The organism is Allorhizocola rhizosphaerae, assembly GCF_003426775.1.
Lineage (GTDB): Bacteria > Actinomycetota > Actinomycetes > Mycobacteriales > Micromonosporaceae > Allorhizocola > Allorhizocola rhizosphaerae.
On sequence record NZ_QJUG01000039.1, the window covers coordinates 1 to 48333 of the forward strand.

Here is a 48333-nt window from a genome sequence, read left to right on the forward strand (position 1 = left end):
CGCTACTGGGGTCGGCCGCAGGGCTGGGCGCTGCGGCCGTACTCATAGAAGCCTTGAATACCTTCCAACAACGGTATGTGCCGTCGCCTCCACCGATGCTGTTTGTCCTCCCATGGGACGTCGTTGCGGTCATCGTGGCGGTGCCGCTCCTGGCGATGGCCGGGGCCGGGCTGCTGACGAGGTCCAGATTGCCCATTGAGCGGAGGCTGTAGTCCACGGCATCATGTGCGACATGCCTCTGCAGCGTCTCGCGCGACACCTCGGTCACCGGGCCTGGTTTGTCAAGCTGGGCAAGGCCATCGTCCCCTTCGACAGGGCCATGGCCAAGCTCACCGGTGGCCGGGTGGTCGCGCTCGGGGTGGTGCCCTCGCTGATCCTGACCACCACCGGGCGCAAGTCCGGGCTGGCGCGCTCGCAGCCGCTGGCCTACGTGCCCGACGGCGACGACATCATCCTGATCGGCTCCAACTGGGGCGGCCCCAACCATCCCGCGTGGTCGGGCAACCTCATCGCCAACCCGGCGGCGAAGGTCAACGTCAAGGGTCGCGAAAAGTCCGTCACCGCAAGGCTTTTGACCGGTGCGGAGCGCGATGAGGCGTGGCGATTGGCCGTGCAGGTCTGGCCGCCCTATGCCACTTACGAGAAGCGATGCGCACCCCGGGTAATCCGCGTATTCAGGCTAACCACCGGCTGACCAGCTCCCGCTCAAACGCCATCACCCGCGACACCGCCTCGTCGGGGCTGGCCCCACCCGCGGCCAGCATGCCCCAGTTGCCCGGCACCGTGCTCACCACCTCTGCGCCGGGATGGGGCACCGCGCGCAGCGTGCGCAGGTCGGCCTCGATGGACGGCCGGAACACCTTGGTCGCGGCGTAGGGCACACCCGTGCGGTCGACATACCGGCGCAGATATTCGGCCCCGTGCGAGGAGAGGTTGGGGTCCTGAAGGGCCGCAATGCCTTTCGCCACGGCGAAGTCCACTCCGCCCGTGACCAGCTGGGCGCCGAGCGCCTCCTTGAGCCGGGCTACCGTGTCCCGCACCGAGTCGTAGATCCGCGCGTTGAGCCCGAGCCCGATCCACCCATCGCGGTCGAGATAAACGTTGCCCTGCCAGTTGGTACCCTGCGTCAGCTGCAGGGTCACGCCATCGGCCAGCCCGCCGTGCCTGATGTGGGCCGACGGGGCGACCGGCACCCGCTGCCCGCCCACGGCAACGGTGTCGTAGGAGACGTTCTCCTCCATGATGAACAGCTCGTCGAAGTCGCGGTGCTCCTCGGCGAACCGGCGCAGCGCCGCCTCGTCCGTGATGTCGAACCCGATCACGATGCGCGCGCCGCCCCCACCCCGGCTCGCCTTGATGCAGGCCCTGTCCAGGAGGTGCCGCTCGCGCATCAGCCGCGCCGAGAGCAGCAACTCCTCCGGTTGCGCGGCGTCGAACGCGTACCCGGGGAGCCGCTCGTAATCCAGCCCGAGCCGACGCCGCATCGGCGCGAGCCCCGGCTCGTCGGCCGCATCGACGATGGCCGCATCCCAAGCACGCGGATAGATGGGCGCCTTGGTGTTCCAGTAGGACGAGACCTCCGGGGAGTTGGCATCGGTGTAGATGACTTCGATCCCGGCCAGCCGCCGCAGATAGAGCAGCGCAATCTGCAGCTCGAGATCCAATGAATACAATTTGATTTCGGTACCGGGAACGGCCTCCAGCGCATCGGCCAGCCTCCGCACCGCGGGCGCCTCGGGTCCACTTCGGACCATGGTCTGCAGCAGCGCCTGCGACAGGTAGTAGTACTCCTCCCCGGGCACCACCACCGCCTCGACCCCAGCCTCGCGCGCCGCCGCCAGCCAAGGCTCGGTCCGCCCCACCACCAGATCGCCTGGCTCGGCCAGCGTGACCGCACGGGTCTCCATGTAGGTCGCCGTATCTTCGGCCACGCCGGTGTGCGCGTACTTGTCCAGGTCTCCCTGCAGGTTCCGGAGCACCGGGGTGGCGCTATGGATCACGATGCACGGCGGCGCCTTACCGTCGCTTGTGGACGTTCGCAGCCGGCGTTGCGCCTCCAGCGGCACCTCGGCCGTCGAGAGGCCGAGCAGCCGTTGCGCCGCCACCTCGATCTCGTCGGCGGCCAGCTCCACCATTCCCGTGTGAAAGCCCGTCAAGCTGTGTTGACCCCTATCAATGAGCCGATCAGATAGGTGGCGGCCGCCGCGGCCGCACCCAGTGCGAGCTGGCGCAGCCCGCTGAGCAGCCACGATCGCCGGGTGAACCGAGATGTGAGGGCGCCCGCGATAAACAGCCCCAGCCCGCCCACGCCCAGCGCGAGCCACAGCGAGTCGCTGCCGAACAGGTAGCTGACCAGCGGCACGAAGGCGCCGACCGAGAAGCACAGGAACGACGAGATGGCCGCCAGCCACGGGCTCGGCCGCGCATCCGGGTCGACGCCCAGCTCCTCCTGCACATGGACGCGCAGCGCCTCGTCGGGGTTTTGCTTGAGCTCATCGGCCACCTGCCGGGCCAGCTCGGGCGGCAGGCCGCGCTCGATCCAGCGGTCGGCGAGCTCGCGCGCCTCCGCGACCGGGTTGCGGCTCAGCTCCCGGCGCTCCTTGGCCACCTCGGCGGCCACCTGCTCGTTGGCCGCCCGCACGCTGGTGAACTCGCCCAGCCCCATCGATATCGCGCCGGCGACCAGGCCCGCCGCCCCGGTGAGCACGATCACGTGCCGGCTCACGCCACCGCCGCCGACGCCCGCGATCAATGCGATGTTGGTGACGAGTCCATCCATGGCGCCGAACACGGCCGGGCGCAGCCACCCGCCGGACACGTCCGTGTGCTCGTGCTCAACGCTGCCGGCGCCATGGCGTCCCTCCACCGCGCTCCGCGGCGCATGCCCCTCGATTCCCTCAGGCAAGCCCTCACTCATAGGCGTCCCTCCGCCGCGCCACGCGGCGCATGTCCTCCGACTCGCTCGGGCAGGTCCTCGCTCATGGCAACGTCAGGATCTCGTGTCCCGTCTCGGTCACCACCACAGTGTGCTCAAACTGGGCCGTCCATTTGCGGTCTTTGGTGACAACGGTCCACTTGTCGGGCCAGGTGTCGTAGGCGTGCGTGCCCAGCGTGATCATCGGCTCGATGGTGAAGGTCATGCCGGGCACCATGGTCGTGGCCGAGTCGGGGCTGTCGTAGTGCGGGATGAACAGTCCACTGTGGAATGCCTCGCCGATGCCGTGCCCGCCGAAGTCGCGCACCACGCCGTAGCCGAAGCGCTTGGCGTAGGACTCGATGACCCGCCCGATGACGCTGATCGGGCGGCCGGGCGCGACGGCCTTGACCCCGCGCATCATCGCCTCGTGGGTGCGCTCGACCAGCAGCCGGGCCTCCTCCGAAACGGAGCCCACGCAAAAAGTCGCGTCGGTGTCGCCGTGCACCCCGTCCTTGTACGCCGTGACATCGACGTTGATGATGTCGCCTTCCTCGATCACGGTCGAGTCCGGGATGCCGTGACAGATCACCTCGTTGAGGCTGGTGCAGCACGACTTCGGGAACGGCGGCGCGTTACGGCCCGGGTAGCCCAGCGTCGACGGGTAGGCACCGTGGTCGCACAGGAACTCGTGCACCACCCGGTCGATCTCGTCAGTCGTGACGCCGGGCTTGCAGTGCTCGCCGGCCAGCTGCACCGCCTGGGCGGCGATCCGCCCGGCCACGCGCATCTTCTCGATCGTCTCGGGCGTCTGGACCGACGACCCTTCCCAGCGGGCCGCCGACTTGCGCCCGACATATTCGGGCCTCGGAATGGTTGGCGGCACCTCCCGCCATGGCGAAATCTTCCCCGGGGTCAACGCAGTACGCACCGTCATACACCCGACTCTACTTGCTCTCCCCCTCCCGCGTTGATCATGAACTTAAGTCCATGTTCAGCGGTGTGTCGCCACACCAACTTCATGATCGACCCACCATGGTTGATCATGAATTTATGGTGGTGACACGCCGTCGAACATGGACTTAAGTTCATGATCAACGCGGGAGGTCAAACGGTGACGAGGGCGCTTCTGGCCGATTTCATTCGGGCGGCCGCTTCGACCAGTGCGGTGAACAAGGGGGTCGACATGTCCTCCGGGTGCCACTGCACGCCCACCGCGAACGGGTGGTCGGGGTGCTCCAGCGCCTCGATGAGATCGTCGTCGGGGCACCACCCGGTCGGCACCAACCGGCCCGGGTCGGACACGCCCTGGTGGTGGTAGGAATTGACGATCGCCTCCGGCCCGAGCAGCTCACGGCAGCGCGACCCGGTCGCGAAGCGCACGGTGTGCTCCGTGTAGACCTTCGCGGGGCCCGGCTGCCGGTGCCGGTCGTGCCCCAGCACATCGGGCAGGTGCTGGAACAGCTTGCCGCCGCTCGCGACGGCCATCACCTGCATGCCGCGGCACACGCCGAGCAGTGGCACGCCGTTGCGCAGCGCCTGGCGCGCCAGTGGCAGCTCGCCCGCGTCGCGCTCGGGGCACGTCCCGCCGAGATTGGGCGACGGCGCTTCGCCATAGCGGTACGGCTCGACATCCGCACCACCGGCGATGATCAGACCATCGAGCGCCTCCAGGATCTCCACCCCGCCGTCTGGTTCGGGTGGCACGAGGACCGCGCGACCACCCGCGGAGCGCACCTGCTCCACGTAGGTCCACGGCAGCACTGCGCTGACGGTGTCGTACACGGAAAATCGGGTCTCGTCCAAATAGGTCGTGATCCCGATCAACGGCCTGTTCACATCGCTCACAACGGCGTCACGTATGCCCCGGTAATGCCTCCGTCCACGACGAACTGCGAGGCGGTTACGAAAGAAGAATCATCACTGGCGAGGAACGCTACCGCCGCGGCGATCTCCTCGGCCTCGGCGAAACGGCCCATAGGCACATGGACAAGTCGTCTAGCCGCTCGCTCGGGGTCTTTGGCGAAAAGTTCCATCAGCAGTGGGGTTGCCACTGGTCCCGGGCACAATGCGTTGACCCGGACGCCCTGTCTGGCGAACTGCACACCGAGCTCCCGGGTCATCGAGAGCACGGCCCCTTTGCTTGCGGTGTAAGCAATCTGACTCGTCGCCGCACCCATTAGGGCGACAAAGCTGGCAGTGTTGATGATCGATCCCTTGCCGGCCGCGAGCATGTGCGGAAGCACGTATTTGCAACACAGGTAAACGCTCGTGGCGTTGACGCGCATCACACGTTCCCACGCGTCCATCCCAGTATCCAGGATGGAATCATCGTCGGGCGGCGAGATCCCCGCGTTGTTGAACGCGATGTCGACCCGGCCCAGCCGCGCGACGACACCGTCATAGAGCTCCCTGACCTGCTCTTCATCGGAGATGTCGCACCGGACGAAGTCGCCGCCGGTCTCGTTGAGATCCACGCTCACCACATGCGCGCCCTCGGCGGCGAACCGCTTGACCGTCGCCGCACCGATACCGGAGGCCGCCCCTGTGACGACGGCCACACGGCCCTCCAACCGACGCATCTCTCACACCTCCGTGCTCAGGAAGACGTTCTTCGTTTCGGTGAACGCCAGCGGGGCGTCCGGGCCGAGCTCGCGCCCTAGGCCCGACTGCTTCACCCCGCCGAACGGCGTCCAGTAGCGCACCGAGGAGTGTGAGTTGACGCTCAGCACACCCGCCTCGACGGCCCGTGACACGCGCAGCGCACGGCCGATGTCACGGGTCCAGATCGAGCCGGAAAGCCCGAAGGGCGTGTCATTGGCCAGGCGCACGGCTTCGTCCTCGGTTTCGAAGGGCATCACCGAGAGCACCGGCCCGAACACCTCTTCATTCCAATGCCTGTCGGAAGGTTGTGCCCGCAGAACCGTGGCGGGAAACCAGAAACCGGGTCCCTGCCTCCGCTCGCCCTGGATCAGCGGCTCGTCCACATAGGACGCTACATGTTCCCGGTGTTGCGCCGAGATGAGCGGGCCCATGTCCCGCCAATTGAGAACCTGCGGCCGGAGCAATTCCAAAAAACTCATCGTGTACCGAGCTTTCGACCAGTAACCGCGAGCGCGCGCAGCAGTCCTGCCCCGCGTTGTCGAACACGGCCCCGGGCAGCGCGGCCGCGGCCTTCTCCAGGTCGGCATCGGCGAACAGCAGCGTGGCCGACTTCCCGCCCAGTTCCAGCGTCACACGCGTGAGATCCCGCGCGCACGCCGCCATGATCTCCTTGCCGACCTCGACCGACCCGGTGAAGCAAATCTTGCGCACCAACGGGTGCGCGACCAACTCGCGCCCCTGCACACTGCCCTGCCCCGGCACGACCTGCAGCACACCCTCCGGAAGCCCCGCCTGTAGGGCAAGCGCCGCGATGCGCAGAGCGGTCAGCGGGGTGAGCTCGGCCGGCTTGACCACGACCGTGTTGCCCGCAGCGAGTGCCGGCGCGAAGCCCCAAGCGGCGATGGGCATGGGAAAGTTCCACGGCACGATGACCCCGACCACGCCCATCGGCTCATGAAACGTGACGTCCCACCCGCCCGCCACCGGGATTTGCCTGCCGCACAGACGTTCCGGCGCGCCCGCGTAGTAGTCGAGCAGATCGCGCACGTTGCCCGCCTCCCAGCGGGCATTGCCCGGGGTGTGCCCGGCGTTGCGCACCTCGATGTCGGCGAGCTCGTCGAGGTGACTGTCCACAACGGACGCGAACCGGCGCAGCAGCCGTGCCCGGTCTCCCGGCGACACGCGCCGCCAGCTGTCGAAGGCGCGATGCGCCGCGGCCACCGCCTCCGGAACCGATCCCGGTTCGACGACCGCGATCTCCTCCTCTGTGGCCGGATTGATGATCCTCACAGGCGCTCGAACCCCCGGATCAGCTCCCAATCGGTGACGGCCGCGTCGAACGCGCTGATCTCGACCTGCGCCGCATGGGCGTAGTGCGCCACCACGTCCTCGCCGAACGCGGCCGACGCCGGCTCGGACGCCCGCCACAGGCTGAGCGCGTGCCGCAGCGTCGACGGGATGCGCCTGGCCGAGGTGTCCACATATGCGTTGCCCTCGAACGCGGGCTCAAGCGTCAGCTCTTTTTCGATGCCGTGCAGCGCGCCCGCGACGAGAGCAGCGATCGCCAGGTACGGGTTCACGTCGCCGCCCGGAGCGCGATGCTCCACGCGCAGCGAGCTGTCATGCCCGACCAACCGCAGCGCGCACGTGCGGTTGTCGCGCCCCCACCGCAGCGCGGTCGGCGCGAACGATCCGGGCTGATAACGCTTGTAGGAGTTGATGTTCGGCGCATACAGCACGCCGAACTCGGCCGTCGTCGCGAGCAGCCCGGCCAGCACCTGTTCGCCGACCCGCGAGAGCGCGCTGCCCGATGCCATGACCGGCCGACCGTCGCCGTCGCGCAGCGAGAAGTGGATGTGGCACGAGTTGCCCTCGCGCTCGTTGGGCTTGGCCATGAACGTCAGCGAGCACCCGTGCTCGGCCGCGATTTCCTTGGCGCCGTGTTTGTAGATCGAGTGGTTGTCGGCCGTGGTGAGCGCGTCGGTGTAGCGGAACGCGATCTCGTGCTGGCCTAGGTTGCACTCGCCCTTGGCGCTCTCGGGCTCCAGACCGGCGCCGGCCATGCCGAGCCGGATCGCACGCAGCAGCGGCTCCACCCGCGTGGTGCCCAGCAGCGAGTAGTCCACGTTGTAGCCGTTGGCCGGAGTGAGCCCCTGATAGCGCATGCGTTGCGCTGCCTCATAGGTCTCTTCGAAAACCACAAACTCCAATTCGGTACCGACGAAGGCCTGCAGCCCGTGGCCGGCCAAGCGATCCAGCTGCCGCCGCAGCACCTGGCGCGGGGACTGGTTCACCGGCGTGCCGTCGAGCCACGTCACGTCGGCGAGCACGAGCGCCGTGCCGGGCAGCCACGGCACGGGACGAAGTGTGCGCATGTCGGGCTTGAGCGCGAAATCGCCGTAGCCCCTCTCCCACCCGCTGACGGCGTAGCCCGGTACCGGAGTCATCTCGACGTCGACGGCGAGCAGGTAGTTGCAGGCCTCGCTGCCATGGCGCAGCACCTCGTCCAGGAAGTACTTGGCGTGTAAGCGTTTGCCCTGCAGCCGCCCCTGCATGTCGACCATCGCCAGGATGACCGTGTCGATCTCACCGAGCTCGACTCGCGTGCGCAACTGCTCCGCCGACCACATAAGTGATCTGTCTACCGGGTGGGCGTCATGTGAGTCAATTGCTCTCCGGCGCGGTCTCGGTGGCCTTGGCCGATCCCTTGGCCGATCCCTTGGCCGGCGTGGGCGCGGCCACGGTGGTGCCGAGCCGGTCCCACACCATCCCGAGCTGATGTGACATCGCACCGGCGACGCCCGGCACGAGCGGCAGCACCCAGTCGGCCACCCACCCGGTGTGCACCACGTTGAGCACGACCACCGCGGCCAGCGCGGCGCCGAGCCCCTGCACCATCCCCCGCCAGGCGGCCCGTCCGGAGTAGACGATCGCGGCCCGCTTCGCCGCCCTCTCGTGCATCTTGGGAAAGCCGGACACCGCCTTGGCGTCGCGGCGGCCGAAGTTGAAGCCGGCCACGATCAGCGTCGCGGCACACCCGATGACCACGGCCGTCAGACTGTTACGCGTAAGGAGCATCACGAGGGCGGCAGCACCCCCGCCCACCGCCAATGCCACAAGAGCTCGGATCCACTCCTGCTTCTCTCCGGGATACCAGTAGTACTTACTTGTATTGTCGGAGAGCTGCTTAACAATCCGCCCCATCCGGCCGACGCTCCTTCGTTACGCTCCGTAACGATGTTAAAACAGGACGGTGGCGAAAGTGCCGACTCGACGAAAGCCGAGACGTGCATAAACCCTGCGTGCGGGGGCATTGAAGGCGTTGACGTAGAGGCTCACTGTGGGTGCATGCCGGCGCAGCGCCTCTCGCACAATCGTGGCCAACCCAGCGCGGGCGATGCCCCGGCCGCGCCACTCCGGATGCACCCAAACCCCTTGTAGCTGCACGGTGTGCCGCGTGATGACGGCCAGCTCGGCCTTGAACACCACGCGCCCGTCGATCACGCGGGCGTAGGCGCGGCCCCGCTCGACCAGCTCGCGCACGCGCACGCGATATCCCCGCCCGCCGTCGTCGCCCAGCGGCGAGACGCCCACCTCTTCGGTGTACATCGCGACCGACGCGGGAAACAGCAGGTCTACTTCGTCCGGCCGGATCGGACGCACCAGCGGGTCGCCCCGGTGGGCCGGCGGTGTATCGATAAGCATCAGCGGCTGCTCCTCGCGGACCGCGCGCTCCGGGCCCCAGCTCGGGCGCAACCGGTCCCACAGCCCGAGCACCCCGTCGGCCGGCCCGACCAGCGACGCGCACACCCTCGGCCAGCCGCTCACCAGATCGGCGAACGCGGCGATCGCCGCCGGCTCGACCCCGATCGGTGTCACCTGCCCGCCGCACCACAGCAGCGACTCGATGTGGCGCGGGGTGCCGCCATAGCCGAACAGCCGCCCGTCGGCACGCCAGCCGAGCCCGTGCGCCGCCACGCGCTCGGCGATCTGAGCGGAGGCAATCGGATGGGCGCCGAGCACCCGGTCGACCGCAGCCCGGTCTGCCTCCCGCAGCTGTCGCACCGGCACGGTGAGCATGCCGCCCAGCCTAGTTCGCCGCTGCGAGAGATCTCAGACGGTTCCCGGGTCGCTCTTGCCGTGCGATGCGTTGCCGATATATCGTTAACCCATCGCCGATAGGCAGACGATAGGAGAACGACATGTTGAGGAATCACCTGCGCGAGCATCGCCGCCGCGCCTTCGGCTTCGATCCCGGCTGGGAGCGGGGCCATCGCCATGGCCACGGTCGAGGCCGTGGGCGCCGGGGTGACACCCGCGCCGCGGTGCTCGGCCTGCTGGTCGAGCGCCCGATGCACGGCTACGAGATGATCTCCGAGCTGGAGCAGCGCACCGGCGGGGTCTGGCGGCCCAGTCCGGGCTCGATCTACCCGACGCTGCAGTTGCTTGAGGACGAGGGCCTGATCGTGAGCGAGCAGTCCGAGGGACGCAAGCGCTTCACGCTCACCGACGCTGGGCGCGCCGAGGCCGAAGGTGCCGAGCGGCCGTGGCGCGGCCTCGACGAGAGCCGCATCTCTGAGATGCAGGCGTTCCGTGAGGCCGGGTTCGGCATCATGCAGGCGCTGCGCCAGGTGGGCATGACCGGCAACGACGACCAGCGCCGCCAAGCCCTGGAAGTGCTCAACGAGACCAAGCGCAAGCTCTACGCCATCCTCGCCGCCGAGTGAGGGCGGGTGAGCAGTGCTAGCGCCGCTGCCACCACTGCACGGACAGGTCGGCCAGGCGCCGCACCTCACTGTCCGGATCGGACTGGGCGGCGGCGCGCAGCACGGGGATGACACGCTCGCCGGCTTCACGACCGAGGTCCGGCTCGCCGAGCACGATGACGGCGTGCTTGCGCACCACCACGTGCGGCGAGCCGACGCCCCGCACCGCCTCGCCGACCTCCGATGGCGCGATGGCGCAATAGCTCCGGCCCGGCGCCAACTCCTCCGCGACATCGGGGGCCGCTTCGGGGTACCGGATAAGAAAATCTTCTAAGGGTTGGTAGTTGAGCGGGATGGGGTGCACGTCGCTGTCCCGAAACGAGGTGAAGGGCGCCGCGACCGCCACCGCGAGGGCCTGTCGCGAGAGCCGGGACTCCAAGGCCAGCACCAGATCGAGGCGGCCCAGCCGGGCGAGGGCGCGGCACGGCCACAGCTGAGCCGGGCTGTCGCGTTCGGACTTCGCGACCGCCGTCGACAACGCTTCGAGCACCAGCGGATCCGCCACGCCGACCTCGGCCAGCAGCCTGGCCGCGTACCACGCCCGATCATGCCGCGACAGCAGGGGCAGCAGTGCCGGGATGGCCGCAGAACCGAAGCCGCGCAACGCATTCTCCGCTTCCTCGGAGTTGATCGGGCCGTCGAACCGGCCGAGCCGCGAAGCGTAGTAGGTGATCTGCTCGGCCGGCGCCAGCCCGGCAAGGCGCACCCGTTCCGCCTCCGCCGCCACGACCTCTGGGAACAGCTCCTCCACCTGGGCCGGGGTCAGGCAGCGGCGCAGCGTCTCCTCATATCGCTCATAATCGATGAGATAGACCGGAACGCCGAGGCGCTCGCCCGCCCGATGGCAAATTCGCACCAACGCGTCCTCATAACGCGTGAGGACGGCATCCCAGTGCTCGATCCTGCCCGAGCATGCCTCGGCGGTCAGCGCATCCATCAACGCCTCGGGCGCCCAGTCATCCACCATGGACTCGGACTCGGCACTCGGGCCCAGGTAGGGCGCAGTGATGACGCCTGCTTCATCGCTACATGGATCGATGAGTGCGACCGCTCGCCACTGGAGGTCAGCGACCTCAGTGACGAGCGCGTCGCACAGCTCGGCCTCGAACCGATCCCAGTCGAACACCGGACAACCATAGCGACGGCTAGGCCGGGACGAGTTCCCGTTCCTTGGGTTTTTCCGGCGCGACTTCGTCCTCGTCGAGCATCGTGGATTCGTCGAACGGGTTGTCCCCGCTGAGCACCGACTTGGCCCGCTCCCGGTCGAACTCGCCGGTCCATCGTCCGATCAGGACGGTCGCGACCGCGTTGCCCGCGAAGTTGGTCAGCGCCCGCGCCTCCGACATGAACCGGTCGATGCCCACGATCAGGCCCACGCCGTCGACCAGATCGGGGCGGTGGCTCTGCAGTCCCCCGGCCAGCGTGGCCAGGCCCGCGCCTGTGATCCCGGCCGCGCCCTTCGAGGCGATCATCATGAACAGCAGGAGCGAGATCTGCTCGCCCACCGACAGCGGCTTGCCCATCGCGTCGGCGACGAACAGGGCAGCCATCGTCAGATAGATCATCGTGCCGTCGAGGTTGAACGAGTACCCGGTCGGCACCGTGATGCCCACGACCGGCTTGCTCACACCCAGGTGCTCCATCTTGGCGATAAGGCGCGGCAGCGCGGATTCCGACGACGATGTGGACAGGATCAGCAAGAACTCGCGGGCCAGATAGCGCAGCAGTGCGAACAGCGAGACCCCGGTGACCAGGCGCAGCAGCGGCCCCAGCAACAGGAAGACGAACACGACGCACGTCAGGTAGAAGCCGAGCATGATCTGCGCCAGGCTGATCAGCGCGTCGACCCCGGTCGCGCCGACCACCGCGGCCATCGCGCCGAAGGCACCGATCGGGGCCAGCCACATGATCATGGTGAGCACCTTGAACACCAGCCGCTGCAGCACGGCGACCGCGCGCTGCACCGGTTCGCCCTTGGGGCCCATGGCCTGCACGGCGAAGCCGACGAGGAGCGACACGAGCAGCGTCTGCAGCACCTTGCCATCGGTGAGCGCCGACAGCAGCGAGGTCGGGATGATGCCGAGGATCATGTCGGTGGCGCTGCCCGCCTCCGACGCGCCCGATGCGGCGCTCTGGCCCGCCGCGGCGGCCTTCTCGGTGAGGTTCAGGCCGGAGCCGGGGTGGATAAGGTTGCCGACCACCAGGCCGACCGCCAGAGCGATGATTGACATGACGATGAAGTACCCGAGGGCGAGCCCGCCGACCTTGCCGACCTTCGCGGCCTGGCGCACGGATCCGATCCCGAGCACGATGGTGCAGAAGATGATCGGGCTGATCATCATCTTGATCAGCGCGACGAACCCGGTGCCGAGCGGCTTGAGTCCGGTCGCGAAGCCGGGCGCGAGCAGTCCGACGGCGATGCCGCCGAGGACGGCCACGATCACGGCCAGGTACAGGTAATGTGTCCGGTCCCGCCTGCGAGTGGGGACGGAGGCGATGGTGTCCATGGCACAGACTGTGGCGTGGGTCTCACCGGAAGGCAGCCTTGTGTTCATAGAGTTCATCGATGCGTAGGAGCATCGCGGGCCAGCTGTTCCTCCTGCAGGTGCTGGTGGTGACGTTGTTGGTCGCGGCGGGCACGGCGGCCGCGGTCGCGCTGACCCGTGCCCACGCGCGGGAGTCGGCCGGCGATGAGGTGCGAGCGGTGGCCGAGACCGTTGCGCGCTCGCCCGTGGTGCTCGAAGCGCTGCGGGCACCCGACCCGAGCACGCTTTTGCAGCCCTATGCCGAGTCGGTGCGAGCGGCGACGGGCACGGACTTCGTGGTCGTGATGTCGCCGGAGCGGGTGCGCTACAGCCATCCCGACCCCGCGCAGATCGGGCAGCGGTTCATCGGCACGGTCGCCCCCGCGCTTGCGGGTGAGTCGTTCACCGAGGTCTACACGGGCACACTGGGCGAGTCGGTGCGCGCGGTGGTGCCCGTGCGCGACGAGCGGGGCGCCATCATCGGGCTGGTGTCGGTCGGGATCACCACGGAGGCGATCAACCGCAAGCTGCTGGCGCAATTGCCGATGATCCTGGGAGCGACCGTTGCCGCGCTCGCGCTCGCGGGGCTGGGCTCGTGGGCGCTTTCGAGACGGTTGCGCAGGCAGACGCACGGCCTGGGGCCGGCCGAGATGACGCGCATGTACGAGTACTACGACGCCGTGCTGCATTCCGTGCGCGAGGGGCTGGTCGTCATCGGGCGCGATCAGCGGATCGAGCTGATCAACGACGAGGGGCGGCGACTGCTCGGGCTCGGCGACGCGCCGGTCGAGCGGCTGGAACTCCCGCCCGCGCTGCGGGAGCTGAGCACGGCCGAAGACGTGTTCGTGCTCGCGGGCGACCGCACGCTCGTGGCCAACCAGCAGCCGACCGTGTTCGAGGGGCGCCCGCTCGGTTCGGTCGTGACGCTGCGCGATCACACCGAACTGCGCGCGCTGACCGGCGAGCTGGACTCGGTGCGCGGGCTCACCGACGCGCTGCGCGCCCAGGCGCACGAGTCGGCCAACCGCCTGCACACCGTGCTCACGCTCGTGGAGCTGGGTCGCACGGATGAGGCGGTGCGGCTGGCGACCTCCGAACTCCAATTGGCGCAACAGCTCACGGATCGCGTGGTGGGTGCCGTGCGCGAGCCAGCGATCGCCGCACTCCTGCTGGGCAAGTCGGCGCAGGCCGCCGAGCGCGGTGTGGAGCTCGTCATCGAGCCGGAGTCGCGTTTGGACGGTGAGCGGATCCCGAGCCGGGATCTGCTCACGGTGGTCGGCAATCTGGTGGACAACGCGCTGGAGGCGGTCGCGGGCACGCCGATGCCAAGGCGTGTAAGCGTTCTCGTGCGTTCCCAGGCCCGCGAGGTCGTCGTCCGCGTGTCCGACAGCGGGCCGGGCGTCGACGCCACCGAGGTCCTCCAGCGTGGTTGGACCACCAAGCAGCCGGGCCGCGGGCTGGGCCTGTCGCTGGTGAGGCAGGTGGTCGCGCGATACGAGGGAAGCATCCAGATCAAGAACGAGGGCGGGGCGGTGTTCACGGTGAGGCTGCCAACATGATCAAGGTGCTGGTCGTCGAGGATGAGCCGTTGCTCGCGGCGGCGCACAGCGCCTACACCAAGCGGGTCCCCGGTTTCGAGGTGGTGGGCGAGGCGCACACCGGCCAGGAGGCGATGGCGCTGCTGCGCCGGACCGAGGTGGACCTGATTTTGCTGGACTTCAACCTGCCCGACATCCACGGGCTCGACCTGTGCCGGGCGCTGCGCGCCGCGGGCCACGGCACGGATGTGCTCGCCGTCACGTCGGCCCGTGATCTGGAGATGGTGCGCGCGGCCGTCTCCTTGGGAGTGACGCAATACCTGTTGAAGCCGTTCACCTTCGCGGTGTTCCGCGACAAGCTCGAACGCTACGCCGACTATCGCGTGCAGCGCGGCGAGGTGGCAGCGCAGCACCAGGTGGACCGCATGCTCGCCGCGCTGCGCGGGCCCACCTCCGACACGCTGCCGAAAGGCCTTGGCACGGAAACGCTTGACGCGATCGTCGAGGCGCTGCGCGCCGAGCCGGGCCAGTCGGCAGCCGAAATCGCTTCGCGCACCGGCACTTCGCGCGTCACCGCACGCCGCTATCTGGAGCACCTCGTCGAAACCGGCCGCGCCACCCGCGCATCACGCCACGGCGGCGCGGGCCGCCCCGAGGTCGAATATCGCCCCGTCCTCAGCGGCCGGTAACCCTCCCTCTCCCCGTTCCCTCTTCGCATCGATCATGGACTTACGTCCGTGCTCGACGGGAAGGAGAGGGGGCTGTCGTCAGTGGACGGTGACGACTGGCTTCTCGGTGGCGTCGTCGAGGTCGATGCCCATTTCGGCGGCGATCTTCAGCGCCTCCTCGACCAGTGTTTCCACGATGAGCGCCTCCGGCACGGTCTTGATGACCTGACCCTTGACGAAGATCTGGCCCTTGCCGTTGCCCGACGCCACGCCGAGGTCGGCCTCGCGCGCCTCGCCCGGTCCATTCACGACACAGCCCATCACGGCCACCCGCAGCGGGGCCGGGAACCCGTCGAGGGCCGCGGTCACCTGCTCGGCCAGCGTGTAGACGTCGACCTGCGCGCGACCGCAGGACGGGCACGACACGATCTCCAGGCCGCGCTCCTTGAGCCCCAACGACTCCAGGATGGCGTTGCCCACCTTGATCTCCTCGACCGGCGGGGCCGACAGCGACACCCGGATGGTGTCTCCAATGCCTTCCGCGAGCAACGCTCCAAAAGCGACAGATGATTTGACGGTACCCTGAAAGGCCGGCCCTGCCTCGGTGACGCCCAGGTGCAATGGGTAGTCGCACTGCTCCGCGAGCTGGCGATAGGCCCGGATCATCACGACCGGGTCGTTGTGCTTCACGCTGATCTTGATGTCGCGGAAGCCGTGCTCCTCGAACAGCGAGCACTCCCACAGGGCCGACTCCACCAGAGCCTCCGCCGTTGGCCTGCCGTATTTCTCAAGCAGCCGCTTGTCCAGCGAGCCCGCGTTGACGCCGATCCGGATGGGCACGCCCGCGTCCGACGCGGCGCGGGCGATCTCCTTCACCTTGTCGTCGAACTGCTTGATGTTGCCCGGATTGACCCGCACCGCCGCGCAACCCGCGTCGATCGCGGCGAACACGTATTTCGGCTGGAAGTGGATGTCGGCGATCACCGGAATGGGTGATTTTTTCGCGATGGCGGGCAGCGCCTCGACGTCGTCGGCCGACGGCACCGCCACCCGCACGATCTGGCACCCGGACGTCGCCAGCTCGGCGATCTGCTGCAGGGTGGAGTTGACGTCGGCGGTGAGCGTGGTCGTCATGGACTGCACCGACACCGGGGCTCCGCCGCCCACCGGCACACTGCCCACCATGATCTGGCGGGACTTGCGCCGGGGCGCCAGCTGCGGGGCGGGCGCGGCCGGCATGCCAAGATTGATCGCGGTCACGGTCTCACTCTCATCGGGGACATCACCGGAAGATGGTGATCGGGTTGACGATGTCGGCGGTAACGGTTAGTAGTGTAAAGGCGCCGAAAATCAGGATCACCGTGTAGGTGAGCGGCATCAACTTGTAGTAGTCCACACGCCCCGGATCGGGCTTTCGCAACCGAGCGTAAATCCAGGAGCGAACCTTCTCAAACCATGCAATGGCGATATGCCCGCCGTCAAGGGGCAAAAGCGGCAGAAGGTTGAACAGGCCGACAAACATGTTCAGCGATCCCGCGATCATCCAGAAGCTCGGGTATTCCTCGGCCTCCACCAGCTCGCCCGACAACCGGCTCGCGCCGACCACGCTCAGCGGGCTCTCGGGGTCACGCTCGCCCCCGGTGATGGCGGTCCACAGACCGGGGATCTTCTCCGGAAACTTCTTGATCGACGTGAGCACGCCCTTGAACACCGTGCCCATGAGATCACCGGCGACCGGGATGGCCTCGAACGCGTTGTATTCGACCGTCGCGGGATAGGCCGGGTCGTGGCCCAGGCTCACACCGATCGCGGAGACCTTGACCAGCTTGCCGTCGACCGGCCGCTCCACGGTCGTCGGGCTCACCTGCACGACCACCTGCTGCCCGTCGCGCAGCACGGTGAACGGGGTCGGCTGGCCGGCCGGGAGCGCACGGATGACCGACACCATGTCCATATATTTGGTGATCGGTGTCGATCCCACGGCGAGCACCTTGTCGCCGGTCTGCAAGCCCGCCGCCTTGGCCGGACCGGCCGGATCGCTTGCGGTGCAACCCTTCTGCAGATCGGCGGGCTGCACGCAATCGATGACCCGGATGTAGGGGTCCTCGAAGTTAAGCGCCGGGTTGGCCATCGCCGACGTGGCCGCGACCCCCCAGAAGATCAGGAAGGCCAGGATGAAGTGCACGATCGAGCCTGCGGCCAGCACGATGGTCCGCTTCCACACCGGATGGCGCCACATCGCCTTCTCATCGGACGCGTCCTCGTCCTGCGGCGTCATGCCGACGATCTTCACGAACCCGCCCAGCGGGATGCCCTTCACCCCATATTCGGTCTCGCCCCGCCTGAACGACCACAGGGTCGGGCCGAACCCCACGAAATAGCGGGTGACCTTCATGCCGAAGGCCTTGGCCGTGCCCATGTGACCCGCCTCGTGCAGGGACACCGAGATCAGGATGCCCAGCGCTCCCGCGATGAGACCGAGGATGTAGGCCATCAGTCGCCCTTCTGCTCAATCAGCTCGTGTGCCCGGCGGCGCGCCCATGATTCGGCCGCGAGCACATCTTCGACCGTACCCGGTTCGCCAAAGCCGGGTTCGGCGGACAGGATCTCCGCGACAGTGTCGACGATCGCCAAGAATGGCAGCCGTCCCTGAGCGAAAGCTGAGACACACTCCTCATTGGCCGCATTGAAGATCGCGGGCTGGCAGCCGCCCGCGCGCCCGGCGCTCTTGGCCAGCTCGACGGCCGGAAACGCCTCGTTGTCCAGCGGCCGCAACTCCCAGTTGTGGGCAAGCGTCCAGTCCACCGCCGGCGCGGCATCGGGCACGCGATCGGGCCAGCCCAGCGCGAGCGCGATGGGCAGGCGCATGTCGGGCGGGCTTGCCTGGGCCATCGTGGACCCGTCGACGAACTCGACCAGCGAGTGCAGCACGGACTGCGGGTGCACCATGACCTCTATGTCGTCGTAGGACACGCCGAACAGCTCGTGCGCCTCGATCACCTCCAGCGCCTTGTTGACCAGCGTCGCCGAGTTGATCGTGACCACCGGGCCCATGTCCCACGTGGGGTGCTTGAGCGCCTCCTCGACCGTCACATTCGCGAGTTCCTCACGGCGGCGGCCCCGGAACGCGCCCCCACTCGCGGTCAGAACCAATCGGCGGACCTCTTTCGGGGCACCGGATAGAAGGCACTGGAAGAGGGCGGAGTGCTCGCTGTCGACCGGCGTGATCTGGCCCGCCTTGGCTACCCGGCGCACCAGCGGGCCACCGGCCACGAGCGACTCCTTGTTGGCCAGCGCGAGCCGACGGCCCGCGCGCAGCGCGGCCAGCGTGGGCGCGAGGCCCAGCGACCCGACGACCCCGTTGAGCACGACATCGCACGGCCACTCGGCGAGCTCGGTCATGGCCTGCGGCCCCGCGAGGATCTTGGGGATGCGGAACTCGCCCGTGGCGTAGCCCCGCTTGGCCGCCTCGGCGTAGAACGCCAGCTGGAGATCCTGCGCGGTGCTCGCCCTGGCCACGCCGACGGCCTCGACGCCCAGCTCCAGGGCCTGCGCGGCGAGCAGCTCCACGTTGCCGCCACCCGCGCCGAGCGCGACCAGCCGGAAGCGGTCGGGGTTGCGGCGCACGATATCGATCGCCTGCGTGCCGATTGAACCAGTCGAGCCGAGAAGAACTATGTGCGCCACGCGCCTATTGTCTGTCATTCCTGCTCCCGCTAAAGCAAGTCCGCAGGCTGGCCACCCCAGACGTCGAACCGGAGCTTCGCGCTCACAGCCGCCCCGCCTACAGGGTGGGCGGCCGAGAATGGGCGCCGCCTTCCCTCCCGATCTTGACCACTTCGCGGATCAGAGATCGCTCAGTCCAGACGCCACCGGGCGGCCGCGACCTATTCCGGTGCGAGGAATTCGGGATGGCTGACCAGGAATTGCGAGATCGTCTCGTCGCGCACCGAATGGAACAGCTGCAACGACTCCGGGCTAAGGGTCTCGAACGCCACACCGTTGATCTCCGCAGAGGTGAAGTTGCCGGCATTCGTGCGGATCATGACGAGGTCCTCGGGCCGGATGTCCTTGAGGGTGAACACGAAATCGACGAGCTTCTTGCCGGGGTGGTCGAGGACCATCGCCTTGCCACCGGCGGCGATCACCTTGTTGAGCCGGTTGAGGTCGGTGACCACGCCCTTGCTCATCGCCTTCTTGATCATCGCCTTGATCAGCTTCTGCTGGTTCTTCTGCCGGTCGTAGTCGCCGTTGTCCAGGCCCTTGCGGATGCGCGAATAGTCAAGGGCCAGCTCGGGTGAGAAGTGACGGCAGCCCACCTCGTGCACCAACCGCTTGCCGCCCGGCGGGATGCCGTGCACCTTGTCGGCGGCCTCCTCATACCACGTCGGCACGATGTTGCCCTGCTTGTCCAGCGCCAGGTGGATAGACGTGGCGCGCTGATCCACGCACAGCTCCACGCCGCCGAGCTCCTCCAGCACGCCCTTGAACCCGTCGAAGTCGATCAGCATGGCGCCGTGGAATTTGATCCCGGTCAGCCTGAACACCGTCTTGGACAGCAGGTCGACACCGGCGGAGCGCCGCACAACCTCCGGATCCAGTTTTTTGGCCTTCGCGATCTCATCGGCCTTCACACCGCGATAGCCGTAGCCGAACGCCGCGTTGATCTTCTCGGTGCTCCCGTTGTATCCATACGCACGCTCGGCAGGGATGGCGACCCTGGTGTCGCGCGGGATGGACAGCAGATAGGCCTGATCGTGGGACTTGGGGATGTGCATCACCACGATCGTGTCCGACAGCACGCCCTCGCGGTGCCCCGGCCCGGTGTAGCTGGGCTCCACGTCGATGCCGACCAGCAGCAGGTTGATCGCGCCGTCGATGTTGTTGCCGGCAAACGCCTCCGACTTGTCATCGATCATGTTGCTGGTCGTGATGCTGTCGTCCAGCTTGGCCGAGGCCATTCTGAGCGTGACCAGCGCGCCCCCGCCGACCATCATCAGCAGGGCGCCCAGGATCACCGTGAGCTTGGCCCACGCCGGGTCCTTCGGGCGCGTGCGCTTCTGCTTCTTCGCGCTCTTCGGGCCTTTGGCATTTCTTGGGCCCTTCGCGCTCTTGGAGGTCTTGGCTGGCGTCGTGTCCTCGAGCCGTTTTCTGCTGGACCTGGACACGCTTTCTCCGTTCTGCGTCGGGGCGGCTGTCTGGCGGGCCGGCCCGTGGGGGCGGGCGGCCGGCGAGGGTGGGCGCAAACTCACTGTACCCGTCTACGCTGGGGCCGCCTCCCTCGTAGAGGTATCGCCATCAGGACTCCGAACAGGAATCCGATGATATGCGCCAAATATGCGACCGATCCCGCTTCGACCGCATAGCCCGATGAGTATATCCACTGCAGCACAAACCACACGCCCAGCACAAGCCATGCGGGCAGCGGCAGCGGGATGATGATGACGAGGCTCCACACACGAGCCCACGGGAACAGCACGAGGTAGGCACCGAGCACACCGGACACCGCGCCGGACGCGCCGATCAAGGGTGCGTTGAGCGTCGGGTCGGACAGCGCGAACGCATATGCCGCAACATAACCCGCAGCAGCGTAGAACAGCAGGAAGCGCACGTGCCCGAGGCGGTCCTCGACATTGTTGCCAAAGATCCACAGGAACAGCATGTTGCCCAGCAGATGCAGCCACCCGGCGTGCAGGAACATCGAAAACAGCACGGACAGCGCGACCTGCTTGTCGTATGACGGCGGGCCGAACCCGCACGTCTGCGTGGGCACCACCTGCAGCGGCTCGTTGCGCATGAGCTCCAGCGGGATGGCACCCCACTCGTAGAGAAACGCGTTGAGCTCGCACACGTTGGCCGCGGGCGTGGTGAGGAACGAGATCACGTTGGCCACGATCAGCGAGAGCGTGACCACCGGAAACCGGCGCACCGGGTTGACGTCGTGCACAGGTAGCACCACGCGGTAACTCTATGCTCGCGCCAAAGCAACTCGCGAGACATCGCCACCCTTTTATGCCGCCACCCTCCCTTGCGATCTTGAAACGGGAAAGGCGTGTTTTCAAGATCGCGGCGGGAAAACAGCGGCGGCGATGCGAGAAGTCCGGGCTCAGTGAGCGGGCAGGTCCTGAAGAATCGCTTGGGCGGCGTTGTGACCCGCTGCCCCGATTACCGATCCGGCCGGGTGGCAGCCCGCCGAACCCGCGTAGAGCCCGGCGAGCCCGGTGAAGTAGGGCATCCGGTCGTTGAAGCTCACGGTGTTGTCGACGTGATGGATGTGCCCGCCGGTGATGCCGAAGTGCGACTCGATGCCCTGCGGCGTCAGCGTGAAGGAATCCGCGACCAACGAGGACGTGCCGGGCGCGTAATAGTCGCAAATGGACAGCAGCTTGTCCACATAGGACCCGAGCTCGACCCCATAGGGGACGGACTGCACGAACAGCGCGCTGGAGTGGTGACCCGCGGCATCGGACAGGGACGGATCGACGGTGGTGTGCAGGTACCACTCTATCGTCGGCTCGTCGGGCAGCTCCCCCGCCTGGACCTGGGCCCACATCCGGCGCAGGCGGGCCAGCGGCTGGTCCCCGTCGGAGCCGGGCAGCAGGTGGATGGTCGAGCCGAACACCTGTCCGGGCGGGTCGCAGGTGAAGCGCGGCAACCCGGACAGGGCGAGGTTCACCTTGAGCGTGGTGCCGGTGCGCTGCCGCGCCAGCATGTGCGAACGCAGCGGGGCCGGGAACGCGTCTCCCGCGAGGCGGATCAGCTCGTAGGGGTCGCACGCCCCGAGCACGGCCTTCGCGTCGATCTCCTCCCCGGAGTCCAGCACGACTCCCGTCACCACACCATCCGATGTGGACAGACCGGCGACGCGCGCCGACGTGCGTATGACCCCGCCCAGCGAACGGAATTTGTCGGCGAGCATGCGCGACACCGTCCCCATCCCGCCGCGCGTGATCATCCAGGTGCCGTCGGCGCCCGGCAGCCGGCACATGTTGTGCACCAGGAAGTTGTGGCCCGTGCCGGGGTCGTCGGGACCGGCGTTGATGCCCGACAAGCCGTCGGTCACCGCGTACATGGAAATAAGCAGTTCTGATTCGAAATCGAACCGCTTGAGGTAATCCAGCACGCTGCCGCGCACGAGATCGACGAACGTCTGCCGGAGGGAAGGCCGGATGTAGCGCTCGGCCGTCTCCTCCACCGAACCGGGATTGGCCAGCCAGGCCGGCGCGAGATCCTCGCGCAACTGGGCCAGCTCCGCCTGCATGGCATCGTCGGCCCTGCGATCGGCATCGGAGTAGATGCCGTTGTCGATCCGTTGCGAGCCGCGCAGCAAATAGCGAGACGTGGACGTCGGCAGGAAGTAGTGCGGGTCGCGGCGTACCACCGGAATCTCGACCTCAAGCAGGCGCATCAGCTCCGGCGGCATCAGGCCCAGCAGATAGGACCCCGTCGACTGCTGCAGCTCGGGCACCCTCGGGAAGGGCCGCTCGGTGCGGGTCGCGCCGCCGATCACGGTGGCCGCCTCCAGCATCGTCACGCGCAGCCCGGCCCGCGCCAGCAGGATGCCGCTGACCAGGCCGTTGTGCCCGGTACCAATGATCACAACATCAGGGGTCATACCGACGCAGCCTACTCGTTTCTACTGACCAACGACTCAGCTCAGCCGCCGGCGTCTGGACTGAGCGATCTTTGATCCACGAAGTGGTCAAGATCGGAAGGGAAGATGCCGGCCAAAAGGCTGAGCTGCCGGCGAGTCGCTTTAGCGCGAGCGAAGATCTGCGGTCATGTCGGCCAGCTCGGACTCGAACAGCGCCGTCGCGTCGGTGAGCGCCCAGTTCAGATGGCCGAACGCCTCAGCCATGATCACACCGTAGAGCCGCGTCCACCCCTTGAGGAACAGCGCCGTCACGCTCGGCGGGAGATCCTCGTGGGCCGGGAGGTCCACGAGGACGTCGGGCAGCCGCCCCTGCCGGTAGAGCTCGACCATCAGATCGGTGAAGATCCGGCCGAACCGATGCCCCGCATCCTGCAGCGAGTTGCATCCGTCGATGAACTGGTTCACACCGGGCAGCGGCGGCCCAAACATCAGGGCGGTCTCGGCCGGGTGGGCCAAGACCCAGCGCCGAAACTCCCGCGCCATGGCATGCAGCTTTTCGATAACCCCATCCGGTACCGCGTCGCGCACCGCTTCGCACGCGATGCGCAGCTCCGTGTAGAGGTCGGTGCACAGATCCAGGACGAGCGCGTCGAGGCTGGCGTAGTAGCGGTAGAGCGCCGGCGCGGTCATGCCCATGTCACGGGCGATCGCGCGCAGCGAGATGCTGCTGGGACCGCCCGCGACCAGGTGCTGCCGCGCGACCGCCTTGATTTCGGCGAGCGTGGCCTCGCGGCGACGCTGTGACCTATCCGACACAAGCTTCCTTCGCGTTAACGGTGTTCACTAATCTAACCAGTGTTAGCTCAGCCAGCTTACTTTGCTTGGGGGACTTTATGTTAGGGCGTGCCGTGGTGCGGTTCCGGTGGCTCGTGCTGGTGTTGACGCTCGGTGTCGTGGCGATCGGCGCGACCTGGGGCGGTGGCGTGTTCAACGACCTGATCAGCGGCGGCTTCGACGATCCCGGCAGCCAGTCGAGCCGCGCCCGCGAGGCGATCACCGCGCAGGTGGGCCCGCAGGAGGTCGACATCGTCGCCGTCTACACCGCCCCCGATCCCGCGCTCGCGGCCCAGGCCGTGGCCGCGCGCCTGGAGGGGCGGGCCGAGGTCGCGACCGTCCAGAGTGGACCACCGTCGCACGACGGCCGCTCGGTCTACCTGGCGATCCAGCTGCGCGACGGTGCCGAAGACGCCAAACTGGCCGACCTCGAAGCGATCCGGCCCTTGCTCGCGGCCGACCCACCGGCCACGACCCAGATCGGCGGGCTCATGCCGTTCCTCGACGACGCGAACAAGCAGATCAGCGAGGACATCACCAAGGCCGAGCTGATCAGCCTGCCGATCCTGCTGATCCTGCTCATCTTCATCTTCCGGGGCGTTGTCGCGGCACTGACGCCCCTGCTGGTCGGCATTTTGGCGGTGCTCGGCGCGTTCACCACGGTGCGGCTGCTCGCGCAGGTGACCGACGTGTCGGTGTTCGCCATCAACATCATCACGATGCTGGGCCTGGGCATGGCCATCGACTATTCGCTGTTCATCGTGTCGCGGTTCCGGGAGGAGCTGGCCAATGGACTGTCCACATCGGACGCTGTGGTGGCGTCGCTGGCCCGTGCCGGGCGGACGGTGCTTGTGTCGGGGCTTACCGTCGCGCTCGCACTGGCGAGCCTGCTCGTGTTCCCCATGGACTTCCTCAAGTCGATGGCGTGGGGCGGCATGTCGGCCGTGCTCGTGGCGATGGTGGCCGCGCTCACCGCGCTGCCGGCGCTGCTGGCTGTGCTCGGGCCCCGGGTCAACTCGCTGCGCGTGCGGCTGCCTCGGGCCGCGCGGCCGGTCGAGGTGCACGCGCTGTCCGGTGTCCAGTCCAATCAGGACAGTGGCGGGTGGGCGAAACTGGCCCGCAGCGTGATGCGCCGCCCCGTGATTTACGCGGTCGGCGTCACCGCGCTGCTGCTCGCGCTCGCGACCCCGTTCCTGCGCCTCGAGCTTGGCGGGTTCGACGAGCGCGTGCTCCCCGACGGCACGGAGTCGCGTGAGGTCAGCGAGCGGCTGGTCAAGGACTTCCCGGGCGGGGGCTATCCGATCACCGTGCTGGTGAACGGGCCCGTGGGCGACCTACCTCAGCGCATCGACGGGCTCGACGGCGCCACGGGTGTGCGGGTCACCGCGCAGCGCGGTGACGCGACCCTGCTCTGGGTGAGCTATGCGGGCGAGGCGACGGGCGAGGCTGCGCGGGAACTTGTGGGCGACATCCGGTCGCTGGAGGCTCCGGCCGGTACCCAGATGATGGTTGGCGGAAGGTCGGCGGCGGACGTCGATCAGATCCAGGCCTTTGGCGACCGCCTGCCATGGATGCTCCTGCTCATCGCGGCCAGCACGTTCGTGCTGCTGTTCCTCGCGTTCGGCTCGGTGGTGCTGCCGCTCAAAGCGATCCTGATGAACGTCATCTCGATCGGTGCGTCGTTCGGCGTCGTGGTGTGGGTGTTCCAGGACGGGCACCTCGCCGACTGGCTGGGGGTGACGGTCACCGGGTTCCTGGAGCCCTCCAACCTGGTGCTGATGCTCGCGATCCTGTTCGGGCTCGCGACCGACTACGAGGTGTTCCTGCTGTCCCGGGTGCGTGAAGAGTGGGATGCCAAGCGCGACAACACCCACGCCGTGGCGCTTGGCCTGCAGCGCACGGGCGGGATCATCACGGCGGCCGCGCTGCTGCTCATCATCGTGGTGGCCGGATTCGCCACGGGTGGCACCGCGACCATCAAGCTGCTGGGCGTGGGCACGGTCGTGGCCATCGCGGTCGACGCGGCGCTGGTGCGCACGCTTCTGGTGCCCGCGACCATGCGCCTGCTTGGCAAGTGGAACTGGTGGGCGCCAAGGCCGCTCGCCTGGACATATCAACGATTTGGCATCCGCGAGTCATAGAAAGTTCACTACTACCTCCAGCCCATCGGTTAACATCCCTCGATATATCGATGGGCATGGAGGTTCACTGTGGAACGTCGAGATCTTTTCCGGGCGGGCGTCGTCGGCGCGGGTGCGGTCGCCTTCTCCGGAGCCCTGTGGAGGGGCGCGTTCGGCGGGCCCGCGCAGGTCAGCGCGAGCCCGTACGGCCCGCTGCAACCCGCCGACGGCAACGGCATCCAGCTGCCGGCGGGCTTCACCTCGCGGGTGATCGCGCGGTCCGGGCAGCGGGTCAGCGGCACGTCATACAGCTGGCACTGGGCGCCCGACGGCGGCGCGTGCTTCGCCAACGGCAGCGGATGGATCTATGTGTCCAACTCCGAAATCCCGCTGTTCGGCGGGGCATCCGCCATCCGATTCGCGGCCGACGGCGCGATCCAATCGGCGTACCGAATCCTCTCCAACAGCAACCTCAATTGCGCGGGCGGCGCCACGCCATGGAACACCTGGCTGTCGTGCGAGGAGATCGAGCTAGGCCGGGTCATGGAGACCGACCCGTGGGGTGTGCAGTCGGCCCGCGAGCGCACGCGCATGGGGCGGTTCAAGCACGAGGCGGCCGCGTGCGATCCCGTGCAGCGCGTGGTCTACATGACCGAGGACGAGGGCGACGGCTGCTTCTACCGGTTCGTTCCGGACGTGTGGGGCGACCTCAACACCGGGCAACTGCAGGTGCTGTGCGCGCCGGCCGATCTGGAGTCGGGCCCGGTGACGTGGCAGAACATCCCCGACCGCGACGGCTTCCCGGTCGCGACGCGCGAACAGGTCGCGGCGGCGAAGCATTTCGACGGCGGGGAGGGCTGCTGGTACGACAACGGCATCGTCTACTTCACCACGAAGGGCGACAACCGGGTCTGGTCCTACAACACGGCAGCGTCCACTTTGGATCTCGCGTACAACGGCGGCGGCGACCTGTCGGGCGTGGACAACATCACCGGCTCGCGGTCCGGTGACCTGTTCGTCGCCGAGGACGGCGGCAACATGGAGATCTGCGTGATCACGCCGTCCGGCGAGGTCGCGCCGTTCTTGCGGATCCTCAACCAGGGCTCGTCCGAGATCACCGGGCCGGCGTTCAACCCGGCGGGCAACCGGCTGTATTTCTCGTCCCAGCGGGGGACGGCGGGCCAGGCGTGGGGCGGGATCACGTACGAGGTGACGGGTCCATTCAGGAGTTGACATGATCGTCAACGCGCTCATAGGATCTTGAAACGTCTCACGCGCGTGTGAGGAGCAGGCCTTGCTGGACCGACGAGATTTCCACCGCCTCACCGTTGGCACGGCAGCGGGCGCAATCGTGCCCCTGTCTGCTCCCACCGCGGCACATGCCACAGGCACGCTTGAGGTCATCGAGACCGACACCGATATCACCGTCGACAATGGACCCGTCCGGCTCACGGTGAGCAAGACACAGCCGGCGCGCGCGACGTCCATCATCTTCGAAGGTCAAAACCTGGTCGGCAACGGCGGGCGCGGCGTATACGACATGAACAACGTCCGCGAGGGCGGCGCGCTGCCGTTGCCGCCCGTGCAGAACACCCACGAGATCCGGCGTGGCGACGACTTCGTCGACATCGTGTTCCGGTTCAGCCCGAGCAACGACTCGCCGTTCCGGCTGGAGCGGCACCACATCATCCGGGCAGGTGAGCCCGGCATCCACCTCGCGACGGTGTTCGACCATCCGGCTCAGCTGCACGGGTTCCGCTCCGATCAGCACCGTTACGTGTTCTACGCCAACCGGGAGCTGTTCACCCACGCGTGGGTCGAGGAGGACGCGATCGGCGAGCCGTGGCGGGCCGGCGCGGCGCGGATGCCCACGCCGAGCGAGCTCGGACGCGGGCCGATGGTCATGGACGCCACGCACGACCTCGACGGGGTGGGCTCGGCCTATCCGCGCCGCTACTACACCAAGTACGACTGGGCCGTGTACATGAAAGACCATGTGCTGCACGGGCTTTACGGCAATGGGTATGGAGTGTGGGCGGTCCTGCCCAATCGGGAGGCGTTCTGCGGCGGGCCGGTGCGGCAGGATCTCACGCTGCACCAGACCTCGTCCATGCCCGTGTTGCTGGTCGAACCGCAGGCCACGCACTACGGTTCGCCCCCGGTGCAGGTGGCGGCCGGGCAGGCATGGTCGAAGACGTACGGGCCGTACTTCTTGTATTTCAGTCGTGGGGATGACGTCGCACAGATGCGTGCCGAGGCCATGCAGTACGCGGCGTGCGACGCACATGCGGACTTCTACGACCGGCTTGGCCTGGCCGGGTGGGCCACGTCGCGGGAACGGTCCAATGTGGTCGGTCGGGTGCGGATACCGGACGCGGCTCACATGGCCGGTGCGGTGGCGGTGTTGTCCGACAACGGGCTCGATTTCCAGCGCGCGGCGCTCGGCTACTCGTACTGGGCCGACGTCAATCCCGCGGGCCACTTCGCCATCCGGAATGTGCGCCCCGGGCGGTACCGGCTGACTATCTATCGGCCCGGAGTCTGGGGCGAGCACATCCGAGACGACGTGGTGGTCGAGGCGAATGGCACGACCCGCCTGCCCGACGTGCGGTGGGAGCCGGTGCGCAACGGGCGGACCGTGTTCCAGATCGGCACGCCGAACCGGATCTCGGCGGAGTTCCGGCGAGGATCTCAGTTCCGCCAGTGGGGCACCGAGCGGTTCTTCCACGGGGACTTTCCGGACGGTGTGGTCTTCACGGTGGGCCAGAGCACCGCACAGGACTGGAACTATTTGCAGTTCCAACGGGTGGCTCCCGTGTCACCGGCCTTTCTGCCTGCGGCCCCGACGACGGGTGTGTGGCTGTTCGACTTCGGTAGCGCGTCACGCCCGGTCGCGGACGGTTACACGCGCGTGGCCAACACGACGCTGTACTCCACCGCGCTCGGCTACGGTTTGGACCGCGCCGTCGATTCGCGCGACCGGGGCGCGCCCGACGACATTCGGCGCGACTTCACCGTCGGCAACGGATACACCTTCCAGGTCGACGTGCCCAACGGGGAGTACCACGTCACCGTGATCTCCGGCGATCACATCGCCGGCAACAACACGGATCTGACTGTCCAGGACGTGCCGCAGGGCCGGCTCACGTCGGCCACGGGCGAGTACGCCATCCACGAGATGGTGACACGGGTCGACGATGGACGGCTGCGACTGCGCTTCGCCCAGGACGGGCGGGTCAACGCCGTCGAGGTGATGTCGACGGACGTGCCGGTTTCTGCCCTGTCGGCCCTGTCCGTGCGGGGATTCGCGCTCGAACCGGCGTTCCGGCGGCGGCAGACGGAATACACATTGGACCTTCCGCACGACGTCACGTCGCTCACCCTGACCGCTGCCTCGGTCGACAACGCACCGATCACCATTGATGGGGCTCCCGTGGCGAGCGATCAACCACACACCGTGCAGCTCACCCGGCGGCACCAGCCGATCGAGATCGTGGTGAGCCACCCTTCGGCCGCGCCTTTTGTGTGCCGGGTTCTCGCGGTGCGCCAGGAGGCGCCGTGGCGCATCCGGTTCGACCTCGACCAGGCCCCGCTGCCCGGGCAGAGCGCCACCCTGACGGTCGGATTGGCCGCGTGGTCGCTGGACACCGCCCGCTCGGTCCCGGCCCAGCCCAGCAACCTGACCATCCGCGTCAACGAGCACACTGCCCTGGTCTGGACGTTCCAGCCTGACGACGCGCGTGGAGCGACGTATCGCAGCGGCTGCGGCGGACGGTTCTATCGCAGGGAGTTCACGTTCGACGCGTCGGCGCTCCGGCTCACCGGCAACGAAATCACCCTGAGGATCAACGAAAACACGCCGGCCGGACTGGGCAACAACACGGCCGCCTACGATGCCATCCGACTGGAGATCAACTAAACTCATTCGGATGCTTCCCGTCATCGGGCTCGGGATACTGGTGCCGGCCGCGCACAAGGCGCGCGCGGCCAGCACCAGGCTCTTCGTCAGAAGTTACCGGTGTACAGCAGCCGGTTGGGTGAACCCGAACCGGGTGACTTGACCACGCCGGTCGTCGCGTTGCTCACGATCGCCGAGGCGACCGCCGCCGGCGACGCACCCGGGTTCGCCTGCAGATACAGCGCGGCGGCCCCGGCCACGTGGGGCGTGGACATGGACGTGCCGCTGATGGTGTTGGTGGACGAGTCGTTGGTCATCCACGCCGACGTGATGTTGAAGCCCGGCGCGAAGATGTCCACGCACGAACCGCGGTTGCCCCACGACGGCTTGGTGTCGGTGTTGTTGGTGATGGACACGGTGATCGCCGCGGGCACGCGCGCCGGGGATTTGTTGCACGCGTTCTCCGCGATGAGGCCCAGGATGCCGTTGCCCGCCGCGATCGCGTAGGTGACGCCATCGGCGATGGACCGCTGCACGGCCTCGTCGAGCACCGCGTCGGCGCTGCCGCCCAGACTCATGTTGGCCACGGCCGGTGCGCCCGCCGCGTGGTCGGCCGTCACCCAGTCGATGCCCGCGACGACCTGTGCGGTGGTGCCGCTGCCCTCACAGCTCAGCACGCGCACCGCGACCAGCGTGACCGCTTTGGCGACACCGTATGTGGTGCCGCCGACGGTACCGGCGACATGCGTGCCGTGGCCGTTGCAGTCGTCGGCCGTCCCGCCGTCGATGGCGTCGAAGCCGTGCACGGCCCGGCCGCCGAACTCGCTGTGCGAGACCCGGATGCCGGTGTCGATGACATACGCCTTTACTCCGGCGCCCGTGCGGTTGTAGTTGTAGGTGTTGTTCAGCGGCAGGTTGCGCTGATCGATCCGGTCGATGCCCCACGTCGCGGGCGACTGCGAGGCCTGCACGCGGTGAATCAGGTTGCGCTGCACGAAGGCCACGCCCTCACTGCCCGCGACGCGCTGCGCCGCAAGGTCCGAGCCGCGGAACAGCAACGCCTTGACACTGCGGAAGGTCCGCGCGACCGTGGCGCCGTTCCGGTCGGCCACGCCCGTGTTCACCTGCGACTTGAACACGGCGATGAACTCGCCCGGCACGGATTCGCCTTGCACCCCAAGGATTTCGCCCAGCGGTGCGGCTGTCGCCGCCGACGGTGCGGTGAACGCGCCCACGAGCGCGGCCGCCATTCCGACGGATACGGCAACGGATTTGATACGACCCACTGACTGTTCCTCCCCTCAATGGATATTGAAGAGGAACATATCGGAAGATATGACTAACCGCTACCTTTGCGGCGCGGGCTCCGACCGTATCTCGTGACCGACACTCGTGAGGCACCGTCCACTCGCGAGATCCCACTTCCAGCCGTGCAGCTGACAGGTCAGTGTGCCGCCGTCGACAATCCCGAACCGGGTCAGATCGGCCTTCAGATGCGCGCAGCGGCGCTGGAACTTCCAGCCACCCATCACGATGTCCTCGGCGTCCGGGCGCTGCGACTCGTACCAACCCTCGGCATATTGCAGGCGCTCCTCGGACAGGCACTTGAAGAACGCGTACACAAACTCGTTGTATTGCCCGATCCTGGCCGCGGAGAACCGGCACGACAAAAACAACGAGTTGACCCAGTCGCCCTCCCCGACATAGAGCAAATGCTCAATCAGCCGCCGCTGCGTCTTGAATCGATAGCGCACCTTCTCATCGGCCGCATGCCGCACTTCCTTGCCCGGGAAGTCCACCAGAATCGACTCGACCACCTCGCCACCCGGATCGGTGAGGTCGAATCGCACCGGCCCGCCCACGCCCTTGGCCAGGTACACCGACTCGTCCAGCAGCGGCTCGATCTGCGCCTTCATGCCCGCCAGCACATCGATCTCCGGGTGCGCCCACGACGCCTTCTCCCGCTCGATCACCGCGCGCTGGCGCTCCCGATAGGCCTTCAGATGCGACTCCTTGTTGGCGAAAAACGCCTCCAGATCAGTCGGATGCGCCGTCTCACACGAGTCCGCCGTCAAAGTCGCCACACTCCCGGGCAACAGCACGACACCATTGCTCCCCGGATATTCCTTCACGAACTCCGACTGATCCGGAAAGATGTTCCCCTCTTCCCCGAAAATGTCGTTGAACCGCCACAGTTCCTCATCCAGGAAACACGGCGGCCCCGCGATCGGAAACACCCAACTGGCCTTGAGATCGTCGATATATCTAAAGGTGCGGTCAAACTGCCGGTCCCGCTTCTGCTTCCCGAAAGCCGTCTTCGCCGCCTCGGGCAATTCATAGACCATCGGGTACCAGATGGCGCCCGAAAACTGCAGCAGGTGCGCGTGCACGTGCCCCAACTCGGCAAACCGCGACAGGTCGGCCGGCCGCGCATCGTTCTGGTTCAACAGCCGCACGCCGTCGTACTCCACCCACAGCGACGAGTCCCCGATCGGCCCGTCCGTGGGCGAGACGAGCGCCTGGATCATCACCTTCAGCCCGCCGTCGAGCTCGTGCACCTCGTCGCTCAGGGTCTTCAGGAACCGCGTGAACCCCACATCCCGCAGCTCGTCTTCCAGCTGTGACGTCGGATACTCAGGCAGCAACACCGTCGCGCGCTTGTTCACGAACCGCTTCAAGTGCTCGGCGTCAAAATGATCTCGGTGCAAATGCGAGACATACAGATAGTCGCAGTCCCCCAGCGCCTCCCAGTCCAGCTGCGAATTATCCGGGAACGGAAACCACGACGCGAAGTACGCGGGGTTGACCCACGGATCACACAGAATGGACCCTGCGGGGGTGTCGATGCGCATGCTGGCGTGACCGGTACCCGTAATTCGCACTGCTCTACGCTACCCAAAGGAAACACGCACCCGGAAAGGACCTCCAGTGGCATCGGAAGAACCGGTCACGTCGCCTGACCAGCACAAACCCACACCGATCAAGCTGTACCGCATCGCAGGCGTCGTCATCATCGTCTCGCTGCTGCTCATGCTGTTCGGCAACAACGAGGTGAACACCGGCGCACCCTGGCTCATCGGCACCGCCGCGCTCATCGCCATCGTCATGATCGTGGACGCCGTCCAACGCCGCAACGGCCTCAAAGACTGACCCCAGGGGGCCTCGCCCTCTCATGCCCCCGCTGCCAAGTTCATTTTCGAACGGGGCCACCGCAACATCGTTTGGGGTGGAGCAGCCAGCCGGCGTCACCGTCGGCCCCGCCGCTGTGTGGTTCTCGGGAAAGACTGGCGGGTGGTCCGGCAGGCAGGCCACGGTGGCCAGCCGGGGAGCAGGTGCCAAGTGCCCCCCAGGCGGCCGGCAAAAGGGCGGCTGTCATCGCGGCCCACCACGCGTGGCTTCATCTAGCCGAGCGCCCGCCTCCGGCGCAGGACGAGCAGGGTCACGGCACCGCCTGCGGCCACGGCAAGGGCCCCCGCACCCAGCATGTTCAGGCCCTGACTGCCACCGCCACCTGTGCGCGGCGCACCCGTGGGAACGGTGGGCTGCCCGCAGACGAGCCAGTGGCTGATCGTCGGCTGCTGCCCGCCCTCGTTATTGGGTGCCCGCATGCCCTCGATGCTCGTCGGGCCAACAAACGGTCCATCGTAGACATTCGTGTTCGGGCCACCCTTGACGGCGACTCCGGTGGCGGTAAAGCCAGCGTTGATGGTCACGTCCAGGAAGAGTCCGTCGTCCGAGACATCGCCCGAGCCGGCCGCATTGCTCGCATCGCCGACTCCCTCCAGAATGACCGAACCCGCGAGGCCCGCCTGAGCGCAGTTGGCCACGTTTCCGCTGACTAGCCTAGGCGGCGGGGCTGGCGCCGCAGCCGCCACGCCGACCCCAAGAGCCAGCGACATCGCGCCGCCGCTCGCCAGCACCGCGGTCGCCGCCAGCGCGGCCCGCCGCATCGCGTGTTGCTTGCCCTGCTGCTCGGAATTGCTTGGTCGAGTATTCAATGGTTCCCCCGTATGCGATCCGAAGCGACACAAAGTGCCACCAACGAATTATCAGCACGAATAGCATAAAAGCAGATGATTTGGGCACCGAACACACTCAGTGACGTGTCGCCCGACGAAACCCATTCACATCAGTCGAGATATTCGGAGAGTCAGCCCGCAGGTCGACGCAAATGAGTGCACACAGAAACGCCACAGCACACCCGTGTCAGCCATCACCACAGCACCGAATCCGCGGGCAGAAGCCAACACAGCCAGCAGTCCAACACAGCCAGCGATTCAGGACAGCCAACGATTCAGCACAGGCAGCAGTCCAACACAGCCAGTAAGCCAAGACGGATAGCGCGGCATGGCGGATACAGACAGCGTCAGTAAGCCGGTCCGGGAAGTGCGCCGAAAAGGTACGCCGCAGCCACGCCCCCAGCTCTCGTCCCGACGGCGGCAGCCCACCCGCAGCTCACTAAAGCGTCGGGGGGATGTCCGTTTTGAGGACTAAAAACGCTCTTCCCTCGTCCTCAAACGGACATCCCCCGACGCCACCACCGTGCCAAGCCGAGGGTTTACCCCCAGCCGACGGGACGGTTCACCCCCACTCACCGAGCCCGCAAGATCTCCCGCACTTCCCGTATCGCCTGATCCACCTCAGCCTCGTAATACCCTCCCGGCACCAAATTGAGCCGCGACGGATCGAGCTCCGACTCGTTCATCCCACCACGCCCCGACAGCGCGCCGAGCACGTTGTCGAACAGCCGGTCGACCTGCCCCGGGTCGTATCCACTGCCGAACCGACGCAATTGGAACGTGCGCCGCAGCTGGTCGACCCGCTGGCTCTCGGCTCCGCCCGCCGGGGCGGACGGTGGTGCCGGCGGCGCGCCGTATCCCGGCCCGGATGTCACGGTGTTGAACGCGCCCGTCGTGGCCGCGTCGTAGCCGCGGCTCGGACCCGGGTCGCGATAGGGCGGCGAGGCCGGGGCCACCTGCCCGTAACCGCCCGAGCCGTAGGGGTCGTTGCGGATGGAGCGGATCTCGCCCGTGATGTCGGGCTGGCTCGGAGGCGGCGGTGACGGTGGGCCGAAGCCGGGGAACGATCCGCCGGGTGGCTCGGCCGGCGAGCCTAGCCCGGCGAAGCTGCCGGTCGCGTATTGGTCGCGTCGCGGGAGTTCGTCACGGCGCGGCATTTCCTCGCGTCGCGGCATTTCCTCGCGGCGCGGCATTTCCTCGCGGCGCGGCATTTCGTCACGGCGGGGCATTTCGTCACGGCGCGGCAGCGGTGGCGGCGCATCGAACGCCTGCTGGTCGTAGCGCGGAATGGTGCTGGTCTGCACGTTTGCGTTGGGCGTGCGCGTGGGCAGCGGCGGTGGCGGAGGGCCGCCCCGCTCCATCGGGCTGCTCATGGCCGCGCGCAGCTGGGCGCCGACGCCAGGCCCGGAGCTGCGCTCCTCCAGGTCGGCGAGCTGCCGCTCCACGCGGTCGAGGTGCAGGTCGACCTGCCACTCGTCGTAGCCACCGAAGCGCACCCGGAACACCACGTCGTGCACGTCTTGCGCGGTCACCGGCGGACCGAGCGGGGTGCCGTTGAGGGTCGCCTCCACCCGATCCAGGAAGACATCGACCTCGTCCACTTTGTATCCGCGGCGCACAGCACGCCTACGGAAGCGTTGCCCATGACTTGAGCTCATGCCACTCCTCCGCAAGCTCCGGAATCGCCGTTGGCCTTGGCATGAGCGAATCCCAATCTCGTGATTCGCTCGCGCGAGCGCTCGCTCATGTCCTCACCCTCACTAGCCGCAAGTTGACCACACGCACCGTCAATCTCCCGACCCCTTGTGTCACGCACCGTAGTCGGGACTCCGGCCTCCCGCAAGCGCCGGACGAATTCCCGCTCGACCGGCTTGGGACTGGCGTCCCAGCGGCTCCCCGGGGTGGGGTTGAGTGGGATCAGATTGACGTGCGCCAGCCGCCCCGCCAGCAGTCGGCCGAGAAGATCGGCCCGCCACGGCTGATCATTGACGTCCTTGATCATCGCGTATTCGATGCTGACCCGGCGCCCTGTCGCAGCGGCATAGTCCCATGCCGCGTCAAGCACCTCGGCGACCTTCCACCGCTGGTTGACCGGGACGAGCTCATCGCGCAGCTCGTCGTCGGGGGCATGCAGGGACAGGGCCAGCGTCACCGGAAGATTCTCTTCAATAAGCTTTCTTATGCCTGGTATCAGTCCCACCGTCGAGATCGTGAGATGGCGCGCGGACAGCCCGAGCCCGGCCGGGGCCGGCTCGACCAGCCGGCGAACCGCGGCGATGACCCGTGAATAGTTGGCCAGCGGCTCACCCATCCCCATGAACACCACATGGGACAGCCGCCGCGGCGATCCAGCGCCCATGGCCCCAGAGGCGGCCACCCCCGCCAGGTAAACCACCTGGTCCACGATCTCGGCCGTGGACAGGTTGCGGGTCAGGCCCGCCTGGCCGGTCGCGCAAAAGGGGCATGCCATGCCACACCCAGCCTGGCTGGAGATGCACACGGTCACCCTGTCTGGATAACCCATCAGCACGCTCTCGACGAGGGACCCGTCGTGAAGCCGCCACAACGCCTTGCGGGTTTCGCCGTCGTCGCACGCGAGCTCGCGCACCGGCCGCAGCAGCTGCGGCAGCATCTGCTCGGCGAGGCGCCGCCGGGACGCGACCGGGATGTCGGTCATCGCGTCTGGGTCGCGCTCGAGCCGCCCGAAGTAGTGATTGGACAGCTGGTTGGCGCGGAACGCCTGCTCCCCTGCTGCGGAGACGGCGACGCGACGCTCGGTGAGGTCCATGTCGGCCAGGTGCCGCGGCGGCATGGCTGCACGGCGAGCGCGCGTTTCATCACCCACTGTGAGCGGGACTACAGGCAAAGTCGTCATGACCGATCCAGTGTCCCACGTTCGGTCACCAACAACAGCCCCCGAGTCCGCAAGAAGGACCGACATCACGCATTACTCAGCTCGTCGGCGCGAACACGGAGAGCAACAAGTACGCCGTTGGCACGGCAAACAGGATTGAGTCGAGCCGATCCATGAGACCGCCGTGCCCGGGGAGAAGGTTGCTCATGTCCTTGATGCCGAGATCCCGCTTGAGCAGGGACTCGGTCAGATCACCGAGGACCGCGGCCACCGACACCACCACACCGAAAATCGCGCCCTGCCACGGGGCGACATCGAGCAACAGCCACAGCAGGACCGCGCTGCCCGCGCCGGTGGCCAGGATCGAGCCGCCGAACCCCTCCCACGACTTCTTCGGGCTGATGGACGGGGCCATCGGGTGCTTGCCCAGCAGCACGCCCGCGACATAACCGCCGGTGTCGGACAGCACGACGGCGATGAGAGTGACAAGTATCCGCCAGATCCCATCGTCCGGTGTGGTCAGTGGAGCCGCGAATCCGAGCAGGAAGGGCACATAGACCAGGATCAGCACGGCCGCGCCGGCATCGCGCTGGTAACCGGCCGGGCCGTCGCCCATCCGCCAGACCAGCGTGGCCAGCACGGCGATCAGCAGGCCCGTGCTCAGGCCCTCGACCCCGGACCACCAGGCAAGCGCGAGGATCGCGGCGGCCCCGCCAAGCAGGGGCAGCAGCGGGGGTTGCGCGCCGCTGCTTCGTACCGCCCGGACCATTTCCCAGACCCCCACACCGGCGGCCAGGACCAGCACGATGACGAAGAAGTCCTTGAAGAAGAACAGCGGGACGAGGACCGCCGAGAGCAGGGCCAGGCCCACGGCGATGGAGACGGGAATGTTGCGGCCCGCCCGGCCGTAGTCGGGAGGAGGTGCGGGATCGGGCGCGGCGTGCGACCCGGGGCCTGCGCCGCCCGGCTGGGCGGGGTCGGGCAGGTGCCCCCGGTCGCGCCGAGTGTGCCGCGCCCGGTCAGCGTCATCGATGGCCATCAAACCTCGAGCAGCTCGGCTTCCTTGTGCTTAAGCAGATCGTCGACCTTGGCCACGTATTTGTGGGTCAGGTCGTCGAGTTCCTTCTCCGCCCGCCGGCCGTCGTCCTCGCCCGTGCCGCCGTCCTTGACCAGCTTGTGGATCTCGTCGTTGGCACGTCGGCGAATGTTGCGCACCGCCACCCGTGCGTCCTCCGCCTTGCCCCGGGCCACCTTGATCATGTCGCGGCGGCGCTCCTCGGTCATCGGCGGGACCACGATGCGCAGCATGGTGCCTTCATTGCCGGGATTGACGCCCAGGTCCGAATCGCGGATCGCCCGCTCCATGACGCCCAGCTGGGAGGCGTCGTAAGGCTTAATGATCACCATGCGTGGCTCGGGCACGTTGATCGATGCCATCTGCGGCAGCGGCGTCGGGGTACCGTAATAATCCACCATAATCTTCGAGAACATCGCCGCATTGGCCCGGCCGGTGCGGATCGCCGCGAAGTCCTCCTTGGCGTGCTCGACCGCCCGCTCCATCTTCTCCTCGGCCTCGAGGAGCGTCTCCTCAATCACGGGCCTCTCCCACTCTCTCGTGTTTTTCCGTTGCTTCAGGCGGTGGTGATCAGCGTGCCGATCTTCTCACCGCTCAGGGCGCGCCCGATGTCGTCCCCCTCCGCCCCGAAGACGAGCATCGGCAACCCATTCTCCCTGCAGAGGCTGAAGGCCGCCGCATCGACCGCCTGAAGTCCCTGCTGCAGCGCCTCGGAGAAGGTGATCTTGTCGAGCTTGACGGCGTCGGGATCGCGGCGTGGATCGGCCGTGTACAGCCCGTCCACCCCGTTCTTGCTCATCAGCACCACATCCGCGCGGATCTCCAGCGCCCGCTGGGCGGCGACGGTGTCGGTCGTGAAATATGGCATGCCCGCGCCCCCGCCGAAGATCACCACGCGCCCCTTCTCCAGGTGCCGGATGGCGCGCAAGGGAATGTATTGCTCGGCGACCTGGGCCATCGTGATCGCCGTCTGCACCCGCGTCTCGACGCCCTCCTTTTCGAGGAAGTCTTGCAGCGCCAGGCAGTTCATGACCGTGCCGAGCATGCCCATGTAGTCGGCACGGGCCCGGTCCATGCCCCGCTTCTGCAGCTCCGCGCCCCGGAAGAAGTTGCCGCCGCCGACAACGACCGCTACCTGAATTCCTTTGTGTACCGCGGCGGCGATCTGGCGCGCGATGGCCCCCACCACGTCGGGGTCGACTCCGACCGCCCCGCCGCCGAAGACCTCACCGGACAGCTTCAACACCACTCGCCTGAACAAGGGCCCATCACCAACCTTTCACCGCGTCACGCCAGACCCTATGCCAAAGGGGAGGCCGTGACACCACGACCTCCCCTTTACGCCCGTGTCGCCTTCCGGCAGCGGTTCGACTCGCTGGCTGCTTGCCTGGGCTCGCGCTGCTCTGGTTTCTACAGGTTCCTGTCGCCGGCTCCCGTGCCGAGCACCCGCGGCTCTGGTTTCTTCAGGCGAAGCCGTGCTCTTGGGCGCGGGTGAGGTTTCTCGCGAAGCGTTGAACCTCACCCGCTACCGGGAAATCACGCCTGACCGACCTCGAAGCGCACGAACTTCGTCACCTCAAGGCCGGCCTCCTTGAGCACCTGCCCGACCGTCTTCTTCTGATCGGTCACCGAGGCCTGCTCGACGAGCACGAAGTCCTTGAAGAACGAGTTCACCCGGCCCTCGACGATCTTCGGGACGGCCCCGGCGGGCTTGCCCTCCTCGATCGCGGTCTGCTCGGCGATGCGCCGCTCCGACTCGACCGTCTCGGCCGGCACCTCGTCGCGGGTCAGGTACTTCGGGCGCATCGCGGCGATCTGCATCGCCACGCCGCGCGCGTCGGCCTCGCCCGCTTCATCGCTCTTGCCCGTGTAGGCCACGATGACGCCCACCTGCGCGGGCAGGTCGGGGCTCTTGCGGTGCAAGTACACCGCGAGCTGGCCGTCGACAACCGCGAACCGGTTGAGCACCAGCTTCTCGCCGATCTTGGCGGACGCCTCCTGGATCGCGTCGGCCACGGTCGAGCCCTCGAACTTCGAGGCGAGCAGGGCCTCGTTGTCCACGGGCTTGACCTCGGCCACGTGCTTGACCAGCCGGTCGGCCAGCGCGATGAAGTCGGCGTTCTTCGCGACGAAGTCGGTCTCGCAGTTCAGCTCAAGCAGCGCGCTGCCGTAGTGGGCGACCAGGCCGTTGGCCGTGGAGCGCCCGGCCCGCTTGTTGACATCCTTGGCGCCCTTGATGCGCAGCAGCTCGACCGCCTTGTCGAAGTCACCCTCGGACTCCTCCAGGGCCTTCTTGCAGTCCATCATCCCGGCGCCGGTCAGCTCACGAAGCCGCTTGACGTCGGCGGCTGTGAAGTTAGCCATGAGTTCCTCTTAATCTCGGTTTGTACTCGTTTGGGCCGCGATTGCGCGACCCGCGCGTCACTCGTTCGGGCCGGAGTTCCACGACCTGCCCGTCACTCGTCTGTGCCGCTGATCGGATCCGGCGGGTTACTCGCTGGCCTGCTGGTCGGCGGTCCCGGCCGGGGCGAGCAGCTCCTGCTCCCACTCGGCCAGCGGCTCGTCGGCGGCGACCGTGCCCGGCTCGGGCTTGACGTCGCCCCCACGGGCGGCCTTGCCGGAGCGGGCGATCAGGCCGTCGGCGACGGCGCTCGCGATGACCTTGGTCAGGAGCTCGGCGGAGCGGATGGCGTCGTCGTTGCCCGGGATCGGGAAGTCGACCTCGTCGGGGTCGCAGTTGGTGTCGAGGATCGCGATCACCGGGATGTTCAGCTTGCGGGCCTCGTCGACGGCGATGTGCTCCTTCTTGGTGTCCACGATCCAAACCGCGGCCGGGGTGCGGGACATGTCACGCAGACCGCCCAGCGTGCGCGACAGCTTGTCCTTCTCGCGGGACAGCTGAAGCGCCTCCTTCTTGGTGTAGTTGGCGGTGGCGCCCGTCAGATCCATCGCCTCGAGCTCCTTCATCCGCTGAAGGCGCTTGTAGACCGTCTGGAAGTTGGTGAGCATCCCGCCCAGCCAGCGGTGGTTGACGTAGGGCATGCCGACACGCGAAGCCTGCTCGGCGACCGCCTCCTGAGCCTGCTTCTTGGTCCCCACAAACAGAACGGTGCCGCCCTCGGCGACGGTGTTGCGCACGAAGCTGTAAGCCTTCTCGATGTAATCGAGGGTCTGGCGCAGATCGATGATGTAGATGCCGTTGCGCTCGGTGAAGATGAAGCGCTTCATCTTCGGGTTCCACCGGCGAGTCTGGTGTCCGAAGTGGACACCGCTCTCCAGCAACTGGCGCATGCTGACAACAGCCATGGTCTGGTAGTCCTTCTCCCTGGTTGTCCCGGTGGCCGGGCGGCCACCGCCTAGCGCCCGCGGCCTTGATGTGGCCCGCGCGAGCGGGACCAGGGAGGCCGCCCACCCGAATGGGCGGGAGGGCGCGCGAGGTCGACCGCACCGTGCGGTCGCCAGCAACCAGTGTACGTCAGACCACTGCGGTGCCTGCGGCGACCAGCAGGCCCAGGGCGATGGGGATATAGACGAGGGGGGTACGCAGCCAGACGCGCGGGCCTTGGAACTGAACGGCGGTCGCGGCCCCGGTCGCCAGCCCATACATCCCGATGGCCAGCAGCGGAAACGCGATCATGGCGAGCAGTGGCGCCAGCGCGTTGACGGTCAGCAATCCCTTGAAGAACGGGGGCAACATGAGCAGTTCGCCGACGCCTGCGATCGCCGCGTAGACCACGATGAAGATGGGCTTGCGGCTGCGGTACAGCCCGTCGGTCTGGCTGACGGAGCGGCGCAGTGCGGAAGCGTCCACGGCTCCCGTTGGCTCCTGCAGTGGCTGTTGCGGCGGCGGTTGCTGCATTGGCGGGGCCGAGAGTGGTGGCGCCGAGTTGGGCGCATACATCGACTGGGGCGGCAGCGGGTCGTACAGCGGATCGGGCGCGGGCGGAGGCGGCATGGGCTCACCCGAGCGGGGGCCGCGGGAGTAGCCCGGTGAACGCGGCGACGGGACCCGTGTCTCCTCGTCGTAGGCCCATCGATCCGAGCGCCCGGCGTCCGGCCAGTTTCCGTAGTCATCGCGTCGGTCCACGGGCGAAAACGTACGCCAGCCCAAATGGGCCTCGCAAGTTGCGGGGGCCGGTCATGGCCGCATCAGCACGCCCAGACCGTCCGGCAGACCACCGCGCCGGCAGGCAAAATCGTGGCCGCCCGGGTACTGGCGATATTGGGCGTCGAAGCCGTGCTTGGTGAGGTTGGCGACCAGGTCGCGGTTGCCCGCGAGGAGGGTGTGCTCAAGCGCTCCGGCTTCGAGCCGGAAACGCACCGGAATGGAGCCGTCGATCGACGCGATCACGTCCGCGCCGGACAGGCCGTGCCCGTCACTGGACCACCAGAACGAGCCGGATTGGCCGAGCACGTTGCCGAAGCGGTGCAGGCTCGCAGCGCCCACGCCACCGCTGTCAGACCGCCAAGGCTCTGGCCACGAGTGTGGTGCGGGCGGGGTCGGCGGTGGCGCCGAGCTCGGCCACGGCCCACGGCATGAGCTCGTCGAGCAGGTAGGACAGGGTGGGTGGATGCCCGGATCGGTGAGGCCCTTGACGCGTCGTGGGCCGAATGGGTACCCGATGAGAATTGAAAGAAAGGGTTGCACCAGGCCATTGGCGATCAGGTTGTCGAACGTGGCGGTGACGTCAAGGCCCATCCGGGCTTGAGCGTCGAACATCACGACGGTGGGCAGCGGCCGGTTGCGGGCGTGGGTGGGGTGTAGACGTGTAGCTCCGCTGGCCACTCGCGACCGGTTGGCATGGAGCGGATGTGCCCGCGCGGGATGCCGGGACGGCGCGCATGCCAGGGGTGAGGCAGAGCTCCCGGAAGCTCCACAATGGACGCTCGATTGGCGTTGCCGTAGACGGGCCCGACGGTTCTCCACCCGATCGCGGCGCGGGCGGGCGTATCGCGGGCGACGGTGTGGCGGCACGGGATTACGCGGGCTTCGGTCGAAAAGCGTTGCGGCACAGGCTGATTGCGGACTATCGAGAGAGCAGATGTGTGAGCCCCTGGCCGCGGGTGGGAGCCCGCAGGAGCGCATGCGGTCGTATCACTCCGAGGCGGGGTGGGAGCCCGGGTGCGCTGCTTCGGATGTGGTCAAGCTCGTGAGCGAGGGCTACCTGTCGCGGGCGAGTTATCCCCAACCTCGTGGTTATCCACAGGTGGTACGCGACTGAGGTTTCGCGGCCGGCGCCGGGCGGCGATCGTGGGGGCATGACGAAGGTCAGTAGCGCCCTCGGCCGGTGGGGCGAAACCCTTGCCGCGCAACATCTCGTCGCCAACGGCATGGTCCTGCTCGACCGCAACTGGCGCTCGGCGACGGGTGAGATCGACATCATCGCGCGCGACGGCGACACCCTCGTCTTCTGTGAGGTGAAGACGAGGCGGGGCAACGCCTTCGGCGATCCGGCCGAGGCGGTCGTGGGCCCCAAGGAGCAGCGGCTGCGGGCGCTGGCCGGGCAGTGGCTGGCCAGAAGCGGGCTGCGGGCGCGCGAGGTGCGGTTCGACGTCGTCAAGATCGTGATCAACGGCCGGAGCGGTCCCGACATCGACCATGTGCGGGGCGCGTTCTGATGAGCTACGCCAAAGTGCTGTGCGCCACCCTGGTCGGCGTGGGCGGCCACCTGGTGGAGGTGGAGGCCTACCTGGCGGCCGGGCTGCCCGCCGTGATCCTGACCGGCCTGCCCGACTCGGCGCTCTATGAGGCGCGCGAGCGGGTGCGCGCCGCCATCGTCAACTCCGGTGCGCCGTGGCCGTCGCAACGGATCAGCGTCAACCTGCTGCCCGCATACATCCGGAAGTCCGGATCGGCCTTCGACCTTGCCATGGCGCTGGCCGTGCTCGGCGGCGCCGACGAACTGCCGATGGGGCCGCTCGCTCAGGTGCTCGTGATTGGAGAGTTGGGATTGGACGGAACGGTGTTGCCCGTGCACGGCGTGCTGCCGATGGTGGCGGGCGCGGCCCGGGTCGGGGTCAGCAGAGTGATCGCGCCGGCGGCCAACGCGGCCGAGGCGGCGCTTGTGCCGGGCGTGCGGGTGATGGCGGTGGGCTCGCTCAGGGAGGTGATCCAGTTCGCCCGGGGCGAGCGCCCACTGGGTGCGCCGCCCACTCCCATCCCACCGGAGCCGTCCGGCCCCGTGCCCGACCTCGTCGACGTCGCCGGTCAGAGCATGGGCCGGGTGGCGATCGAGGTTGCCGCAGCCGGTGGGCACCACGTCGCCTTCTTCGGGTTGCCCGGAGGCGGCAAGACGATGCTGGCGCAGCGGCTTCCGTCGCTGCTTCCCGACCTCGATGACGAAGCGGCGCTGGAGGTCACGTCGCTGCACTCGGTCGCGGGCAAGCTCGCGCCCGGCTCGCCGCTCATCAGGCGCCCGCCGATCCAGGCCCCGCACCACACGGCAAGCGTGGCCGCACTCGTCGGCGGCGGCAGCGGGCTGGCCCGGCCGGGCGCGCTCTCGCTGGCGCACATGGGTTGTCTGTTGCTCGACGAGGCCCCGGAGTTCTCCGGTCGCGCGCTCGACGCGCTGCGCCAACCGCTGGAGGAGGGCCAGATCACGCTCGGGCGAAGCCAGGGCGTCGTGGTTTACCCGGCGCGGATACAGCTGGTGCTCACGGCAAACCCGTGCGCGTGCGGGCAGGCCGGCGATCGGTGCGAGTGCCCGCCGTTCGCCAAACGGCGCTACCTTCGCCGACTCACGGGGCCGCTGCTGGATCGGATCGACATCCAGCTGGAGCTGTTCCCGCTCAAGGCGGGTGACCTCATGGCCGACTCCTCGATGCGCGAGGCATCCCAGGTCGTCGCCAAGCGGGTGGCGGCGGCGCGCGAGGCATCCGCGGCCCGCTGGGGCAAGCTTGGATGGTCCACAAATGCGGCCGTTCCCGGGCGGGTGCTGCGCGACCCGCGCTGGCGGATGCCGGCCGGCGAAATGGCGGCGCTGCGGCGGCAGCTCGACACCGGGCGGATCTCGGCGCGCGGATACGACCGCATCCTTCGCCTGGCGTGGACCGCGGCCGACCTGCTCGGCAACGACCGGCCCGGCGCTAGCGAGCTTGACCTGGCCATCAAACTGCGAGTGAGGGCGGTCGACGATGTCCGGTTCTGACAGCGAAGTCCTCCGGGCGCGACTGCTGCTCGGCTGGCTTGCCGAGCCAGGCAGCAGGCCCATGCACGAGTTGGTGGCCAAGCACGGCCCGGTGGAAGCGTTGGCCCGTCTGGTGTCCGGCGGGGGGCCGAAAGACCTCACCGCCGCCGTGGCCACGCGACTGGCCGGGCAGGATCCGAGGCGGGTCGTCGAACATCTGCTGGCTCAGGCGAAGCGGCTCGGGGCCACCCTGCTGACCCCGGAGAGTCCACATTGGCCGGTCGCGTTGGACGATCTGAAGCGGCTCGACGAGCGCGATTCGTGTCCGCCGCAGGCGCTGTGGATACGCGGGCACATCCGGCTCGACGAGGCGTGTCAACGTGCCGTCGCCATCGTCGGTGCGCGGGCAAGCACGCCCTACGGCGAGCACGTGGCTTCCGAGATGGCCTACGAGTTGGCCGAGCGCGGGTGGACGGTCGTGTCCGGCGGGGCATACGGCATTGACGCCGCCGCGCATCGCGGGGCTCTCGCAGCGCACGGCATCACCGTGGCGGTGATGGCGGGCGGGGTCGACCGGCTATATCCGAGCGGCAACAGCGCACTGCTGGAAAAGATCGCCGAGCGAGGGTTGCTCATCAGCGAATGGCCGCCGACCGCGGCGCCGCACAGAGTTCGGTTCCTGACTCGCAATCGCGTCATCGCGGCCCTGACCCGAGGCACGGTCGTGGTCGAGGCGGGGGCGCGCAGCGGCGCCAGGCAGACGCTGGGGCGAGCGCGCAAGCTCGGACGGCGGGTGATGGCGGTGCCCGGACCTGTGACGTCGAGCATGTCGGCAGGGTGTCATGAGGAGCTGCGGCGAGACGGCGACGATGGAGCCAGGCTGGTCACCAACGCCGCCGAGGTGCTGGAGGAGATCGGGTCGGTCGGCGACGACCTCGCGCCCCGGCCGCAGGGCGAGCAGCGGGCATACGACTCGCTCAACCGGACGGAGCTGGCCATCCTCGACGCCACGCCGCGCCGCCCGCCCGCGACGGTGGCGGCGATTGCGGCAGCGGCCGGAGTTTCGGCACTGCATGCGTCCGTGGCGTTGCCGTCCTTGGAGTTGCGGGGATTCGTGCGGGTGGATCGTGGCGGGCGCTATCGACTCAACCCGTAGACTTCTCACGCATGATCGACGGCGCGCGTGACATGTTTGTCCTTGACCCTGCGGCAGCCCACCTCAATCACGGCTCATTCGGTTCCGTGCCAACGATTGCGCGGGACGCGCGGCGTCAATTGCTCGATGAGCATGACGCCAACCCGATGCGCATGATCACCGGCGATCTCTGGGAGCGGACCAACGCGGCACGTGACGAGTGTGCCGCCTTCCTCGGTGCCGAGCCTTCGCTGTGCGCGTTCGTCAACAACGCCACATATGGCACTGCGCTCGCGCTGAACTCGCTCGACCTCGCCGAGGGCGACGAGATCGTCATCACCGATCACAGCTACAACGCCACCACGCTGGCCGTGGGAGATGCCGGCCGACGCTTCGGCGCCAAGGTGGTGGTGGCTCCGGTGGACCTCGGTGCGTCCGCGGCCGATACGGTTGCGGCGGTGCTGGGCCGGTTCAGCGAGCGCACCAAACTTGTCATCGTGGACGAGGTGTCGTCGGCGACCGCGCAACGGCACCCGATCGCCGCGCTGACCGAGGCGGTTCACGATGTCGGCGCGCCGATCCTGGTCGACGCCGCCCACTCGCCCGGCATGCTGCGGGCGCCACTGTCCGGAGTGGACCCGGACTTCTGGGTCGGCAACATGCACAAGTGGGCCTTCGCCCCCGGCGGCACGGCCCTGTTCCGGGTCTCGCAAGCGTGGCGGGACAGGCTCAACCCGCTGGTCGTGTCGCACTTCCACCACAACGGATACCCGGCCAACATTGAGCAGCAGGGCACGCGGGACCCCAGCACCTGGCTCGCCGCCCCCGTCGGGCTCACGCTGTTCGAACGGTTCGGCGAGACGGAGATCCAGCGCCACAACGCCGAGCTGGCGGCATACGGCCAGAAGGTCCTCGGCGCCGCGCTGGGCGTCGAAGCCGGCGAACTGCCCGACCCGGGTCAAGGTGTCAGCATGCGCATCATCCCCCTGCCGGACCGGCTCATCCCCGACCACCAGGCGGCCATGCTCATCCGGCGCCGCATCGCGGACGAACTCGCCACCGAGGTCGCCATCAACCTCTGGCGCGACCGGGCATGGCTGCGCGTGAGCGCACAGATCTACAACAGCCCGGACGAATACGACCGGCTCGCCGATCGCCTGCCCGCATTCCTCGCCGCGCTCTGATCCGAAAGCCGCCCCATTATGAAACGCTTCGACCTCATATGCCGGGCGGTTTCGACACGGCCAGGGTCCCGCATCGGCGCGCTAACTACGAACACCTTCCGGCCCGGGCCAACCAGGCGGATTCCGTTGTCTTCCTAGACCGAACCCGCGCCTTGCCCTTCTCCACCAGGTCAGCTCTGCGCGCCGCGCTGATTCCTGGCCGCAGAGTCTGCCGTGCTTGCAAGCGAGTCAGCGGGGCGAGGAGCGGGCGGGCCACCGGCCAGATAGGCAAGCTGCGCGAACGCATGCGGCCGACGGCCATGTGGGCCAGTCGAGACGTGTCCGATCCCGCTATTGCTGCCCCTGATCAAAGGCGGTGATCAGGACGGAGCAGATTGAGTGAGACGTGGCTGCAGGTTCGTGTTCCGTTGAACTTGCTCCGAAAACAGCGGAAATTTGACCGCGTCTCGTCGATCGCGGGTGAGGTCTACTGTTTGACCTCGTGCCGTTCCCCGATGAGAGCCTGACCGTGGCGGTGCGTCCGTATGACCCGTCGTGGCCGGCGGACTTCGCGCTGATCTCTGCCGAGCTGAGTGCGGCGTTGGGCGATATTGCGCGGGCGGTGGACCACGTGGGTTCGACATCGATTCCCGGAATGCCGGCTAAGGACTGCATCGACGTGCAGGTTCGGGTGGGTCGGATGGACCGTGAGGCGATCATGCCCGCGTTGTCGGCGATCGGGTTCCGCCTGCGCGACGAACCGTGGAACACCGAAGAGACATCATTTGACGTCACGAGCCCGAAGCTGGTGTTCGCCCCGCCTGTCGGTGCGCGGAGGGCCAACGTTCATGTGCGGGCGTTCGGCTCACCCAATGCCCGCTTCGCGTTGCTGTTCCGTGATTACCTGAGGAACAGTCCGGTGGCGCGTGAAGCGTGGGGTGCGTTCAAGGTGCGGCTGGCGCAGGATGTGACGGATCTCTACTCGTTTGGCCAGATCAAGCAACCAGCCATGGTGGTGCTCATGGAAGCGGCGTGCGGCTGGGCCGCCGAGTCCGGATGGACCACGCCGGAGTAGGTGCCTCGGAGATCTCTAGACCAATTCGTTTTCCCAGTCTTGCAGCGATGGTTCGATCTGGTAGCCGGGTGAGCAGCAGGCGCGGATCCATTGCGTCGCGCGGCGTTGGGCCTCGGTTTGGCGGATGACGTATCCATCGTGGTCGCTGCTGAGCACGTTGGTGAAGACCGTCTCAGTTGTGGGCCGAGTTCGATGAGGTGTGGCCGGTAGTCGATCCCGGCGAGGATGTCTGGGTCGAGGTTGCCGTCGGCCAACCGGTAGGCGAAGTTGCGAATGCCGATCGGATTTCCTGGGCCAGCCTGTTAGGCGTGCGGTGAGTGGTCGCCGTGGTGGTGTGGGGTGATGGCTGCGAAGGGGCCGGGTGGTTTAGGGGGATGGAGCGCGGATGAGGCGGAAGGGGCGGTGTAGGGGGCGGCGGCGGTGG

General features: G+C 67.7%; 44 protein-coding genes and 2 pseudogenes. 15 read left to right on the plus strand and 31 right to left on the minus strand.

Annotated features, from left to right (window positions below; genetic code table 11):
- Together DM816_RS43695 and DM816_RS10690 are read left to right on the plus strand one after the other, a co-directional pair.
- The coding region (locus tag DM816_RS43695) for a hypothetical protein (RefSeq protein WP_211588635.1) at positions 1–212 on the plus strand (212 nt) is incomplete at its 5' end.
- 20 nt (positions 213–232) lie between these two features.
- Complete coding sequence (locus DM816_RS10690) at positions 233–694, plus strand: nitroreductase family deazaflavin-dependent oxidoreductase (RefSeq protein ID WP_117210003.1); 462 nt, start codon at positions 233–235, stop codon at positions 692–694.
- On the opposite strand, the gene DM816_RS42405 is transcribed toward DM816_RS10690, so the two are convergent.
- The 9 genes and pseudogenes from DM816_RS42405 to DM816_RS10735 form a co-directional block, all read right to left on the minus strand.
- On the minus strand, positions 675–2156 hold the full coding sequence (locus DM816_RS42405; RefSeq protein WP_162907330.1) for a hypothetical protein: 1482 nt from the start codon (positions 2154–2156) through the stop codon (positions 675–677). The two genes, DM816_RS10690 and DM816_RS42405, sit on opposite strands and share 20 nt — an antisense overlap.
- Positions 2153–2917 carry a VIT1/CCC1 transporter family protein gene (locus tag DM816_RS10700; protein ID WP_117210004.1) on the minus strand — a complete coding sequence of 255 codons (765 nt, stop codon included), beginning with the start codon at positions 2915–2917 and terminating at the stop codon, positions 2153–2155. Before DM816_RS10700 ends, DM816_RS42405 begins: the two co-directional genes overlap by 4 nt.
- A 61-nt stretch (positions 2918–2978) precedes the next feature.
- Positions 2979–3851 carry a type I methionyl aminopeptidase gene (gene map / locus DM816_RS10705; RefSeq protein ID WP_117210005.1) on the minus strand — a complete coding sequence of 291 codons (873 nt, stop codon included), beginning with the start codon at positions 3849–3851 and terminating at the stop codon, positions 2979–2981.
- 170 nt (positions 3852–4021) lie between these two features.
- Positions 4022–4753, minus strand: a complete 732-nt coding sequence (locus DM816_RS10710; RefSeq protein WP_342768693.1) for a gamma-glutamyl-gamma-aminobutyrate hydrolase family protein — start codon at positions 4751–4753, stop codon at positions 4022–4024.
- Positions 4754–4758: 5 nt separating this feature from the next.
- On the minus strand, positions 4759–5496 hold the full coding sequence (locus DM816_RS10715; RefSeq protein ID WP_117210007.1) for a 3-oxoacyl-ACP reductase: 738 nt from the start codon (positions 5494–5496) through the stop codon (positions 4759–4761).
- A gap of 3 nt (positions 5497–5499) precedes the next feature.
- Positions 5500–6808, minus strand: a pseudogene (locus tag DM816_RS10720) (aldehyde dehydrogenase family protein).
- Positions 6805–8148, minus strand: coding sequence for a glutamine synthetase family protein (locus DM816_RS10725; protein WP_117210008.1), 1344 nt, complete (start codon positions 8146–8148; stop codon positions 6805–6807). The pseudogene DM816_RS10720 and the gene DM816_RS10725 overlap by 4 nt, the downstream one beginning before the upstream one ends.
- Positions 8149–8182: 34 nt before the next feature.
- On the minus strand, positions 8183–8722 hold the full coding sequence (locus DM816_RS10730; RefSeq protein WP_117210009.1) for a hypothetical protein: 540 nt from the start codon (positions 8720–8722) through the stop codon (positions 8183–8185).
- A gap of 36 nt (positions 8723–8758) precedes the next feature.
- Entirely contained in the window at positions 8759–9598 is an 840-nt protein-coding gene (locus DM816_RS10735) for a GNAT family N-acetyltransferase (protein WP_117210010.1), read from the minus strand.
- Positions 9599–9720: 122 nt separating this feature from the next.
- On the opposite strand from DM816_RS10735, the gene DM816_RS10740 reads away from it, so the two are divergent.
- Positions 9721–10245, plus strand: coding sequence for a PadR family transcriptional regulator (locus DM816_RS10740; protein WP_117210011.1), 525 nt, complete (start codon positions 9721–9723; stop codon positions 10243–10245).
- A 16-nt stretch (positions 10246–10261) separates the two neighbouring features.
- Here DM816_RS10740 and DM816_RS10745 read toward each other — a convergent pair whose 3' ends face one another.
- Positions 10262–11410, minus strand: coding sequence for a hypothetical protein (locus DM816_RS10745; protein ID WP_117210012.1), 1149 nt, complete (start codon positions 11408–11410; stop codon positions 10262–10264).
- A 19-nt stretch (positions 11411–11429) separates the two neighbouring features.
- On the minus strand, positions 11430–12791 hold the full coding sequence (locus DM816_RS10750) for a cation:dicarboxylate symporter family transporter (RefSeq protein WP_117210013.1): 1362 nt from the start codon (positions 12789–12791) through the stop codon (positions 11430–11432).
- Between the two features lie 59 nt (positions 12792–12850).
- Between DM816_RS10750 and DM816_RS10755 the strand changes: the two genes are divergently transcribed.
- Both DM816_RS10755 and DM816_RS10760 read left to right on the plus strand, forming a co-directional pair.
- Positions 12851–14368 carry a sensor histidine kinase gene (locus DM816_RS10755; RefSeq protein ID WP_117210014.1) on the plus strand — a complete coding sequence of 506 codons (1518 nt, stop codon included), beginning with the start codon at positions 12851–12853 and terminating at the stop codon, positions 14366–14368.
- On the plus strand, positions 14365–15036 hold the full coding sequence (locus tag DM816_RS10760; protein WP_117210015.1) for a response regulator: 672 nt from the start codon (positions 14365–14367) through the stop codon (positions 15034–15036). The genes DM816_RS10755 and DM816_RS10760 overlap by 4 nt, the downstream gene beginning before the upstream one ends.
- 78 nt (positions 15037–15114) lie before the next feature.
- Here the strand turns inward: DM816_RS10760 and ispG are convergent, their stop codons facing one another.
- The 7 genes from ispG to DM816_RS10795 all read right to left on the minus strand — a co-directional run bounded on the left by ispG (position 15115) and on the right by DM816_RS10795 (position 23425).
- Positions 15115–16275: a flavodoxin-dependent (E)-4-hydroxy-3-methylbut-2-enyl-diphosphate synthase gene (gene ispG, locus DM816_RS10765; protein WP_117210016.1), complete on the minus strand. Its 1161-nt coding sequence runs from the start codon at positions 16273–16275 to the stop codon at positions 15115–15117.
- A 22-nt stretch (positions 16276–16297) separates the two neighbouring features.
- The gene (locus DM816_RS10770; protein ID WP_117210017.1) at positions 16298–17509 is read right to left on the minus strand and encodes a M50 family metallopeptidase; all 1212 of its coding nucleotides are present in this window, start codon (positions 17507–17509) and stop codon (positions 16298–16300) included.
- Positions 17509–18702 carry a 1-deoxy-D-xylulose-5-phosphate reductoisomerase gene (dxr, locus tag DM816_RS10775; RefSeq protein WP_246001837.1) on the minus strand — a complete coding sequence of 398 codons (1194 nt, stop codon included), beginning with the start codon at positions 18700–18702 and terminating at the stop codon, positions 17509–17511. Before dxr ends, DM816_RS10770 begins: the two co-directional genes overlap by 1 nt.
- Before the next feature lie 200 nt (positions 18703–18902).
- On the minus strand, positions 18903–20183 hold the full coding sequence (locus tag DM816_RS10780) for an LCP family protein (protein ID WP_117210019.1): 1281 nt from the start codon (positions 20181–20183) through the stop codon (positions 18903–18905).
- Between the two features lie 80 nt (positions 20184–20263).
- Entirely contained in the window at positions 20264–20974 is a 711-nt protein-coding gene (locus DM816_RS10785) for a rhomboid family intramembrane serine protease (RefSeq protein WP_117210020.1), read from the minus strand.
- A 147-nt stretch (positions 20975–21121) separates the two neighbouring features.
- Positions 21122–22630 carry a phytoene desaturase family protein gene (locus DM816_RS10790; protein WP_117210021.1) on the minus strand — a complete coding sequence of 503 codons (1509 nt, stop codon included), beginning with the start codon at positions 22628–22630 and terminating at the stop codon, positions 21122–21124.
- 141 nt (positions 22631–22771) lie between these two features.
- A complete protein-coding gene (locus DM816_RS10795) occupies positions 22772–23425 on the minus strand; it encodes a TetR/AcrR family transcriptional regulator (RefSeq protein WP_117210022.1) in 654 nt (217 codons plus the stop codon).
- Between the two features lie 92 nt (positions 23426–23517).
- On the opposite strand from DM816_RS10795, the gene DM816_RS10800 reads away from it, so the two are divergent.
- From DM816_RS10800 to DM816_RS10810, 3 genes are all read left to right on the plus strand, one after another.
- Positions 23518–25584 (plus strand): MMPL family transporter, encoded by a 2067-nt coding sequence (locus DM816_RS10800; RefSeq protein ID WP_246001840.1) that lies wholly within the window; start codon positions 23518–23520, stop codon positions 25582–25584.
- Between the two features lie 69 nt (positions 25585–25653).
- Positions 25654–26796, plus strand: coding sequence for an alkaline phosphatase PhoX (locus DM816_RS10805; protein ID WP_117210024.1), 1143 nt, complete (start codon positions 25654–25656; stop codon positions 26794–26796).
- Positions 26797–26857: 61 nt separating this feature from the next.
- Positions 26858–29482, plus strand: coding sequence for a polysaccharide lyase family protein (locus DM816_RS10810; RefSeq protein ID WP_117210025.1), 2625 nt, complete (start codon positions 26858–26860; stop codon positions 29480–29482).
- Positions 29483–29568: 86 nt separating this feature from the next.
- On the opposite strand, the gene DM816_RS10815 is transcribed toward DM816_RS10810, so the two are convergent.
- Entirely contained in the window at positions 29569–30747 is a 1179-nt protein-coding gene (locus tag DM816_RS10815) for a S8 family peptidase (protein ID WP_246001842.1), read from the minus strand.
- A gap of 60 nt (positions 30748–30807) precedes the next feature.
- Positions 30808–32337 (minus strand): Rieske 2Fe-2S domain-containing protein, encoded by a 1530-nt coding sequence (locus DM816_RS10820; RefSeq protein WP_117210042.1) that lies wholly within the window; start codon positions 32335–32337, stop codon positions 30808–30810.
- 52 nt (positions 32338–32389) lie between these two features.
- Between DM816_RS10820 and DM816_RS10825 the strand changes: the two genes are divergently transcribed.
- Positions 32390–32611: a DUF2631 domain-containing protein gene (locus tag DM816_RS10825; RefSeq protein ID WP_117210027.1), complete on the plus strand. Its 222-nt coding sequence runs from the start codon at positions 32390–32392 to the stop codon at positions 32609–32611.
- A 251-nt stretch (positions 32612–32862) separates the two neighbouring features.
- On the opposite strand, the gene DM816_RS10830 is transcribed toward DM816_RS10825, so the two are convergent.
- The 10 genes from DM816_RS10830 to DM816_RS42410 form a co-directional block, all read right to left on the minus strand.
- A complete protein-coding gene (locus tag DM816_RS10830; protein WP_162907331.1) occupies positions 32863–33459 on the minus strand; it encodes a hypothetical protein in 597 nt (198 codons plus the stop codon).
- 593 nt (positions 33460–34052) lie between these two features.
- Complete coding sequence (locus DM816_RS10835; RefSeq protein ID WP_117210029.1) at positions 34053–35138, minus strand: DivIVA domain-containing protein; 1086 nt, start codon at positions 35136–35138, stop codon at positions 34053–34055.
- The gene (gene rlmN, locus DM816_RS10840; RefSeq protein ID WP_117210030.1) at positions 35135–36355 is read right to left on the minus strand and encodes a dual-specificity RNA methyltransferase RlmN; all 1221 of its coding nucleotides are present in this window, start codon (positions 36353–36355) and stop codon (positions 35135–35137) included. The genes DM816_RS10835 and rlmN overlap by 4 nt, the downstream gene beginning before the upstream one ends.
- A 76-nt stretch (positions 36356–36431) precedes the next feature.
- Entirely contained in the window at positions 36432–37373 is a 942-nt protein-coding gene (locus tag DM816_RS10845) for a phosphatidate cytidylyltransferase (RefSeq protein WP_117210031.1), read from the minus strand.
- Entirely contained in the window at positions 37373–37930 is a 558-nt protein-coding gene (gene frr / locus DM816_RS10850; protein ID WP_117210032.1) for a ribosome recycling factor, read from the minus strand. Before frr ends, DM816_RS10845 begins: the two co-directional genes overlap by 1 nt.
- A 35-nt stretch (positions 37931–37965) precedes the next feature.
- The gene (gene pyrH / locus DM816_RS10855) at positions 37966–38670 is read right to left on the minus strand and encodes a UMP kinase (protein WP_342768694.1); all 705 of its coding nucleotides are present in this window, start codon (positions 38668–38670) and stop codon (positions 37966–37968) included.
- 275 nt (positions 38671–38945) lie between these two features.
- The gene (gene tsf / locus DM816_RS10860) at positions 38946–39773 is read right to left on the minus strand and encodes a translation elongation factor Ts (protein WP_117210034.1); all 828 of its coding nucleotides are present in this window, start codon (positions 39771–39773) and stop codon (positions 38946–38948) included.
- A gap of 126 nt (positions 39774–39899) precedes the next feature.
- The gene (rpsB, locus tag DM816_RS10865) at positions 39900–40715 is read right to left on the minus strand and encodes a 30S ribosomal protein S2 (RefSeq protein ID WP_117210035.1); all 816 of its coding nucleotides are present in this window, start codon (positions 40713–40715) and stop codon (positions 39900–39902) included.
- A 169-nt stretch (positions 40716–40884) separates the two neighbouring features.
- Positions 40885–41496, minus strand: a complete 612-nt coding sequence (locus DM816_RS10870) for a hypothetical protein (protein WP_117210036.1) — start codon at positions 41494–41496, stop codon at positions 40885–40887.
- Positions 41497–41547: 51 nt separating this feature from the next.
- On the minus strand, positions 41548–42195 hold the full coding sequence (locus DM816_RS42410; RefSeq protein ID WP_162907332.1) for an alpha/beta hydrolase: 648 nt from the start codon (positions 42193–42195) through the stop codon (positions 41548–41550).
- Positions 42196–42451: 256 nt separating this feature from the next.
- Here DM816_RS42410 and DM816_RS42415 point away from each other — a divergent pair, with 256 nt between their 5' ends.
- From DM816_RS42415 to DM816_RS10900, 6 genes are all read left to right on the plus strand, one after another.
- On the plus strand, positions 42452–42631 hold the full coding sequence (locus DM816_RS42415; protein ID WP_162907333.1) for a hypothetical protein: 180 nt from the start codon (positions 42452–42454) through the stop codon (positions 42629–42631).
- Positions 42632–42668: 37 nt separating this feature from the next.
- Positions 42669–43028, plus strand: a complete 360-nt coding sequence (locus DM816_RS10880; RefSeq protein WP_117210038.1) for a YraN family protein — start codon at positions 42669–42671, stop codon at positions 43026–43028.
- A complete protein-coding gene (locus tag DM816_RS10885) occupies positions 43028–44557 on the plus strand; it encodes a YifB family Mg chelatase-like AAA ATPase (RefSeq protein WP_117210039.1) in 1530 nt (509 codons plus the stop codon). Before DM816_RS10880 ends, DM816_RS10885 begins: the two co-directional genes overlap by 1 nt.
- A complete protein-coding gene (gene dprA, locus DM816_RS10890; protein WP_117210040.1) occupies positions 44544–45692 on the plus strand; it encodes a DNA-processing protein DprA in 1149 nt (382 codons plus the stop codon). The genes DM816_RS10885 and dprA overlap by 14 nt, the downstream gene beginning before the upstream one ends.
- A gap of 86 nt (positions 45693–45778) precedes the next feature.
- Positions 45779–46855, plus strand: a complete 1077-nt coding sequence (locus DM816_RS10895; RefSeq protein WP_246001844.1) for an aminotransferase class V-fold PLP-dependent enzyme — start codon at positions 45779–45781, stop codon at positions 46853–46855.
- A gap of 481 nt (positions 46856–47336) precedes the next feature.
- On the plus strand, positions 47337–47909 hold the full coding sequence (locus tag DM816_RS10900) for a GrpB family protein (RefSeq protein WP_211588636.1): 573 nt from the start codon (positions 47337–47339) through the stop codon (positions 47907–47909).
- 15 nt (positions 47910–47924) lie between these two features.
- Here DM816_RS10900 and DM816_RS45740 read toward each other — a convergent pair.
- A pseudogene (locus tag DM816_RS45740) lies at positions 47925–48068 on the minus strand (DUF7677 family protein); the annotation flags it as partial.
- Between the last annotated feature and the right edge of the window lie 265 nt (positions 48069–48333).

Bases quoted from the DNA above. Each gene is read 5' to 3' on its own strand.
- DM816_RS10690 (WP_117210003.1), top strand. From the start codon at position 233: ATGCCTCTGCAGCGTCTCGCGCGACACCTCGGTCACCGGGCCTGGTTT.
- DM816_RS10700 (WP_117210004.1), bottom strand. From the start codon at position 2,917: ATGAGTGAGGGCTTGCCTGAGGGAATCGAGGGGCATGCGCCGCGGAGC.
- map (WP_117210005.1), bottom strand. From the start codon at position 3,851: ATGACGGTGCGTACTGCGTTGACCCCGGGGAAGATTTCGCCATGGCGG.
- DM816_RS10715 (WP_117210007.1), bottom strand. From the start codon at position 5,496: ATGCGTCGGTTGGAGGGCCGTGTGGCCGTCGTCACAGGGGCGGCCTCC.
- DM816_RS10725 (WP_117210008.1), bottom strand. From the start codon at position 8,148: ATGTGGTCGGCGGAGCAGTTGCGCACGCGAGTCGAGCTCGGTGAGATC.
- DM816_RS10730 (WP_117210009.1), bottom strand. From the start codon at position 8,722: ATGGGGCGGATTGTTAAGCAGCTCTCCGACAATACAAGTAAGTACTAC.
- DM816_RS10735 (WP_117210010.1), bottom strand. From the start codon at position 9,598: ATGCTCACCGTGCCGGTGCGACAGCTGCGGGAGGCAGACCGGGCTGCG.
- DM816_RS10740 (WP_117210011.1), top strand. From the start codon at position 9,721: ATGTTGAGGAATCACCTGCGCGAGCATCGCCGCCGCGCCTTCGGCTTC.
- DM816_RS10750 (WP_117210013.1), bottom strand. From the start codon at position 12,791: ATGGACACCATCGCCTCCGTCCCCACTCGCAGGCGGGACCGGACACAT.
- DM816_RS10755 (WP_117210014.1), top strand. From the start codon at position 12,851: ATGCGTAGGAGCATCGCGGGCCAGCTGTTCCTCCTGCAGGTGCTGGTG.
- DM816_RS10760 (WP_117210015.1), top strand. From the start codon at position 14,365: ATGATCAAGGTGCTGGTCGTCGAGGATGAGCCGTTGCTCGCGGCGGCG.
- DM816_RS10770 (WP_117210017.1), bottom strand. From the start codon at position 17,509: ATGGCCTACATCCTCGGTCTCATCGCGGGAGCGCTGGGCATCCTGATC.
- DM816_RS10790 (WP_117210021.1), bottom strand. From the start codon at position 22,630: ATGACCCCTGATGTTGTGATCATTGGTACCGGGCACAACGGCCTGGTC.
- DM816_RS10835 (WP_117210029.1), bottom strand. From the start codon at position 35,138: ATGAGCTCAAGTCATGGGCAACGCTTCCGTAGGCGTGCTGTGCGCCGC.
- rlmN (WP_117210030.1), bottom strand. From the start codon at position 36,355: ATGACGACTTTGCCTGTAGTCCCGCTCACAGTGGGTGATGAAACGCGC.
- DM816_RS10845 (WP_117210031.1), bottom strand. From the start codon at position 37,373: ATGGCCATCGATGACGCTGACCGGGCGCGGCACACTCGGCGCGACCGG.
- tsf (WP_117210034.1), bottom strand. From the start codon at position 39,773: ATGGCTAACTTCACAGCCGCCGACGTCAAGCGGCTTCGTGAGCTGACC.
- rpsB (WP_117210035.1), bottom strand. From the start codon at position 40,715: ATGGCTGTTGTCAGCATGCGCCAGTTGCTGGAGAGCGGTGTCCACTTC.
- DM816_RS42415 (WP_162907333.1), top strand. From the start codon at position 42,452: ATGTGTGAGCCCCTGGCCGCGGGTGGGAGCCCGCAGGAGCGCATGCGG.
- DM816_RS10880 (WP_117210038.1), top strand. From the start codon at position 42,669: ATGACGAAGGTCAGTAGCGCCCTCGGCCGGTGGGGCGAAACCCTTGCC.
- DM816_RS10885 (WP_117210039.1), top strand. From the start codon at position 43,028: ATGAGCTACGCCAAAGTGCTGTGCGCCACCCTGGTCGGCGTGGGCGGC.
- dprA (WP_117210040.1), top strand. From the start codon at position 44,544: ATGTCCGGTTCTGACAGCGAAGTCCTCCGGGCGCGACTGCTGCTCGGC.